This window comes from Variovorax endophyticus, assembly GCF_025376855.1.
GTDB lineage: Bacteria > Pseudomonadota > Gammaproteobacteria > Burkholderiales > Burkholderiaceae_C > Variovorax.
The window spans coordinates 1-56,288 of record NZ_JAHUTH010000030.1 but is presented as its reverse complement, the minus strand read 5'-3'; the positions used below and the strand labels follow the sequence as shown (position 1 = coordinate 56,288).

Genomic DNA, 56,288 nt, shown 5'->3' with positions numbered 1-56,288 from the left:
GCGACCCAGGCGTTGATGCCGCCCTGCAGCTGCGCGATGGCCTGGATGTAGGCACCGGTGCCGAAGAACAGCGCGTGGCCGAACGAGAACTGGCCGCCGAAGCCGCCGAGGATGTTCCAGGCCTGAGCGATCAGCGTGGCGTAGAGCGCCATCATCACGAAGTTGAGCGTGACGCCCGAACTCGTGACCAGCGGCACGCATGCCACCAGAACGGCGAACAGCGCGATGCCCGCGAGTTGCTTCGCTGCGCTCATGCCTTGGCCCCGAACATGCCCTGCGGCCGGAACAGCACCACGCCGATGAAGATCGCGAAGATGCCGATCTGTCCCAGCGATTCGCCGAGGTAGAGGCCGCCGAGCGACTCCACCACGCCGACCAGGAAGCCGCCGATCAGCGCGCCGACGAAGCTGCCCATGCCGCCGAGCACGACGATGGTGAAGGCCACGAGCACGAAGCCGCCGCCGACCTGCGGGTTGACGTAGTAGGCCGGCAGCAGGAAGCAGGCGGCCGCGCCGAGGCAGGCCAGGCCGATGCCGAAGCTCATGGCGTAGACGTGGTCGACATCGATGCCCATGAGCTTGGCGCCCTCCTTCTCCTTGGCGACGGCGCGGATGGCGCGGCCGAGATCGGTGCGGCCCATGATCCAGAACAGGATGCCCGAGACCACGAGCGCGCCCGCGAAGGCCACCAGCTTGGGCACGGCGATCATCGCGGGGCCGATGGCCACGGTGCTCAGCGAATAGGCGGTGTCGATGTTGCGCGTGTCGGACTTGAAGAACAGCAGCGCGAGGTTCTCCATCACGATCGCGATGCCGAGCGTGGCGAGCAGGATGTTCTCGTCCTTGCCGTGGCCCGCGCGGTTGATGACCACGCGCTGCAGCGCATAGCCGAGCGCGAACATGCCCAGCACCACCACGGGCAGCGCGAGGTAGGGATCGATGCCCAGCCGCTCCTTGAGGAAGTACACCGCGTACAGCGCCACCATCAGGCAGGCGCCGTGCGCGAAGTTGATGATGTGCAGCACGCCGTAGATCAGCGTGAGGCCCAGCGCGATCAGTGCGTAGACGGCGCCTGTCGTGAGGCCGTTGAGCACCGAGGGGAAGAGGATGCTGGGGTCTAGCATTTTTGTTCGTCGCGCGTGGGTTGTGGGCCGCCCGGCATGCGGTGCGGGTCGAGCGACCCCACTGCGCCGGCCGCTTCGCGGCTGCCCTGCGGTGCTCGCGTTTCGCGGGGTCTCGCAGAACTCGCTTCGCTCAAACAGCTGCGAGCCCTGATCCGCGAAACGCTGCGCTCCTCGGCGGCGCAGAGGGGATCGCCCGCCCCGCACCACATGCCGGGCTCCGCGGCTGATCGACGGCTGCCTGAATACCGTGGCATGGTTGGTCGCACGCTCATGCCTTCAGCGGGAACAGCGGCTCCACCTCGCGGTAGTCGCGCGGGATGATGACCTTGATGTCGTTCTTCACCACCTGCGTCATCAGCGGCTGCGCGCCCTCGTTCTGGCCATTGACGAACTTCGTGGGGCCATAGGGCATGAAGTGGTTCGAGAAGGTGCTCTTCTCGAGCGCGTCGACGATCGCGGCGCGCTCGCCCGACCTGGCGCGTTCCAGTGCATCGGCCAGCAGCCACATCGAGGCATAGGTCATGAAGACCTCGTAGCTGAAGAACTGGCCCTTGGCCTCGACGCGCTTGCGCAGCTCCTGCGCGCGCTTGTCCCTGGGGTTGAACCAGTGGTTGCAGTCGATGATGCCGTTGGCCGCGTCGGGAAACTCCTTCACGAACTTGTAGCTCGAGGCCGCGCCGCCGAGCACCGAGAAGATCGCCTTGGGCACCACCTTCTGCTGCTGCATGGTGCGCACCAGCAGCGCGTACTCGTTGTAGTAGTTGGCCGGGATCACGATGTCGGGGTTGATCGACTTCATGCGCAGCACGATGTTGTTGAAGTCGCGCGTGGGGTTGGCGTGCTTCACCACCTCCTTCACCTCGAAGCCGTAGCCCGGCAGCTCGCGCGCCAGCAACTGCGCGGTGCCGGCGCCGAACAGCGACTCCTCGTGGATCACCATCACGGTCTTGGCCGGGTTGCCCGCGGCCTTGTTGAGCACCAGCAGGTTGGCCATCGCGACCTCGGTCGACTTGCGGTAGCCGGGGCCGAAGCGGAAGGTGTTCTTCAGGCCGCGTTCGACGATCTGGTCGGCCACGCCCACGTCGACCACGTGCGGCAGGTTGTACTTGGCCGCGGCCTGCGTGGTGGCCAGGCAGATCGCCGAGGCGTAGGCGCCGACGATGGCGCTGACGCCGGCCTCGTTCATCTTCTCGACCTCGGCCGCGCCCGCCTGCGGCTGCGACTGCGCGTCGCCCAGCAGGGCCTCGAGCTTCGCGCCGCCGAGCGACTTGATGCCGCCCGCAGCATTGATGTCCTCGATCGCGAGCTGCGCGCCGAGCCGGCACTGCTGGCCCGAGTAGGCGAGCGCGCCCGTCACCGGGTGCAGCACGCCCACCTTCAGCGGCTTGGGTTGGGCCCCGCCGATCAGCGGGAAGGCGAGCGCGGAGGCCAGGGTGGCGGACTGCGAAACGAAGCGGCGGCGGGTCTGCATGGGGCGTTTCCTTTTCTTTGTCTTCAGTTGAACTTGGCCGACACGTCCCGGCTGACCCAGACCTTGGCGTCGATGCTGCCGACGCGGGACAGTTGCATCTCGTAGGTGTAGCGGTCGGGACGGTAGAAGCCGTGCAGCCACTGCACCGGGCGCTCGTCTTCGTCGTAGATCAGGCGGCGCACCGCGAGCAGGGCCGAGCCGACCGAGACGTCGAGGTGCTGCGCGAGCACGTTGTCGGCCAGGCGCGCGGAGATGGTCTGGTGGGCCCGGCCCACCTTCACGCCCGACTCCTCGAGCAGCACCAGGATCGGCTTCTTCGAGAGCTCGCGGCGGCCGAAGCGGCGCGCGATGGTGTCGGGCACGTAGGTCGTGATGTGCGAGAGCGGGCCCTCGCGCGTGGACCGCACGCGCACCGCCTTCTGCACCGGGTCGCCGAGCTGCAGCTGCAGCGCCTCGGCCACCTGCGAGGAGGCCGTGATGGTCGCGACCTCGAGCACCTTGACCGAGGTGTGCAGGCCCATGGTGACGAGGTTCTCGAGCAGGCCGCGCAGGTTGGCGCGCTCGCTGGCCGGCGCGCTCGGCGGCTCGCCCGCGACCGGGCCGATGGGCCGCGTGCGGCGGCCCGGCGTGCGCGAGATCAGCCCTTCGGCGGCGAGCTGCTCGAGCGCGCGCCGCACGGTGACGCGCGCCACGCCGAACTGCTGCATGAGCGCGAGCTCGCCCGGCAGCCCGTCGGCGGCGAAGCGGCCCTCATGCAACTGCTCCCGCAGCACCAGGTAGATCTGGTGGTATTTGGGCAAGGGCATCTGCGACATGCAGGCGATGTTTTTGCAGTTTCAATGTTCTGTCAATGGGACATTTAAAGGCACACGGAAACGAAAAACGGCCCCCGAAGGGGCCGTCGATGGCAGGAAACGAGAGCTCGGCTGCCGCGGGACTCAGAGCTTGAAGGGCACCACTTCCTGGCGCTGCTCGCCGAGGCCCTCGATGCCGAGCGCCATCACGTCGCCCTTCTTGAGGAACAGCGGCGGCTTCATGCCCATGCCCACACCGGGCGGGGTGCCGGTGGTGATCACGTCGCCGGGTTCCAGCGTCATGAACTGGCTCACGTAGCTCACGATCTTCGCCACGCTGAAGATCATGGTCTTGGTGCTGCCGGTCTGCACGCGCTGGCCGTTGAGGTCGAGCCACATCGCGAGCTTCTGCGGGTTCTCGACCTCGTCGCGCGTCACCAGCCAGGGGCCGATGGGGCCGAAGGTGTCGCAGCCCTTGCCCTTGTCCCAGGTGCCGCCGCGCTCGATCTGGAACTCGCGTTCGCTGACGTCGTTGATGACGCAGTAGCCGGCCACGTGATCGAGCGCGCTCTTCTGCGAGACGTAGCGCGCGCGCGTGCCGATGACCACGCCGAGCTCGACTTCCCAGTCGCTCTTGACGGAGCCCTTGGGCAGCATCACGGGATCGTTCGGACCCTGGATGCAGCTCGTGGCCTTCATGAAGACCACGGGCTCCTTGGGCACCGGCAGGCCGGACTCGGCCGCATGGTCGGCGTAGTTGAGGCCGATGGCGATGAACTTGCCGACGCGGGCCACGGGGCTGCCGTAGCGCGGCTTGCCCTTGACCAGCGGCAGCTTGTCGGTCTTGATCTTGCGCAGCTTGGCGATGGCGGCATCGCCGAGCTGCTCGGGACCGATGTCCTTGACGACGGCGCTCAGGTCGCGCAGCTGGCCGTTGGCGTCGACGAGGCCCGGCTTCTCCTTGCCGGGGTTGCCGTAGCGGACGAGTTTCATGCTTGCTTTTCCTTGGGTGGTTGGATGGTTCTGTGGGAAGGGGCGATCAGTAGGTCGAGCGGCCGCCCGAGAGGTCGAACACCGCGCCGGTCGAGAACGAGCAGTCGTCGGTGCACAGCCAGCCTACCAGCGCCGCGACCTCCTCGACGGTGCCGAAGCGGCCCTGCGGGATCTTCGACAGCATGAAGGCGATGTGGTCGGGCGTCATCTGGTCGAAGATCGCGGTCTTGACCGCGGCCGGCGTCACGCAGTTGACGCGGATGCCGGTGTCGGCGAGCTCCTTGCCGAGCGACTTGGTGAGGCCGATCACCGCGGCCTTGCTGGCGCTGTAGGCGCTGGCGTTGGGATTGCCGTCCTTGCCGGCCACCGAGGCGATGTTGACGATGCGGCCCTGCCCTCCCTGCGCGCGCATCTGCGCCACCACCTCGCGGCAGCACAGGAACACGCCGTTGACGTTGACCTCCATCACCTGGCGCCAGTCGTCCACCGGGTAGTCCCAGAGCTTGGCGTTGGGGCCGGTGATGCCGGCGCTGTTGACGAGCGCATCGATGCGCGGCGCATGCGCGAGCGTGGCCGCCACCGCCTTGGCCACCGAGGGCTGCTGCGAGACGTCGACCTTGAGGGCGCGCGCCTTGCCCGGGCCCAGCGACTCGGCGGCGCGCGCGGCCGCGGCCTCGTCGCGGTCCCACAGCGTGACCGTGCCGCCCGAGGCGACCAGCCGCTGCGCGATGCCGAAGCCCAGCCCGGTGGCACCGCCTGTGACCACCGCGTGGCGGCCGGCGAAGTCGAGCTGGTTCATATGGTGATGCCGCCGTCTACCGTGAAGGCCTGGCCGGTGGCGAAGATGGATTCGTCGCTGGCGAGGAATACGACCACGGGCGCGATCTCCTCGGCGCGCGCGAGCCGGCCCATGGGCTGGCGCGCGACGAAGGCCTTGCGCGCGGCCTCGGGGTCGGCGTTGGCGTTGATGCGCTCGCCCAGCGAAGGCGTGTCTACCGTGCCGGGGCACACCGCATTGCAGCGGATGCCGCGCGTGACGTAGTCGGCCGCCACGCTCTTGGTGAGGCCCAGCACCGCGGCCTTGGTGGTGCCGTAGACGAAGCGGTTGGGCAGGCCCTTCATGCTCGAGCACACGCTCGCCATGTTGATGATGCTGCCGCGGCCCGCCGCGAGCATGCCGGGCAGCACCGCCTGGATGGTCCACATCTGGGCGCGCACGTTGAGCGCGAAGGCGAAGGCGAGGTCGTCGTCGCTGGCCTGCTCGATGGTGCCGTTGTGCACCACGCCCGCGCAGTTGAACAGCACGTCGAGCGGCGGCAGGGTCGACACCAGCGCGCCGATGGCGGCCTTGTCGAGCACGTCGAGCCTGGCGGCGATGACGTTCGGCACGCCGGCGTAGCGCTCGAGCAATTGCGCATTGACGTCGGTGGCCCAGACCTGCGCGCCCTCGGCCGCGAGCGCGAGCACGCTCGCATGGCCGATGCCCTGGCCGGCCGCGGTGACGAGCGCGGTCTTTCCCTTCAATCTCATGGTGTCTCCGATTCGGGTTTGGCCCGATGGGTGGCACGGGCCGCGCATCGTATTCTGAATTGGCCTTACCACTTGTCCAATTCAGGACAACCCTTAAACCTGCTCACCTTCTCTTCTCCGTGCCCCTGCAGACCGTCGAACCCCAACGCCTATATCGCCAGATCGCCGATCAGCTGCGTGCGCTGATCGGCCAGGGCGAGTTCGCCGTGGGCGCGCGCCTGCCGGCCGAGCGCGACCTGGCCAAGCAGCTCGGCGTGAGCCGCCCCTCGGTGCGCGAGGCGCTGATCGCGCTTGAGGTCGAGGGCTGGGTCGAGGTGCGCACCGGCTCGGGCGTGTACGTGCTCGACCGTTCGCACCGCGCCAGCGCGCCGGTGGCGCCCACCGAATGGGGACCGCTCGAGCTGATCCGCGCGCGCCGCGTGATCGAGGGCGAGACCGCGGCCATCGCGGCGCAGATGGGCAAGCGCAAGGACGTCGACGCGATGACGCGCGCCATCGAGGTCATGCGCGAACTGGCCGACCGCAAGGTGATGCCGCTCGAGGGCGACCGCGCCTTCCACCTCGCGATCGTCGGCGCCAGCGGCAACGCGGTGCTGATCGAGACGGTGCAGAACTTCTGGGACTCGCGCAAGGGCCCGATCTTCACGCGCCTGGGCGGCTACTTCGAGACGGTGTCCTCGTGGCGCTCGGCCATCGCCGAGCACGAGGCGATCCGCGACGCGGTGGCCGCGCGCGACGCCGAGGCCGCGCGCGCCGCGATGCACGAGCACATGGACAAGTCCCACCAGCGATTCAGCGCGAGCTGGCGACGCGCGAAGCCTTCCTGACTTCTCGCCAGCGTTACTTCTTCTTCCTGCCACGACGATAACGGAGACAAGCCACATGATCAGCAGCAGCGGAAACAGCAAACGCACCACCCTCAAGGCCCTCGCCGCCTGCGCCCTCGCGGCCGGCGCGCTCGGCGCGCCGGGCCTCGCCTCGGCCCAGACCAAGCTCAAGTGGGCCCACGTCTACGAGACCTCGGAGCCCTTCCACAAGTACTCGCTGTGGGCCGCCGAGGAGATCAAGAAGCGCACCAACGGCAAGTACGACATCCAGGTGTTCCCCGCCTCCAGCCTCGGCAAGGAGGCCGACATCAACCAGGGCCTGACGCTGGGCACGGTCGACATCATCCTGTCGGGCGCGAGCTTCGCGGGCCGCACCTACACGCCGCTCGCGATCTCCTACTTCCCGTTCATCTTCCGTGACGCCGAGCACCAGCTCAAGTACGCGAAGAGCGACGTGTTCAGGGAACTCGCCAAGGGCTACGACGACAAGAGCGGCAACCACATCACGGCGCTGAGCTACTACGGCGCGCGCCACGTCACCTCGAGCGCCGCGCGGCCGGTGAGCAAGCCCGAGGACATGAAGGGCCTGAAGATCCGCGTGCCCGACGCGCCGGCCTACCTCGCCTTCCCCAAGTCGCTGGGCGCGAACCCGACGCCGATCGCCTTCGCCGAGGTCTACCTCGCGCTGCAGAACGGCACGGTCGACGCGCAGGAGAACCCGTTGCCGACCATCGAGGCCAAGAAGTTCTACGAGGTGCAGAAGAACATCTCGCTGACCGGTCACATCGTCGACTCGCTGCTCACCATCTGCTCGGGCCAGCTCTGGGGCCGGCTGTCGGCCGACGAGAAGAAGATCTTCAGCGAGGTGATGGAGGAAGCGGCCGAGCGCACGGGCCGCGAGATCATCGCCTCGGAGGCGCGGCTGGTCGACGAGTTCAAGAAGAAGGGCAACAACGTGATCACGGTCGACAAGAACGTGTTCCGCGAGGCCGTGCTCAAGGCCACCAAGCCCACCGACAACGGCTACCGCCAGCAGGACTACGACCGCATCCTGGCGATCAAGTAGGCCCGCCCTTCCCTTCCGCTTCGCGCGGCCAGCCTCCTTTCGCGCGCGAGGAGGGCCGTGCCGCGAGCGCCGACCACCCACGAGGAGATCGTTTTGAGCGACGAGAAAATCATCGACGAAGAAGGCCACTTCCATGCGCAGGACGAGGCCGTGGACCTTTCCGACACCATCGCCGAGGGCTGGATCTCCCTCGCGCTGTTCTGGCTGCTCGGGCTCACCGTGTTCTACCAGTTCGTCACGCGCTACGTGATGAACGACTCGGCCGCCTGGACCGAGGAGGTCGCGCGCTACATGCTGATCGGCGTGGTGTTCATCGGCGCGGCGATCGGCGTGGCCAAGAACAACCAGATCCAGGTCGACTTCTTCTACCGCTACCTGCGCGGCGCGCCCGGGCTGTGGCTGTCGCGGCTGGTCGACCTGCTGCGCGTGGCCTTCTTCCTCGCGGCCATCGTGATGACGGTGCAGATGATGATGAAGATCGGCAACCAGACGCGCATGACCATCGTCGATGCGCCGATGAACATCGTCTACGGCCTGTGCCTGGCCGGCTTCGCCGCGATGGCCTGGCGCTCGCTGCAGGTGCTGCGCATCCACTGGCGGCGCGGCTACAGCGTGCTCGAGCGTCCCGAATCCACCCTCGCCGACCGCTGAGGCCACGGCAGACCCGGTTCCCACACCATGCTGAAAATCATCTTCCTCGTCTTCATGGCCGGCGGCATCCCGGTGGCCATCGCCATGGCCGGCGCCTCGCTGGTCTACATCCTGGTGAGCGACAGCACGCTGCCGCCCTTCGTGGTGATCCACCGGATGGTCGGCGGCATCGACAGCTTTCCGCTGCTGGCAGTGCCCTTCTTCATCCTCGCCGGCAACCTGATGAACAACGCCGGCATCACCACGCGCATCTACAACTTCGCGCTCGCGCTGGTGGGCTGGCTCAAGGGCGGCCTGGGCCACGTGAACGTGCTGGGCTCGGTGATCTTCGCGGGCATGAGCGGCACGGCCATCGCCGACGCGGCCGGCCTGGGCACCATCGAGATCAAGGCCATGAAGGAGCACGGCTACTCCACCGAGTTCGCGGTGGGCGTGACCGCCGCCTCGGCCACGCTCGGGCCGATCATCCCGCCGAGCCTGCCCTTCGTGATCTACGGGATGATGGCCAACGTCTCGGTGGGCGCGCTGTTCCTCGCGGGCATCCTGCCGGGCATCCTGCTGGCGATCCTGATGATGCTGACGGTGGCCTACTACGCGCACAAGAACAAGTGGGGCGCGGACATCAAGTTCTCGAGCACCCGGCTGTTCAAGGCCCTGGTGGAGCTGGCCGTGGTGATCGGCTGGCCGCTGCTGCTGTGGGTGGTGGTGGCGAAGTTCGACGCGCCGGCGCAGCTCTCGGTGTTCGTCGGGCTGGCCTCGCTGTTCGTGCTCGACAAGCTCTTCCGCTTCGAGGCGCTGCTGCCGATCATGACGCCGGTGCTGCTGATCGGCGGCATGACGACCGGGCTGTTCACGCCCACCGAGGGCGCGATCGCGGCCTGCGTGTGGGCGATGATCCTGGGCTTCGCCTGGTACCGCACGCTGTCGTGGAAGATGTTCGTCAAGGTCTGCCTCGACACCATCGAGACCACGAGCACGGTGCTGTTCATCGTGGCGGCCGCCTCGATCTTCGGCTGGATGCTGACGGCCACCGGCGTCACCACCGACATCGCCAGCTGGGTGCTGGGATTCACCAAGGAGGCCTGGGTCTTCCTGCTGCTCGCCAACCTGCTGATGCTGTTCGTGGGATGCTTCCTGGAGCCGACCGCCGCGATCACCATCCTGGTCCCGATCCTGCTGCCCATCGCCACCCAGTTGGGCATCGACCCGATCCACTTCGGGCTCGTGATGGTGCTCAACCTGATGATCGGCCTGCTGCACCCGCCGATGGGCATGGTGCTGTTCGTGCTGGCACGCGTGGCCGGCCTGAGCTTCGAGCGCACGACCATGGCCATCCTGCCCTGGCTGGTGCCGCTGCTGCTGAGCCTGGGCCTGATCACCTACATGCCCAAGCTTGTGCTGTGGCTGCCGAAGATGTTCTACTGACGATGAATCCCTACATAAGACTCCATCCCGCCGACGACGTCGTCATCGCGCGCTCGCAACTGCTCGGCGGCACCGTCGTCGAGGAGGTCAAGGTCCACGGCCTGATACCGCCGGGCCACAAGGTCGCGATGCGCGCCATCGCGGCCGGCGAACCGGTGCGCCGCTACAACCAGATCATCGGCTTCGCGAGCAAGCCGATCGCGCCCGGCGAGCACGTGCACGTGCACAACCTCGACATGGGCCCTGACAAGGGCGACTTCGCGCGCGACTACGCCTTCGGCGCCGACGTGAAGCCCGCGCCCGCGAAGCGCGAGGCGACCTTCATGGGCATCAGGCGTGCCGACGGCCGCGTGGCCACGCGCAACTACATCGGCGTGCTGACCAGCGTGAACTGCTCGGCCACGGCCGCGCGCGCGATCGCCGACCACTTCTCGCGCAAGACCAACCCGGCGGCGCTCGCGGCCTATCCCAACGTCGACGGCGTGATCGCGCTGACGCACGGCACCGGCTGTGGCATGGACACGCAGGGCACGGGCATGCAGATCCTCGAGCGCACGCTGACCGGCTATGCCACGCATGCCAACTTCGCGGCCGTGCTGGTGGTGGGCCTGGGCTGCGAGGCCAACCAGATCAACGCCTGGCTCGCGACCGGCAACCTCGCCGAAGGCGAGAACCTGCGCGTCTTCAACATCCAGGACACGGGCGGCACGCGCAAGACGGTCGACAAGGGCGTGGCGCTGATCGAGGAGATGTTGCCGCGCGCCAATGCCGTGACGCGCGAACCCTGCAGCGCGGCCCACATCACGATCGGGCTGCAGTGCGGCGGCTCCGACGGCTACTCGGGCATCAGCGCCAACCCCGCGCTGGGCGTGGCGGTCGACCTGCTGGTGGCGCATGGCGGCACCGCGATCTTGAGCGAGACGCCCGAGGTCTACGGCGCCGAGCACCTGCTGACGCGGCGCGCGGTGCGGCGCGAGGTGGGCCAGAAGCTGGTGGACCGCATCAAGTGGTGGGAGCACTACACGGCCATCAACGAGGGCGAGATGAACAACAACCCCTCGCCGGGCAACAAGGCGGGCGGCCTCACCACCATCCTCGAGAAGTCGCTGGGCGCGGTGGCCAAGGGCGGCACCAGCAACCTCGAGGCGGTCTACGAATACGCCGAGCCGGTGACGGCGCACGGCTTCGTCTACATGGACACGCCGGGCTACGACCCGGTCAGCGCCACCGGCCAGGTGGCCGGCGGCGCCAACCTGATCTGCTTCACCACCGGCCGCGGCTCGGCCTACGGCTGCGCGCCCTCGCCTTCGCTCAAGCTCGCGACCAACTCGGCGCTGTGGAAGCGGCAGGAAGAGGACATGGACATCAACTGCGGCGAGATCGTCGACGGCACGGCCTCGATCCAGGAGATGGGCCAGCGCATCTTCGAGCTGGTGCTGGCCACGGCCTCGGGCGCGCCCTCGAAGAGCGAGCAGCACGGCTACGGGCAGAACGAGTTCGTGCCCTGGCAGGTCGGCGCTGTGATGTAGGAACGCACGGCCGATGACGACGCTTCCCTTCGGTGCGCTGGAAGGCACCGGCTTCGAGACGCTGGACCCGCGCTTCACGGGCCTGGTGCCCAAGCCCGAGCGGCTCGAGCGGCTGTGGACCGGCGGGCGCTGGTGCGAGGGCCCGGCCTGGTTCGGCGCGCTGCGCACGCTGGTGTGGTCCGACATTCCGAACGACCGCATGCTGCGCTGGGACGAGCGCAACGGCCAGGCCGCGGTGCTGCGCGAACCCGCGAACAACACCAACGGCAACACCGTCGACCGCCAGGGCCGCCTCGTGAGCTGCGAGCACCTGGCGCGCCGCGTGGTGCGCACCGAGCACGACGGCTCGATCACCGTGCTGGCCTCGCACTGGCAGGGCCGGCGGCTCAACTCGCCGAACGACGTGGTGGTGCATTCGGACGGCGGCGTGTGGTTCACCGACCCGAGCTACGGCATCCTGTCGGACTACGAGGGCCTGCGCGCCGACAGCGAGATCGGGGCCTGCCATGTCTATCGCATCGACCCGGCCAGCGGCGCGGTCGAGCGCGTGGCCGACGATTTCGTGAAGCCCAACGGGCTGGCCTTCTCGCCCGACGAATCCCTGCTCTACATCGCCGACACCGGTGCGAGCCATGACCCCAACGGGCCGCGGCACATCCGCCGTTTCTTCGTCAACCCCGACAACAAGAGCCTGCGCGGCGGCGAGGTGTTCGCCGAATGCAGCGCGGGCCTGTTCGACGGCTTCCGGCTCGACACCGAGAGCCGGATCTGGACCAGCGCCGCCGACGGCGTGCATGTCTACCACCCCGACGGTACGCTGCTGGGCAAGCTGCGCGTGCCCGAGCGCGTGGCCAACGTCTGCTTCGGCGGGCCCAAGCGCAACCGCCTGTTCGTCTGCGCCACCACCTCGCTCTACGCCATCACCGTGAACGCCAAAGGAATCTGAACCATGCCGAGAACACTGCAGGCCGACAGCCTGCAATCCACCGTCGCGAGCATCCTGCGCGCCGCGGGCAGCCAGCAGGCCGAGGCCGAACAGGTCGCGGCCAACCTCGTGATGGCCAACCTCAGCGGCCACGACTCGCACGGCGTGGGCATGCTGCCGCGCTACATCGACGCCGTGGCCGAAGGCGGCCTGCATCCCAACGCGGCGGTGCGCATCAACCTCGACATCGGCACGATGCTCTCGCTCGATGGCCAGCACGGCTACGGGCAGGTGGTGGGCGTGCAGGCGATGGAGCTCGGCATCGAGCGCGCGCGCCGCCACGGCAGCTGCATCCTCACGCTCGCGCATGCGCACCACCTGGGCCGCATCGGCCACTTCGCCGAGATGGCGACCTCGCACGGGCTGGTGTCGATGCACTTCGTCAACGTGCTCTCGCGCCCGGTGGTCGCGCCCTGGGGCGGCGGCGACGGGCGCTTCGGCACCAACCCCTGCTGCATCGGCATCCCGCTCGCGGGCGCCGAGCCCTTCGTGCTCGACTACGCCACCAGCCGCGTGGCGCAGGGCAAGATGCGCGTGGCCCACAACAAGGGCGAGCGCGTGCCCCCGGGCTACCTCATCGACGAGAACGGCGCGCCCACCGACGACCCCGGCGTGGTGGTGGTGCCGCAGGGCAACGGCCTGTTCGGCGCGCTCATGACCTTCGGCGAGCACAAGGGCTACGGCATGGCGCTGGCCTGCGAGCTGCTGGGCGGCGCGCTGACCGGCGGCGGCACCTGGCACCGGCCGGCCGACACCAGCCGCAGCGTGCTCAACGGCATGCTCACCGTGCTGATCGATCCCGAGCGCCTGGGCACCCAGGCCAGCTTCGACCAGGAGGCGCGCGAGTTCGTCGAGTGGCTGCGCCGCAGCCCGCCGGGCCAGGGCTTCGACGCGGTACGGATCGCGGGCGAGCCCGAGCGCGAGGCGCGCGCGGCGCGCCGGCGCGACGGGATCTGGGTCGACGATGCGACCTGGGGCGAGATCGTGGCGGCGGGGGCGAAGGTGGGGGTCGCGGTCGCCGCCTGAGATCGCTAGCTCTTGCTGGCGTCGTGCGCAGGCTTGCCGACCTGCACGCTGGTGTCGTCGCCCTTGATCCTGGCCTGCACGGCCCGGATCGCTTTCTCGAGCCGCGCGCCGTAGTCGGCATCGGCCTGGCGGAAGTAGCTCAGCGAACGGTCGATGATGTCCTGCCGCCGGACCGCGCCCAGTCCGCCCGCGATGTTGTTCACCAGGCGCTGCTTCGCGGCTTCGTCCATCAGGCGGTAGAGGTCGCCGGCCTGCACGAAATCGGTGTCCTCGGGGTGCTGCTGCCACTGGTGGCTGCCGGTCCAGCCGTGGATCTGCAGTGGCGCATACACCGGCTCGTTGCTCTGCTTGGGCGCATCGCTGAAGCTGTTGGGCTCGTAGTTCGGGCCGCGGCCGCCGTTGCCGTCGCCACGCATCGCGCCGTCGCGGCCGTAGTTCCGTGCCGTGGTCGCGTGCGGCCGGTTCACGGGCAGCTGCGTGTGGTTGATGCCCAGGCGGTAGCGCTGCGTGTCGCCGTAGCTGAACAGGCGGCCCTGCAGCATCTTGTCGGGCGAGGGGCCGATGCCGGGCACGAAGTTGGCCGGGTTGAACGCGGCCTGCTCGATCTCGGCGAAGTAGTTGTCGGGGTTGCGGTTCAGCGTGAGGATGCCGATGTCGATCTTCGGGTAGTCCTTGTGCGACCAGACCTTGGTCAGGTCGAAGGGATTGAAGCGGTAGGTCTGCGCCTCGGCCACCGGCATGATCTGCACCTGCACCCGCCAGCTCGGGAACTCGCCGCGCTCGATCGAATGCAGCAGGTCGAGGTGGTGGTGGTTCGGGTTCTCGCCGCCCACGCGCTGTGCTTCTTCCGCGACGAAGGTCTCGATGCCCTGGTTGGTCTTGAAGTGGTACTTGACCCAGAAGGCCTCGCCCTGCGCATTGACCCACTGGAAGGTGTGCGAGCCGAAGCCGTCCATGTGGCGGTAGCTCCTCGGAATACCGCGATCGCCGAACAGCCAGGTGAACTGGTGCGTGGCCTCGGGCGAGTGCGAGAAGAAGTCCCAGGCGTTGTCGGGCTCCTGCACGTGGCTGTAGGGATCGCGCTTCTGCGAATGGATGAAGTCGGGGAACTTGAGCGGATCGCGGATGAAGAAGATCGGCGTGTTGTTGCCCACCAGGTCGTAGTTGCCTTCCTCGGTGTAGAACTTGAGCGCGAAGCCGCGCGGATCGCGCACCGTGTCGGCCGAGCCGAGTTCGAGCGCCACGGTCGAGAAGCGCGCCAGCACCTCGGTCTTCTTGCCGACTTGGCCGAGGAATTTCGCCTTGGTCCATTGGGTGACGTCGGCCGTCACCTCGAAGGTGCCGAAGGCACCCGAGCCGCGCGCATGCACCACGCGCTCGGGGATGCGCTCGCGGTCGAAGCGCGCGAGCTTCTCGATCAGGTGATGGTCCTGCATCAGCACGGGGCCGTTCACGCCCGCGGTCTGCGACTGCTGGTTGTTCTCGACGGGCGCGCCGTTCTCGGTGGTGAGCTTGCGGGATTCGGTCATTGGGCTTTTCCTATCGGTTGTGGGAGCCCGTTTATTTTCAACAATCGAATGACCAGTTTCGATTGCGATTGCCTATGCCGGCGATAAGCCGCGGCCGCTGTGCGGCCCTGTCCTCAGCGGGTCAGAGCACCAGCGCGAGCAGTGCGTCGAGATGTTCGGAGGGTTCGCGGCGGAAGCCCGAGCGCGCGAAGCGCTGCAGGCGGCCGACCGCCAGCGAGGTCAGCGCCGACGCGCGCACCTGCGCATCGACGCTCGGCGTGGCCGAGCCCTCGGCGGCGCGGTCCTCGCGCAGCGCCTGGCGGATGCTGGCTTCGATCTTGTCGAAGAACTGGTTCATGCGCTGCTGCAGCCGCTCGTTCTCGTAGACCAGCGCATCGCCGACCATGACGCGCGTCATGCCGGGGTTGCGTTCGGCGAACTGCACCAGCATCGCGATGATGCGGGCCGCCTGTTCCTTGCCCGTGGCCTCGCGCTCGAGGATCTGGTTGACCAGGGTGAACACGCTCTGCTCGATGAAGTCGATCAGGCCCTCGAACATCTGCGCCTTGCTCGCGAAGTGGCGGTAGAGCGCGGCCTCGCTGACCTCGAGGCGGGCGGCCAGCGCAGCGGTGGTCACGCGCTCGGCGCCGGGCTGCTCGAGCATCGCGGCCAGGGCCTGCAGGATCTGCACGCGCCGCTCGCCGGGCTTGGGACGCTTGCGCGCCGGAGCGGCCGGCGCGGTTTCGGCCTGGGTCTCTGCACCGGGGACGACTGTCTCTTCGTTTTGCATGGGAGGCGCGTGCGGAAGATGTAAACAATTGATTCTCGCACAGCAGTGAGCGCGCGCCTCCCCGCGCGCCCGCTGGCTGCCGGCCCGTCCCGGGGCCGGCCTTCGCGCGGCTTCAGCGCGCGCGAATCATCGTGCCGTAGGCCTGGTCGGTCAGGATCTCGAGCAGCATCGCGTGCGGCACGCGACCGTCGATGATGTGCACGGCATTGACGCCGCTCTTGGCCGCATCGAGCGCGCCCTCGATCTTCGGCAGCATGCCGCCCGAGATCGTGCCGTCGGCGAACAGGTCGTCGATCTCGCGCGCGCTCAGGTTGGTGAGCAGCTTGCCGTCCTTGTCGAGCACGCCGGGCGTGTTGGTCAAGAGCATCAGCTTCTCGGCCTTGAGCACGGTGGCCAGCTTGCCGGCCACCACGTCGGCGTTGATGTTGTAGCTCTCGTTCTCCTCGCCGAAGCCGATCGGGCTCACGACGGGGATGAAGGCATCGTCCTGCAGCGCCTTGACCACGCTCGGGTCGATCGAGACGATGTCGCCGACCTGGCCCACGTCGTGCTGCACGTTGGGATCGGCGCGGTCGGCCAGCTTGAGCTTCTGCGCGCGGATCAGGCCGCCGTCGCGACCGGTCAGGCCCACGGCCTTACCGCCGGCCTGGTTGATCAGGCCCACGATGTCCTGCTGCACCTCGCCGGCCAGCACCCATTCGACGACTTCCATGGTCTCGGCGTCGGTCACGCGCATGCCCTGGATGAAGCTGCCCTTCTTGCCCAGGCGGTTGAGCGCGGCCTCGATCTGCGGGCCGCCGCCGTGCACCACCACCGGGTTCATGCCGACCAGCTTGAGCAGCACCACGTCTTCCGCGAAGTCGGCCTGCAGCGCCGGGTCGGTCATGGCGTTGCCGCCGTACTTGATGACGATGGTCTTGCCGTGGAACTTGCGGATGTACGGCAGCGCCTGGGCCAGGATCTCGGCCTTGTCGCGCGGGGGAATGTTGAGGACGGGGTCGGTCATGGGCGGTCAGGCTCCGGGACGGTGGACGATGGGACGGGATTCTCGCAAAGACGAACGGTCAGGGCCGCAGCCAGCGCGGCACCTTGAAGCGCACGATCATGAGGTAGGCGCCGACGTAGGTCGTGACGAACAGAAGACAGAAGAACATCAGCACCAGGGTGTTGTTCCAGAACAGCACCGCGGGCACCACCGACATCGCGGCGAAGATCCACAGGTAGGGCGAGGTGCGGTTGTTGCGCGCGAGCAGCTGGCGCGCCTCGTCGTCGGCGAAGGCCACGCGCACGATGCGGCGGAAGATCAGCTGGTGGAAGTGCAGCGCGTCGGCCGTGCCCGGCGACTGGCCGCGCGCGAGCTTGCGGTAGATCGAGAACAGGGTCTCCCACACCGGGTAGATCAAGAGCAGCATCGGGAACCAGGGCGAGACCACGCGGTGGCGCTGCACCAGTGTCACGCAGGCCACGGCGATCACCATGCCCCAGACGTAGGCGCCGCCGTCGCCCGCGAAGATCTTGCCGCGCGGATAGTTCCAGATCAGGAAGCCGAAGGTCGCGCCGACCAGGCAGACCATCATGGCCGCGAGCTGGCGGTCGCCGAGCTGCAGTGCCACGTGCGAGATCGCGAGGCAGACCAGCACCGCCACCGTGCCCGCGAGGCCGTTGTAGCCGTCGATGATGTTGAAGGCATGCGGCAGGCCGCCGATCGCGAGCGCGGCGAACAGCACCGAGGCATAGGGCACGGCCGCGAGCCAGCCGTCGACCAGCGGGATGCCGGTGCGCGCGAGGCTCAGGCCATGCACCCAGCACACCAGCAGCGCCGCGCCCAGGGTGAGCATCAGCCGCCAGCGCACCTGCACGCGCTGCGTGACGTCCTCGACGATGCCGCCGAGCACGGCCGGCAGGATGCAGACCAGCATCAGCATCGAGGCCGACACGGGCCACGAGACGTTGAACGGATCGGTGCCGGTGATGCCGGCCGCGAGCCAGGCCACGCCCATGCCGAGGATGATGCCCGCGCCCCCCAGCCGCGGCACATGGCCCTTGTGGAAGCGCTGCGGCATGTCGGCGCCGTACAGCCGCGCATGGCGGCGCGCGCGGCGCATGAAGATCTGGACCGCGAAGGCGGAGACGAAGAAGCTGATGACGATCAGGGCAATCATGGGTGGTAGCGGGGCCCCTAGAATCCCCGGGCGAAATTAGACCATGGCCATCCCCGCTACGACCTCCCCCGCCGTCACGATTTCGATCGTGAGCCACGGGCAGCTCGAACTCGTGCGCCCCCTGCTCGACCAGATCGACCGCTTCAGCCGCGAACAGGTGGCCAAGGTGGTGCTGACGCTGAACATCCCCGAGTCCGACGCGCCGCTGGCCGGCGCCGCCTGGGGCTTCGCGCTCGAACGCATCGAGAACGCGCAGCCCAAGGGCTTCGGCGCCAACCACAACCAGGCCTTCGAGCGCTGCGCCACGCCATGGTTCCTGGTGCTCAACCCCGATATCCGTTTCGATGCCGATGTGCTGGCGCCGCTGGTCGCGCTGGCGGCACCCGACGCGGGGCTGCTCACGCCGCGCATCCTCGAATCAGGCCGCAGCGAACCCGAGCAGCACCGCAACGTGCTTTCTCCGCTGGAGATCCTCACGCGCAGAAAGCCGGGCTACGTACGCCCCGACACGCCGGCCTGGATTCCAGGCCTCTTCATGCTGTTCCGATCCGAGGCCTACGCGCGTATCCGCGGCTTCGACGAGCGCTACTTCATGTACGGCGAGGATTTCGACATCTGCGCCCGTCTGGCCCTGGCCGGCTGGCAATTGCAGGTGGGCGAGCAGTTGCGAGCGCGCCACGACGCCCAGCGCGCCAGTCATCGAAGCATGAAGTATCTGTATTGGCATGCCTCCAGCCTGCTGAAGGTCTGGACCTCGGGCGCCTTCTGGCGCTACCGCCGGCTGCGCCAAAAGACCCACTGAGCGCCCCTCAGCCCAGCAATCGGCGCAACGAGCGCACCCCGGGCAGCCGCGTCAGCTTGCCGATGGCGCGGATCAGCCCCGGCGGGCTGTGTTCGGCCATGAAGACGGTGGCGCGCAGCTCGCGCTTCTTGCGGCCGCTGACCGCCGGGCTCGCATAGACGATCGCCGCGTATTCGGCGAGCACCGCGCTCATCTCGGCGCGGTTCGGGTCGTTGGCCTTCACTGCCTCGATCACGTGGTCCATGAAGAAGCGGCCGAAGCGCGGCATCAGGCAGTCGCGCAGCACGTAGCGGTTGCGCCGGGGTTCGTCGGGGAACATGCCGACCAGCTTCTTGAAGTACTTGAAGCGGCTGCGGATCATGCGCATGTCGAACGAGGTGCTGCCGGTGTGGATGCACCAGACCGTGACCACCTTGTCGATGAAGTGGTTCGTGAAGCCCTTGCGGAAGATGCGCAGGAACAGGTCGTCGTCCTCGAAGCCCATGAACTGGGTGTCGAAGCCGCCCACCGCGTCGAAGGCCTTGCGCGTCACGATCGCGGCCGAGGGCAGCACGAAGATGTCGTGGCGCAGCATCTCGAAGATGTTGGTCTTCGGGTGATGCAGCGTGTGGTCCTTGACCATCGCCGCGCGGATGATGTTGCCCTCGCCATCGGCCTCGGCCAGGTCGGCGTAGACGAAGCCCAGGCGCGGGTCATCGGCCGGGATGCCCTTGACCAGGATCTCGATGTGGTTCGACAGATAGAAGTCGTCCTGGTCGAGGAAGCAGATGTACTCGGCCGTCGAGGCCGCCACGCCGGCGTTGCGCGCCGAGCCCTGGCCCCCGTTCTCCTTGTCGAGGATGCGGAACGGGAAGCGCGCGGCCAGCGCGTCGAGGCTGGCTCGCTCCTCGGGACGCGAGCCGTCGTTGACCACGATGACCTCGCTGGCCGGCATCGACTGCGCGAACACGCTCGCCACCGAGCGCTCGATGAAGGCCGAGCCGTTGTAGAACGGGATCACGACCACCACGGTCGGCGGCACGGAGGCGGGGGTCTGGGGGATGTGGCTCACGGAGGGCTCGGGAATGGATCAGACGGATTCGAACAGATCGCGCACCACGCCGCGAAAACCGCGGCCGAACCGGTCGTAGCGACCCGTTCGGGCCTCGCGCAGGATCGGCAGCACGCGCGCCCAGCGCGAGGCCGGCAGCTGCGTGCGGAAGCGCTGGTGCACGATCTTGCCGCGCAGCTTGTCGAGGGTGTCGGCGGTCACCGGACGGCCCGCGCGCGCCACCTGCTCGAGGCGCTCGAGCAGCAGCTCGGCCTTGCGCGCGCGCTCGACGTGGGTGGTGCCGCGCGAGGCCAGGGCCTTGCGCACCTTCTCCATGAAGGTGTCGCGCCGCGCGCCGATCTGGTTGCCGCCATGCTGGCGGTAGTCGATCAGCTGCGCCTCGACGGTGTCGATGCGCGCGAAGGCCGAGGCCACCGTGGCGATCCACTCGTCGTGCACCCATTCGACGGGGAACGGCAGCACCGCGTCGAGCAGCTCGCGATGGAACACCGTGGTCGCGCCGGTGACGATGTTGCGGCGCAGGAGCACGTCGAAGGCCTGGCCCGCATGCATGCGCTCGAGCTCGCCGGCCGTGACCTCGATCGCATGGAACAGCGTGCCGCCCAGCGGCGCGCCCTCGGCGTCGACGAGGCGCGCGTCCGAGTGCAGCAGCCGCAGCTCGGGCCTGCGCTCGAACTCGGCCACCAGCCGCTCGAGCCGCTCGGGCACCCAGGCATCGTCCTGGTCCGACAGCGCGATCAGCGTGCCGCCGCAGGCGCGCACCGCCTGCTCGAAGTTCTTGACCACGCGCAGGCCGACGGGATTGACGATGACGCGCAGCGCGATCGCGAGGCCGGGCCGCTCGCGCAGGCATTCCTCGACGGTGGCGCGCGCCACCTCGACGCAGGCATCGCGCGAGGCGTCGTCGGACAGCACGATCTCCATCGGCGGCCGGGTCTGCAGGCAGATGCTGCGGACCTGCTCGCGCACGAAGCGCTCGCCGTTGTAGGTGCACAGGGCGACCGAGACGGTCAGTGCCCCGGCGGAAGAAGCCGCCACCTCGCTCATGGCGCCAGCCCCTTCGGCGCGCGCGGCGGCCAGGCATAGCTGAAGTCCTCGATCGCGAGGCTCAGGTTCGGGTTGTAGGCCGGGTCGTTGAACAGCAACTCGCCCCAGCGCTGCTTCATGTAGCCCTCCTCGCCGAGGAAGCGCTGGATCTGCGCCTCCGACAGGTCCGAGGGCCGCGTGGCCGACTCGTGATGGTAGAGCTCGGCATGGGGCGTCCAGACGTTGCGATAGCCGGCTTCGCGCAGCCGCAGGCAGAAGTCGACGTCGTTGTAGGCGACCTTGAGGTTCTTCTCGTCGAGCCCGCCCACCTGTTCGTAGAGCGCGCGCCGCACGATCAGGCAGGCGGCCGTCACGGCCGAGAAGCCCTGCAGCAGCGCCGCGCGCCCGAAGTAGCCGGCATCGCCCTGGCCGAGCCGGCGGTGCGCATGGTCGGCCACGCCGCCGCGGTAGCCCAGCACCACGCCCGCATGCTGCAGCGTGTTCTCGGGATACCACAGCCGCGCGCCCACGGCGCCCACGCCGGGCTGCAGCGCGATCGAGACCATCTCGCCGAGCCAGTCGGGCGAGATCACCTCGATGTCGTTGTTGATGAGGCCGAAGACCTCGCCCCTGGCGACCGCCGCGGCCTGGTTGTTGAGCGCCGAGTAGTTGAAGGGGCTGTCGTCGCGCAGCACGCGCACGCCCGCGCGCGCCGAGATCTCCTCGAAGTAGCGCAGCGCCTCGGGGTCGTCCGAGCCGTTGTCGACCAGGATGATCTCGTAGCGCGGGTAGAGGGTCTTCTCGAGGATGCTCTCGATGCACTGGCGCACCAGCTTCAGGCCGTTGCGCGTGGGAATGAACAGCGACACCAGCGGCAGCTCGGCCGGCAGCGCATGGCGCACGCGGAAGCCGGCGCCCGCGCGCTCGGCCGTGGCCTCGATGCCGCCGCGCGCCAGGTGCGCCTGCAGCGCGCGCTCGCCGCCCTCGGGCGCGTACTCGGCCGGGTCCATCGCATGCACCGCCTCTTCGGAGGCCACATGGCGGTGGTAAAGCGCCTTCGGCACATGGACGATGCGCGCCGCATCGAGGCGCTCGGCCGCGCGCAGCACCAGGTCGTAGCGCGCCGCGTCGCCGAAGCGCTCGTCGAGCCGACCCACCTCGCGCAGCAGCGGCGCCGCGAAGAAGGCCAGCCGCGAGACGAAGTCCTGCGAGCGCAGCAGGTCGAGGTTCCAGTCGGGCTTGAAGTACGGCGCCGAGCGCTGCCCGTCGGCCGCGATCCGGTCCTCGTCGGTGTAGATCAGCGCGGCCTCGGAATGGGCCACGGCGGCCTCGGCCACGCGCCACAGCGCATCGGCGGCCAGCGCATCGCGCGCATCGCAGGCGGCGAGCCAGCCGTCGGCACCGGGGTCGGCGGCGTTGAAGGCCTGCGCGAGCGTCGCCTCGGCGAACTCGATGCGCGGCTCGGCCGCGGCCAGCCGGCCGGCCAGCGCCTTGACCTCCTGCGCCGTGCCCGGGCCGACCGCGAGCACCAGCCGCCAGTGCGCGAAGACCTGGTCGCGCACCGAAGCCACGGCGCGCTCCGCCTGCTGCGCATCGGCGCCATCGAGCGCCATCACCAGTACGAAGCCGGGCCGGCGCGGCCAGCCGGCGGCCTGCGCCTCGAGCGCCTGGCGCTGCGTCGGCGCGAGCGGCGCGTCGTGGCGCTTGACCCATTCGCGGTACTGGAAGCGGTCGGGCCGAGAGGCATCGGCCATCAGCGGCGGGCCGTCGTTGCGCAGCAGCACACCGACCGAGCGCACCACGCCGCGCAGGCCCGATTGGCGCAGGATCTTCACGGCGCGGCGCGCGGTGCCGCCGAGGCCGCCGCCCTTGTAGAGAGCGTTCGGGACGAAGCTCAAGGCACGCAGGAGGCGGTTCATGGCCGCACCTCCGGCACGGGCCTCGGCGGCCAGGCCAGCGCGAAGTCTTCCGAGGCCAGGCTCAGGTTCGGGTTGTAGGCGGGATCTCGGTCGAGCACGGCGGCCCAGCGGGTCTTCATGTGGTTCTCTTCTCGCGCCGCGCGCTCGCGCTGGGCCGGGTCCAGGTCGCGCGGCCGGGTGGCCGATTCATGGTGGTAGAGCTCCGCATGCGGCGTCCAGACGTTGCGGTAGCCGGCCTCGCGCAGGCGCAGGCAGAAGTCGATGTCGTTGTACGAGATCTTGAGGTGGTCGGCATCGAGCCCGCCCACCTGCTGGTAGACGGCCTTGCGCACCACCAGGCAGGCCGCGGTCACGGCCTCGAAGGACTGGATCAGCTGCGCGCGGTTGAAGTAGCCGCCCTCCGCGCGCGGCAGGTGCTTGTGGGCATGGCCGGCGATGCCGCCGATGCCCAGCACCACGCCCGCGTGCTGCACCGTGCCGTCGGGGTAGAGCAGCTTCGCGCCCACCGCGCCGACGTCGGGCTGCAGCGCGAGCGCCACCATCTCCTCGAGCCAGTCGGGGGTGATGACCTCGATGTCGTTGTTGATCAGCGCCACCAGTTCGCCCCGGGCCTGTGCCACCGCGGCGTTGTTGAGCGCCGCGTAGTCGAACGGCCCGTCGTCGCGCAGCACCTGGAAGCCCGGCTGCTCGCGCAGCTCGGCGAAGTAGCGCAGCGCCTCGGGATCGGTGGAGCCGTTGTCGACCAGCAGGATCTCGTAGTCGGGGTAGGTCGAGAGCGCCACGATGCTCTCGATGCACTGGCGCACCAGGCCCAGCGCATCGCGCGTGGGGATCACCAGCGACACCTTCGGCCAGCGCGCGGGTGCCGCCAGCCGGGTGCGGTAGCCATGCGGCGTGCTCTCGGTGCGCGCGGCCAGGCCGATGCGCTCGAAATGCTCGTCGAGGGCCCGTTCGCCCGCGATCTCGGCATAGGGCTTGGCGCCGGCCGACTGGGCCGTGCTCTCGGCATGCGCGCGCCAGTGGTAGAGCACGTGCGGGATGTGCCGCACCTGCCGCAGCGGGTCGATGCGCTCGATGCAGCGCAGTGCGAGGTCGTAGTCCTGCGCGCCCTCGAAGCCCTTGCGGAAGCCGCCGACCTCGAGCACCAGCGCGCGCTGGTAGACCCCGAGGTGCGAGAACATGTTCTGCGAGCGGAACAGCTCGGGGTTCCAGTCGGGCTTGAAATAGGGGTTGTAGCGCCGGCCGGCGGCGTCGATCTTGTCCTCGTCCGAATAGACCATGCGCGCCTCGGGATGGGCGCGCAGCTCGTGCGCGACGCGCAGCAGCGCATCGGGCGCGAGCAGGTCGTCGTGGTCCATCAGCGCCACCCAGTCGCCACCGGCCAGCGCCAGCGCGCTGTTCGAGGCTTCGGAGATGTGGCCGTTGACCGGCCGGCGGACCCAGCGGATACGGCTGTCCTCGGCGGCCGCGGCCTCGAGGAGGGCCGCCACCTGCGGATCGGTCGAGGCATCGTCGGCGATGCAGAGCTCCCAGCGGTCGTAGGTCTGCGCGCGCACCGAGGCAATGGCTTCGCGCAGCCAGGCCGGCTGGGGGTTGTAGGTGGGCATCAGCACCGAGATCAGCGGGCGTTCGGACCAGCCCCGCGTCTCGGCCGCGAGTGCCGCCAGCGGCCCCGCCTGCAGCGCCGCCGACCGCGCGATCCATTCCGCGTAGTTGCCGCCCGCGATGCCCGCCGGCAGTGGCGGCCCGCCGCGCAGGCGCTGCACCACCCGGCTGGCCCAGCGCACCGGGGCCGTGAGCCGCCAGCTGGTCGAGCGCTCCATGGCGGCCACCTGCTGCTCGAGCGCATGCACCCGGGCCTGCAATTGGGCCTTGGTCAGCTCGGCGGGGCGTGCGGGTCGGCGTCTCCCTGTGGATGCGGCGGGCAGCGTGGGCCTCATAAAATACGGTCGATCATTCCGAAAACTCGCGCCGAGGCCATGGCCGCGCGAAGAAAAGGCCGGTGGTGCGCACTTTCAGCGCGGGGCGTCGCAACGAACGCCTGCTCACGGCTCGCCCCGGCAGGGGTCGGTAAAATTATCGCTCCTCCATAAAGAAACAAGGTTTAAAAAGATGCGGGTGCTTTCAGTGGTGCTGTCGGGAGGCGCCGGATCGAGACTATGGCCTGTCTCGCGTCAAGCCTTCCCGAAGCCTTTCATGAAGCTCGGGGGCACAACGCTGCTGCAGCAGGCGATCGAACGGGGTCAGGCATGCGGCACGGGCGACCTGATGATCGTGACCAACAAGGACCACTTCTTCCTGACGAAGGACGTGCTCAGCGGTATGAGCGACCCGCCGGACACCACCTATTTGCTCGAACCAAAGGGACGGAACACCGCGCCGGCCGTTGCCCTTGCCGCCCTGCAATGTGAGCAGCAGTTCGGAGGCGATACGGTGATGCTGGTGCTGTCGGCCGACCACCTCGTCCCCGACGTCGAGGCCTTCGTCGCCAGCGCGAGCGAAGCCTTCCGACTGGCCAACGAGGGCTCGCTGGTGCTGTTCGGCATCGCGCCCACCGCGCCCGAACCCGGCTTCGGCTACGTCGAGGTCGACCGCGTCTCGCGCCAGAGCCAGCCGGTCAAGCGCTTCGTCGAGAAGCCCGACCTCGCCACGGCCCAGGAATATCTGGCAACCGGGCGCTACTACTGGAACAGCGGCATGTTCTGCTTCACCGCCGCCAGCATTCTGGCCGCGTTCGAAAAGCAGGCCCCCGAGGTTCTGCGTGCCGCCCGGAACGCCATGGGCAATGCCACGCGCAACGGCAGCACCCTCGATTTCAACCTGCACACCTTCGGCCTGCAACCCGACATCAGCATCGACTACGCCGTCATGGAGCGGGCCGACAACGTGCACGTGGTACCCGCCAAGTTCTCCTGGAACGACGTAGGCTCCTGGCCCGCCGTGGCGAGTGCCCATCCGGCGGATGCCAACGGCAACACGCTGCCGGATGACGTCGTGGCCGTGGACACCACCGGCACGCACGTCCAGGTCGAGAGCCATGGCGCCAAGGTGGTGGCCACGCTCGGCGTCCATGACCTCGTGATCGTCGACACGCCCGACGCGCTGCTGGTGGCGCACAAGAACAGCGCGCAGCAGGTCAAGAAGGTCGTGGACTTGCTGAAATCGCGCACGCACGAGACCGTTCAGTTGCCGGCCACCGTCCATCGTCCCTGGGGCACCTATGCGTCGCTCAAGGAAGAAGACGGCTACAAGGTCAAGCGCATCACGGTCAAGCCGGGCCAGTCGCTTTCGCTGCAATACCACCACCAGCGCGCCGAGCACTGGGTCGTGGTCCAGGGCAAAGGCATCGTGCAGATCGGGGAGGTCGAGCACGAGACCGTGCGCGGCCAATACCGCTACATTCCACTTCAGGAGAAACATCGCCTCACGAACACCGGCCACGAAGAACTGGTGCTGATCGAAGTGCAGTGCGGGAGCTACCTGGGAGAAGACGACATCGTCCGCCTCGCGGACACCTATGGACGAGCATGAGCAGTACCGCGCATTCAAACCTACATCGCAACGCCTGGGCGGACTGGTGGGAAGGCACCCGGCGGCCCGACATCTGGTGGACCCTGGCCTGGTTCGATATCGTCCTTCGCTACCGCCGCTCGCTTCTCGGCCCACTATGGCTGACCTTGAGCATGGGAGTCATGATCGGCGGCATGGGCCCGCTGTACAGTGCGCTCTTCGGCACAGAACTCTCAAGATTCTTTCCCCATCTCGCGCTCGGAGTGATTTTCTGGGGCTTCTTCTCCAACATCGTCACCGATGCTTGCCATACGTTCGTCAATTCATCGCACTATCTGAAACAGGGCTACTTTCCCATCACTCTGTTTGTCTGGCGCGCCTTGGCGCGCAACGTCATCCAGTTTGCACACCAGATCGTGCTCTATGTACCGGTCGCGCTCTGGGCCGGCATCGCTCTCACCTGGCATGCGCTGTTGTTCTTCCCTGCATTTCTGCTGCTGATCATTAACGCGCACATGGTTGGCTTGCTGCTCGGCTTGATCTGCACGCGCTTTCGCGACATTACCCAGATCGTGACCAGCCTGATGCAAATGCTGATGTTCCTCACGCCGGTGTTCTGGCTGCCGGAAAGCCTTCCTGGTCGCGCAAGGTACGTGCTGTGGAATCCACTGGCACAGATGCTCGATCTACTTCGCACACCGCTGATGGGCGGGATGGCCAGCTTGCACGATTGGCTTGGCATTCTCTGCTGGACGATCGGCACCACCGTGGTAGCCGGGCTGCTCTTCATGAAATACCGCCGTCGCGTCGTTTACTGGCTCTGAGAATTCATGGCACTGATCTCACTCAAGAATGTCTCGGTCAATTTCCCGATCTATGGAGCGGGGGCCAGTTCTCTACGAAGCACTTTGGCAGCATCGGTAACCGGTGGCCGTCTGGGCAAGGAGACAGGTGTCACTGTCGTGCAGGCGCTACACAACATCAATATCGAACTGCGTAGCGGCGATCGACTAGGGCTGGTTGGCCACAATGGCGCGGGCAAATCGACCCTGCTTCGCACCTTGGCGGGCGTCTACGAACCATCGTCCGGAGAATTCACGCGCCAGGGCACCGTCTCCAGCCTGATCGATCCGGTATTGGGCATTGAAGTGGATGCCAGCGGCCTCGAGAACATTATGCTACGCGGCCTTGTGATGGGAATGAGCAGGAAGCAGGTGGAACAATTGACCAGGGAGATCTGCGAGTTCAGCGGTCTTGGTGAGTATGTGAACATGCCGGTGCGAACATATTCGACAGGCATGCTGATGCGCTTGGCGTTCTCGATCTCCACGAGCGTTCAAGCAGACATTCTGCTAATGGATGAATGGCTTTCGGTAGGCGACGCCGAATTCACCGAAAAGGCCGAAAAACGGATGCGCGATGTCGTCGCCAAGTCAGGCATATTGGTCTTGGCATCTCACTCTCCTGACCTCATCGCAAAGGAGTGCAACCGCGTGATTCATCTGGAACACGGGCGAATCGTGGTCACATCTTGACGACTCGGCCAGCCTTTTTCATTGCCGTTACCCGCCCGGATGCCGGCTGCCAGGGCGGCTACTTGCGATCGCCGGAGACAAGAGCTTCCTGAATCTCCGCAAGCCTGGCGGCAGCCCTCTTGCCAGCCATCTCCACCGACAACGCATGCAAAGCGCTTTCGCGAGCCCTTGAGCCAATCTCCGCGGCGAAAAGGCGATCGTCGAAGACCCTCCGCATCAGTTGTGCAGCATGCGCTTCGGAGGGTTCCGCCCACTCCATGCCCGCGCTATAAGGCGGAACGTCAGCCTGCAACGTCACCAGTTCGCAATCAACCAAGAGGCTGTTTTCTTCATTCATGAAGTCGACATTTCCCGAAAATCTGGTGGCGATGACCGGCTTCCCCATCAGCATTGCCTCCGCCATCGTCAGCCCCAACCCTTCGCTTCGGTGCAACGAGATATAGGCATCGCATGCACTCATCAGTGACATTACTCGATCAGCGGCAAATATCTCATCGATCAGCAGGATATTGTGGCCTTCTATCGCAGTCTGCAATTCGGTAAGCTGATCGGGATGCTTGTCTCCATACGATGTCTTGATGACCAATGTCGCCAATTCCGACGGAGCGAATGCTTGACGAAATGCACGCACCAGCCCCAGGGGATTCTTCCGCTCCATCACGCTCGCCATATGGAACGTAAATAGAAACATGAAGTGTTCGCCTGGAACTCCGAAGCTCCTCGAATCCGCCTTTTCATGCTCGGCCAGCGAGAGCCCTGGGAAAATCGTTTGCACCGGCTTTGTCAAGGTCTTGCGCATACCCCGAGCGACGAATTCGGTTGCAGCCCAAACCTCGTCCACCTCCTCCAGGTGATCAAGCCACTTCGACGGAATCGTATCGAACTCCCAGTACCAGTACGCGATGCGAAAAGTTCGGGGATCTCGAGGGTGGAGATCTGCTCGCTGAAAGGCCTCATCGAAAAATGGATCCGGTTGCACATGCACGATCGTGATATCGAAGCATTCAAGTCCATCGAACGCCAGATGATGCGGATCGTCCCTGGGATGCGTCCTGACATCTCGCAGTGACGTCTGAACGCCAACGGCCTTGAGGCCATTGACAAGCGACTCCACCGACACCCTAAGGCCGGAGGGATAGCAAAAGTGGCCGAGCACATTGACACCTGGCTGCACCAGTTCCACCGCCGTCTTCTTCACATCCAAAAGCCGGCACCAGGCAATGGATTCATCATGCAGGCCAGCGTGCTTCGACGTCAGCCATGCAAGAAAAACCTCCGCGCTTTTCGTGTCGCGAAGGGCTTCCGGATGTTCAGCCTGCCAAATGGAGCGCGCGAAGTAGGCCAGCCGTATTGAATGTGCCGTGCCATAGAGTTCGGGCCAATCGGGCGAATCGAGCCAATCGCCCGACTCTCCATAGGTTCGCCGAAACCATTCGACGAACCGTGTTCGACCGAAAACTGTGGCACCGTCCGGAAATTGCTTTTGCCATTCCGGCGTGAAAACCAAGGCCCGAACGAGCTCAAGCCGTGGCTGCTCAGAGGCTTGCCAGAAGAGCCACCAGATCTCTTCCAGCGAAAGGCTCGAATCATGCCTTTCGAACTCGACAAACCATTCGAACAAAACTGGATAGCCCGGAACGGTAAGGCCGTGGGGCATCGCGTTCCGAACGCGGCCACTGTTCAGAAATGCTTGCCTAGCCCTGGCTCCAAAATCGGAAGCGAGCAACTTCCCAATGCAAGCCTTTCCTTCATCCGTGAGGCCAAGCTCACTACCCGGCTCGCCTGCCATCCACTGAGCGAAAGCGGAGTCGGCCCCACCCGTGGTTGCGTCTGGAAAGGCGAGTCGCAAGTCTTCCCGCCGAGACAGCAAGTCCAGACAAAATCGCACCGCACCACCAACATCCTCAACCTCATCCGCACGCTGTCTCGGAAGCAAGAAGTGCTCACCCAGATGCCCCAGCTGTGTCAGGGCATTACGGGAATTCCATCGGAGCCTTGCGGCCCCGACGCCCATGCCGCGGCCATCGCCGGCGTGGCGCTGTACGTCATCTGCCCGCTGCAGCAGCAACTGAATCCTTTGCTCCCGAGTTGCCGCGAGTCTGCGGGTGCTCAGAAAGCGAAGCCTCTGCGGAATCTGCCAAGGCGTGATCAGCCACCAAATAGCCTTTAACGCACGCCTTATCTGCTGACTTACAGCACGCCTCATGGGGTTCGTAGGACCTGCATCGAAAACTATCATGTTATTTGTTACGAACATGCTGGCGGCGCCAGCGACACCTCCAGCGGCAAATGTGGGGGCTTCTACAATCGCACCCGCCGTGGCGATACGCGCACGCACGGTTCTCTCCAGAGGCGGCGTCAAAATCATACAAGGTTAAAACATGGCTTTCCTGTCCTACGCTCAAAACTTCGAGGACGTTGTTTTGTGGCGAGCCCTTCAACATGTCAGCAACGGTTTTTACATCGACATCGGTGCGCAGCACCCCACCGACGACTCAGTCAGCAAGGCGTTCTACGAACGGGGATGGCGCGGCATCCATGTAGAACCCGTGCCCGCGTATGCTTCGCTGTTGAGGAATGACCGCCCGGAGGAATTGGTACTGCAACTGGCACTTTCGGATAAAGAGGGCGAGGTCGAATTTCATGTGATCTCCAACACCGGACTCAGCACTCTGGTGCAAGGCTACGCGAACTCACATGAAGTCGAGCATGGATTCGGTCACCAAGTGTTGCGCGTTCCGACGCTACCGATCCGCAGTGCATTCTCCGCCTACGAGGGTCGCGACATCCACTGGATGAAGATCGACGTGGAGGGCGCCGAGGAGCTCGTCCTGAGGGGATGGGATCCCACGCGCCTGCGTCCATGGATTATGGTCATCGAGGCGACGGTGCCGATGTCCCAGACTCCCTCGTACCAAAGCTGGGAGTCCATTCTTCTGGATGCTGACTATGCGTTTGCGTACTTCGATGGACTGAACAGGTTCTACGTCGCGGCCGAGCATCAGGAATTGGCCGCGGCGTTGAGTACGCCTCCAAACGTATTCGATCAAGTCCGGATCGGAACACGGGTGGGCTCATGGTGCGAACACTGGGTGGGTCGCTTCGATCAGGCGCAGGCGGATCGAGAACGCATCGAGGGGGATTTGAGGGTTTCGAATGAGAGCCTAAATGCGTTGCGCGATCTATTGAAGGAGTCGACGCTCAATGTAAAGCGGCTCGAATCAAGGGAGCGGCAACTCATTCAACGAGCCTCGCAAGCAGAAGCGCACGCGGCCGCGCTGGCGCTGCAAGCCCAGAGCATCTATCGAAGCACTTCATGGCGCATTACCGCTCCGCTGCGCGTGGCGGGGCATCCATTTCGCCGACTCAGCAGCGCTCTTCGAGAAGATAGGGTTCTATCCGGCCTGCGGCGTCGTGGCATCGGGCTCATTCGGCTTGCGGCCTTGGCAAGCCAGAAGAGTCCGGGCACCCAGAAATGGATACGCCTCCTGCTCCGAATGGCTCCTGGATTGCGCACGAAGTTAAAAGCGGAACTAGAGCCTGCCCTGACGCATTCCCCACGGCCGGCGACCTTCGACGGGTACGCCTTGACTCCTGCTGCCGCGGAAATTTTTGATCAACTGTCCAAGCAGATACCTCCGGAACAGCGGAAATAACGGATAAAGGGAACAGAATGAGAATTGTTGTAGATCTGCAAGGCGCCCAGACCGGTAGTCGCTTCAGAGGCATCGGTCGCTATTCACTGGCAATTGCCAAGGCTCTTATCCGACAAGCCAAGCATCATGACATCTGGGTCATTGCCAATCAGGGGCTTTCGGGTCCATCCGAGTACTTCCAGTCGGAGCTCGGAATTTCTCCAGACCGAATCAAGTACTTCGCCTGCGCAGATGCGGTCAGTTGGCACGACATGGCAAACAACTGGCGGCGTGAGGCGATGGAGATCTCGCGGGAGAGCTTCATCCAACGCCTACAACCCGACTCGGTATTTGTTTCCAGTCTCTTCGAGGGCGGCCTCGACGATGCAGTGCTTTCGATCGGCCGGCTGCCGACCGATCACAAGACATCGGCGATCTTGTACGACCTGATCCCGCTCACCGACCCCACGAAGTACCTGCCTAGTCGCTGGTCTCGGGCTTGGTATGACGAGAAAGTGGCGGATCTGCGGCGAGCGGACATGCTCTTCTCGATCTCAAACTACTCGACCATCGAAGCGCAGCGCCTTCTGGATCTGCCGTCTGATCGCATCACGACAATCTCCGCCGCTGTCGAATCGAAGTTCCTCAAGCTTCCTCCGGATGACTCGGGCCTTCTGACAATTAGGTATCGACATGGCATCGAAGACAAGTTCATCTTCTGCACGGGCGCAATGGACGAGAGGAAAAACTTGCCTCGTCTGATCGAAGCATATGCCCGACTTCCCAGAAGTATCATCGATTCTCATCAACTTGCCCTTGCCGGGAAATGGAACTCGAGCGAGGCGGACCAGATAAGAAAAATTGCAGAAAAACTGCAAATCGCCGGCAGGGTCCTAGTCCTGGATCATGTGTCCGATGACGACCTCGTTCTCCTGCTGAATGCCGCTTCCTTGTTTGTCTTTCCTTCGCTCATAGAGGGATTCGGCCTTCCTCCATTGGAAGCAATGGCTTGTGGGACGGCAACCATTGCATCCAATACGACCAGTCTGCCTGAGGTCATCGGATGGTCAGATGCACTTTTTGATCCAACTGATACGCTTGCAATCAGCGTGGCAATGAAGAGGGCACTGAGCGATCAAGGCTTCCACGACGCACTTCGTAAGCACGCCACTGACCAAGCTTCAAAGTTCTCGTGGAGTCGCTCGGCGGATATCGTGCTCGAGGCCCTGGAACGCCTTCATCTGGACAGATCAGGAAAGGCTCATGCGACGCCTCAAACCGGATGGTCACGAACCCTCGAGAATTGGCGGCGGGAAAGCGATGCAGTGGTCGCTCGGCTGGCCGCTATCTCAACCACGGTCCTACCCAGTACGAGTGACTTGCAGCAATTGGCGCGCGTCATCGCGACCGACAACGAATCCACACGCTGGATGCTTTGCGAAACCCAGGCATCGAGTACCGACCAATGGCGTCTCGAAGGGCCATTCGACAGCAGCTACAGCCTGGCGTTGGTGAACCGGGAACTCGCGCGAGCCATCGATGCCTCGGGCTTCAGCGTAGTGCTTCACTCGACGGAAGGCCCCGGGGATTTTGCGCCGAACCTAGACTTCCTCGAGCACAACCCCGACATCCAACGGCTTCATGAGCGGGTATCGCTGTACCCCCCAGAAGATTGCCTGATCAGCAGTCGAAACCTCTTTCCACCAAGAGTTGCCGACATGAACAGCCGCATCAATCTGCTGCACACCTACGGCTGGGAGGAAAGCGGATTTCCGGCGAAATGGATAGACGACTTCAATGAAAACCTCCAAGGAGTCGCGTGCGTTTCGGAACACGTCCGTAAAACGCTTGTTGACAATGGCTTGAGAGTGCCGGCGTGGGTCGTCGGCGCTGGAACCGATCATTGGGAGCGCGTCGAAGCATCAACGAGTTATTCGGCGCCCGGCAACGGATTTCGCTTCTTGCACGTCTCTTCCTGTTTTCCGCGCAAAGGGGCGGACATTCTGCTTGAAGCCTACGGCGACGCGTTCTCGATCGACGACGATGTCTGCCTCATCATCAAAACCTTCGCGAATCCTCACAACCGAATCCACGATTGGCTTCGCGAGGCCAGGGCTGAAAAGTCCGACTTTCCGCAAGTCATCGTGATCGAACAGGATCTTTCGGACGAAGAATTGAAGGCCCTGTACCTCTCCTGCGACTGTCTTGTGGCCCCGAGCAAGGCCGAAGGCTTCGGGCTTCCTTTGGCAGAAGCCATGCTGTGCGGAATGGAGGTAATTGTTACTGGTTGGAGCGGCCAACTGGATTTCTGCACCGATCAGACCGCTTGGATACTCGACTACGATTTCGAGAGCGCCAACTCTCACCTCGGCGTCTTCGATTCGGTGTGGGCACGCCCGAGCAAGAGGCACTTGACGACACTCATGAAAGATGTTCGGTCGTTGACCGGTGAAGAGAGAGGTCGGCGTTCGACGCACGGTCGACTGCTTCTCGAGGAGAGGTTTCAATGGAAACACGTGGCGGAACGGATGAAGATGGGTGCCCTGCGTATCGCATCCGGGATCAGCCGCTTCGAACCGCGGGTGGGATGGATCAGCACCTGGAATACCCGCTGCGGAATAGCCACTTACTCCGCGCATCTGGTCAGGCATATGCCGTCGCCGGTAGCCATTCTCGCCCCTGACGCACAGGAATTGACCGAGGAAGATACTGCGAATGTAGTTCGTTGCTGGGACCAGTATGCTTCGCCCGACCTCTCTCGACTTCAAAGTCAGATCGACAAGCTTGACCTGGACACACTCGTTGTTCAATTCAACTACGGATTCTTCGATTTCGCTCAACTGGCCACATTTATCACCCATCAGGTCGATCTGCGGGGCAGACATGTCGTCGCCGTGCTGCACTCGACCCAGGATCCACCCGACGCGCGGGCACAAAATAAGGAGCTGAGAATTCTTGTACAGACGTTGCGCAAATGCCAACGCGTGATTGTTCATTCAGTCAACGATCTCAATCGCCTGAAAGCCCTTGGGGTGGCAAGCAACACCCTGCTTTTTCCGCACGGACTCCTCGATCACCAACCTACCAGGAAGACTAATCCTTCAGATTCTGTATTCACAATTTCGACCTATGGCTTCTGCCTTCCACACAAGGGCCTCCCTGAAATAGTGCAGGCTCTTGCCCTGCTAAGAAAAAAGGGAGTTCCGGTGCAACTCAAGCTTATCAACGCAGAGTATCCCGCCGAGTCCTCTCGCCAGTTGCTCCTCGAATTGCGGAAATTGGTTGCAGAACTGGGATTGACCAAGGCAGTCGAGTTTCACTCCTCTTTTCTCTCGGACAGTGAGAGTCTGTCGCTTCTCGATCAATCCGATCTGATCGTGTTCCCCTACCAGAACACGGGGGAGTCGGCCAGCGGGGCAGTTCGCTATGGCCTTGCGAGTCGCCGTCCAGTTGCTGTAACCCCTATTTCCATCTTCGACGACCTCGCTCAAACCGTGCACAGGCTCCCAGGAGCCTCCGTAGCGGACTTGGTGAACGGCCTGGAAGATCTGATTGCGCGCATCAGATCCGGCGATGACCACTTGGCAGCAGTCGAACGCCAGGCGGACGGCTGGGTGGATGCCCATGTCTATTCGAAGCTCGGACACCGCTTTTCCAATCTTCTTTTCGGACTGCGAAACGAATGAGTCTCGATGCATGCGTGCAGCGCTGATGGCTGGGAAGCGCTCCTGCACTCGTGCGCTCGCGCGCCATGAGGACCCGATTCCCGATGAGGCAAAATCGACCCATTATTGAAAGAGCTGCGAGCTTATCGGCATAGAAGGATTTACATGCAAAAACGTGCAGTGATAACTGGCATCACAGGACAGGACGGAGCTTACTTGGCGAAGTTGCTCCTCGAAAAAAACTATGTGGTCTTTGGCACCTATCGCAGAACCAGTTCGGTCAACTTCTGGCGCATCGAGGAACTCGGCATCCAGAATGCCCCCAATCTGCACCTGGTCGAATACGACCTGACCGATCTCGGCAACTCCATCGGCCTACTCAATCGCTCGCAACCCGACGAGGTCTACAACCTTGCGGCCCAGAGCTTCGTCGGAGTGAGCTTCGATCAGCCAGCCACCACGGCCCAAATCACCGGCGTGGGTGCCTTGAATCTGCTCGAGGCCATCCGCCTGGTCAACCCCAAGATCCGCTTCTACCAGGCCTCCACCTCCGAGATGTTCGGCAAGGTCCAGGCCATTCCGCAGATCGAGGAAACCCCTTTCTATCCGCGCAGCCCCTACGGCGTTGCGAAGCTGTACGCGCACTGGATGACCATCAACTACCGCGAGAGCTACGACATCTTCGGCTGCAGCGGCATCCTGTTCAACCACGAGAGCCCGCTGCGCGGCCGTGAGTTCGTCACCCGCAAGATCACGGACAGCGTGGCAAAGATCAAGCTCGGCAAGCTCGACGTGCTCGAGTTGGGCAACCTCGATGCCAAGCGCGACTGGGGCTTCGCCAAGGAATACGTCGAGGGCATGTGGCGGATGCTGCAGGTCGACGAACCCGATACCTACGTGCTGGCAACCAACCGGACGGAAACCGTCCGCGATTTCGTGCGGATGGCATTCAAGGGCGCCGGCATCGACGTGGACTTCAAGGGCTCCAACGAGGCCGAAACGGCCGTGGACACCGCGACCGGCAAGACGGTGATGCGCGTGAATCCCAAATTCCACCGCCCTGCGGAAGTCGACCTGCTGATCGGGAACCCGGCCAAGGCCAAGGCCAAGCTCGGCTGGGAACCTGCCACCACGCTCGAGCAACTCTGCCAGATGATGGTGGAGGCCGACCTGCGCCGCAACGAACAGGGATTTTCGTTTTGAAAATCCTGCTGACCGGCGCGGATGGATTCACCGGCCGCCCGTTCGTTCGCCACGCCGAGTCGGCGGGCCACGAGGTGATCCCGCTGCGCGCCGATCTCACGGATCCGGATGCGGTGAGCGCCGAGGTCGGCAACGCGGCACCGGATGCCGTCGTCCATCTCGCGGCGATCAGCTTCGTGGGACATGCCAACGATGGTGCGTTCTATGCGGTCAACGTGGTCGGAACGACGAATCTGCTGAATGCACTCACGCGGCTTGCCGTTCCGCCACGCCGGGTCCTGCTGGCGAGCAGCGCGAACATCTACGGCAACACGGCCACTTCACCCATCTCGGAAGCCCAGCCGCCGGCGCCGGTCAACCATTACGGCATGAGCAAGCTGGCCATGGAATACATGGCCCGCACCTACGGTGACAGGCTCAACCTGCTGATCACGAGGCCCTTCAATTACACCGGCCCCGGGCAAGACGCCAACTTCCTGATCCCCAAGCTGGCCCTGCACTTCGCCCGCTGCTCGGAGTCGATCTCCCTCGGGAACCTGGACGTCGAGAGGGAGTTCAACGACGTGCAGATGGTGTGCGATGCCTACCTCGAGTTGCTGAGCGTCGGCGAGGCCGGCGAAACCTACAACATCTGCTCAGGCCGCCCCCATGCACTTCGATCGGTGATCGAGATGCTGGCGAAAATGACTTCGCACAACCCTCGCATCGAGGTCAATCCGGCTTTCGTGAGAGCCAACGAAGTCCATCGGCTGTGCGGCGATCCCGCCAAGCTGCATGGACTCCTGGCTCGCCACGGCCGTACGCTGGCCGAGCCGGCGCTCGAGGACACGCTGCGGCGCATGCTCGCCGCAGCCGCGGATCAGGCGAAGACTTCCGCCTGATCGAGCGAGAGGGCAGCCATGTCCTTCGCTGAAAGCTGCGGCGCCACGCCGACATCCGGCCAGGCGATGCCGAGTGCGGCATCGTTCCAGGCAATCGCCCGCTCATGCACCGGCGCGTAATAGTCGGTCGTCTTGTACAGAAACTCCGCCGTCTCCGTCAGCACCAGGAAGCCGTGCGCGAACCCGGCGGGCACCCACAGCTGCTTGTGGTTGTGCTCGCTGAGCTCCTCGCCCACCCACCGGCCGAAGGTCGGCGACGAGCGGCGGATGTCCACCGCCACGTCGAACACCGCGCCGCGCACGCAGCGCACCAGCTTGCCCTGCGGCTGCTGGATCTGGTAGTGCAGGCCGCGCAGCACGCCCTGGGCCGAGCGCGAATGGTTGTCCTGCACGAACTCGACATGGCGCCCCACGGCCTCGTCGAAGGCCTTGCCGTTGAAGCTCTCGAAGAAGAAGCCGCGCGCGTCGCCGAACACCTTCGGCTCGATGACGAGAACGTCGGGAATCGCGGTAGGGGTGACTTTCACGAACGCACCTCGTCCTTCAGCAGGCGTTGCAGGTACTTGCCATAGCCGCTCTTGGCGAGCGGCGCGGCGAGCTTCTCGAGCTGCGCGGCATCGATGAAGCCGTTGCGCCAGGCGATCTCCTCGGGGCAGGCGATCTTCAGGCCCTGGCGATGCTCGAGCGTGGCGATGAACTGGCCCGCCTCGAGCAGGCTCTCGTGCGTGCCGGTGTCGAGCCAGGCATAGCCGCGCTGCATGATCTGCACGTTGAGCTGGCCGAGGTCGAGGTAGGCCTGGTTGACCGCGGTGATCTCGAGCTCGCCGCGCGCGCTGGGCTTGACGGCCTTGGCGATGTCGACGACCTGGTTGTCGTAGAAGTAGAGGCCCGTCACGGCGTAGCTGCTCTTGGGTTCGAGCGGCTTCTCCTCGATGCTGCTGGCCTTGCCCTGCGCGTCGAAGGCCACCACGCCGTAGCGCTCGGGGTCGTGCACGTGGTAGGCGAAGACGGTCGCGCCCTTGGCCTGCGCATCGGCGTCGGACAGCAGGTGCACGAAGTCGTGGCCGTAGTAGATGTTGTCGCCGAGCACCAGCGCGCTCGGCGAATTGCCGACGAACCTGTCGCCGATGATGAAGGCCTGCGCCAGCCCGTCGGGACTGGGCTGCACGGCGTACTGCAGGTTCAGGCCCCACTGGCTGCCGTCGCCCAGCAGTTGCTGGAAGCGCGGCGTGTCCTGCGGCGTGCTGATGACGAGGATGTCGCGCATGCCGCCGAGCATCAGCGTGCTCAGCGGGTAATAGATCATGGGCTTGTCGTACACCGGCAGCAGCTGCTTGCTGATCGCGAGCGTGGCCGGATGCAACCGCGTGCCCGAGCCGCCGGCCAGGATGATGCCCTTGCGCTGCGTCGTCTGGATGGTCATCGTTGGTGTCTTCTCTTCAGGGGTTCGGGTCCGGCGCGCGATGCGCGCTCAGAGGATCTCGCGCAGCATGCGCGCGACGCCGTTCTGCCACGGCGGCAGCACCAGCCCGAAGGCGGCCTGCAGCTTCGAGGTGTCGAGGCGCGAGTTGTGCGGCCGGGTGGCCGGCGTGGGAAAGGCGCTGGTCGGCACGGCCTCGACCTGCTGCGGCCCGGCCTTGAGCTCGACACCGGCCTGCTGCGCGAGTTCGAGCACGTAGCGCGCATAACCGTACCAGGTGGTCTCGCCGCCCGCGATCGCGTGATAGAGCCCGGCCTTGGACGGGTCCTGCAAGGTGGCGCGAATGGCATGGGCCGTGATGTCGGCCAGCAGCTCGGCACCGGTGGGCGCGCCGAACTGGTCGTCGATGACGGTCAGCTTGTCGCGTTCCCTGGCCAGCCGCAGCATGGTCTTGGCGAAGTTGCCGCCGCGCGCCGCATAGACCCAGCTGGTGCGAAAGATCAGGTGCTTCGCGCAGTGCCGCGCCACCAGTTGCTCGCCCTCGAGCTTGGTGCGGCCGTAGACGCTCAGCGGGCCGGTCGCGTCGGTTTCCTTCCAGGGCGCGGTGCCGCTGCCGTCGAAGACATAGTCGGTCGAGTAGTGGACCATCAGCGCGCCGAGCTCCTGCGCGGCCTGCGCCACCACGCCGGGCGAGGTGGCGTTGAGCTTGCGCGCGAACTCGGGCTCGCTCTCGGCCTTGTCGACGGCGGTGTGGGCGGCGGCATTGACGACCACGTCGGGGCGCACCTGCCGCACGGTGTCGGCCAGTTGCTCGGGCCGGCTGAAGTCGGCGTGGAAGTCGGTGCTGTCGAAATCGAGCGCGACCAGCTCGCCCAGCGGTGCGAGGCTGCGCTGCAGTTCCCAGCCGACCTGTCCGCCCTTGCCCAGCAGCAGCAGCTTCATGCGGAAGCCTTCGCGTCGTACTGCTTCTCGACCCAGGCGCGGTAGGCGCCGCTTTGCACGTTGCGCACCCAGTCGCCGTTGGCGAGGTACCACTCGACCGTCTTGCGGATGCCGGTGTCGAAGGTCTCGGCCGGCTTCCAGCCGAGCTCGCGCTCTAGCTTGCGCGCGTCGATGGCGTAGCGCCGGTCATGGCCAGGGCGGTCGGTGACGTAGCTGATCTGTTCGGCGTAGCCCTTGCCGTCGGCACGCGGACGCAACTCGTCGAGCAGCGCACACACGGTCTTCACGATCTCGATGTTCGGCTTCTCGTTCCAGCCGCCCACGTTGTAGGTCTCGCCGAGCCGGCCGGCCTCGAGCACGCGACGGATCGCGCTGCAGTGGTCCTTGACGTAGAGCCAGTCGCGCACCTGCATGCCGTCGCCATACACGGGCAGCGGCTTGCCGGCCAGCGCGTTGACGATCATCAGCGGGATCAGCTTCTCGGGGAAATGGAAGGGGCCGTAGTTGTTCGAGCAGTTGGTGGTGAGCACCGGCAGGCCGTAGGTGTGGTGCCAGGCGCGCACGAGGTGGTCGCTGGCGGCCTTGCTGGCCGAGTACGGGCTGTTGGGCTCGTACTTGTTCTCCTCGGTGAAGGCCGGGTCGGTCTTCGAGAGCGAGCCGTAGACCTCGTCGGTCGACACGTGCAGGAAGCGGAAGGCCGCCTTCTGGTCGGCCGGCAGCGCGTTCCAGTAACCACGCACCGACTCGAGCAGTCGGAAGGTACCGAGCACGTTGGTCTGCACGAAGTCCTCGGGGCCGTGGATCGAGCGGTCCACGTGCGACTCGGCCGCGAAATTGACCACCGCGCGCGGCTTGTGCTCGGCCAGCAGGCGGTCGAGCAGCGCGCTGTCGCCGATGTCGCCCTGCACGAAGACATGGCGCGGATTGCCCTTGAGCGAAGCCAGGGTCTCGAGATTGCCGGCGTAGGTGAGCTTGTCGAGGTTCACGACCGGTTCGTCGCCTTGCGCGATCCAGTCGAGGACGAAATTGGCGCCGATGAAGCCGGCGCCGCCGGTAACCAGGATCATGGAGTCCCCTGTGCTGTGTGATTGCTGAGTCGCGTGGTCGAAAGCCCGAAGCCGCGCGGGCGCGGCCGGGCGTGGATTATCCCACCCGTGCGCAAGGCCGAATCCCGGGGTTGGCCGGTGCGCAAGGCCCGCCTACAATCGCCACCCATTGCAGGAGAGCGGGCCGCATGCATCGCGCAGGCAGCCCCACCGAAGGCGCAAACTCCCATAAACGCTCAGGTCGGCTCCACGCTTCGCGCGGGACCTGTACTGCAACCACTGAAACGCCGTCTGGAGAGCCAGCACATCGCCCATCGCGGCCGTGCTGCGCCGAAGGAGCAAGTCCGCTGCAAGGTGCAGCGGATGAAACTCTCAGGTACCGAGGACAGGGGGAGCGGCAATTGGACGGCCGTCCGGTTGCGCGCTATCTATTCAGCAGCACAACCTTCACGCCGTTCAAGCGCTTCGACCTCGAAAGGTACTTGAAATGCGCGTGATCGTATTGGGCGCCGGCCTGCTCGGCGTGACCTCGGCCTACTACCTCCAGCAACTCGGCCACGACGTGACCGTGATCGACCGGCAGGCCACCCCGGCCGCCGAGACCAGCTTCGCCAACGGCGGCCAGATCTCGGTGAGCCATGCCGAGCCCTGGGCCAATCCCAGCGCGCCGCTCAAGGTGCTGCAGTGGCTGGGCAAGGAAGACGCCCCGCTGCTGTTCCGCATCCGCGCCGACATGCGCCAGTGGCTCTGGGGCCTGCAGTTCCTGCGCGAGTGCACGCCCGCGCGCACGCGCCACAACATCGAGCAGATCGTGCGCCTGGGCACCTACAGCCGCGACACGCTGCAGCAGCTGCGCCGCGACACCGGCATCCGCTACGACGAGCGCACGCAGGGCATCCTGCACTTCTACACGACGCAAAAAGAGTTCGACGGCGCCCTCGCGCCCGCCGAGCAGATGCGCGCGCTGGGCTGCGAGCGCCAGGTGATCTCGGCCGACGAGGCCGTGAAGCTCGAGCCCGCGCTGGCCCATATCCGGCCGCAGCTCGCCGGCGCCACCTACACGGCCGAGGACGAATCGGGCGACGCCAACCGCTTCGCGCGCGAACTCGCGCGGCTCGCGGCCGAGGCGGGCGTGAAGTTCCTGATGAGCCACACCATCACCGCGCTGCGCGAGGTGGGCGGCGCGATCGACCACGTCGAGGTCACCGACGCCGAGGGCCGCTTCCAGCGCATCCGCGGCGATGCCTTCGTGATGGCCATGGGTTCGCTGAGCCCGCTGCTGGCGGCACCGCTGGGCATCCGGCTGCCGATCTATCCGGCCAAGGGCTATTCGGTCACGATGCCGGTGAAGGACGCGAGCAAGGCCTACCAGGTCTCGCTGACCGACGACGAATACAAGCTGGTGTTCTCGCGCTACACCTCGGAGTCGGGCGACCGCATGCGCATCGCCGGCACGGCCGAGCTCAACGGCTACGACCGCGACCTCAACCGCGTGCGCTGCGAAGCCATCGTGCGCCGCGTCGAGCAGCTGTTCCCCGGCGCCGGCGACACCGCCCAGGCCCAGTTCTGGACCGGCCTGCGCCCGGCCACGCCGAGCAACGTGCCGCTGATCGGCCGCACGAAACTCGCGAACCTCTACCTCAACACCGGCCACGGCACGCTCGGCTGGACCCACGCCTGCGGCTCGGGCAAGTCGATCGCGCGCATCGTGAGCGGCCTGGCGCCGGAGGTGGATTTCGCGTTCACGGGGCTGCCCCGGCCCGTGGCGGGCGTGGCGCGGCCCGCGCTGGGCTGAGCTTCCGAAAGAAGGCGGACGCTCAGTCGTCCGCCGTGAACACCGTCAGCACACCCGTGTAGCCATACACGTGGTGCCGCGCGATCTCGCCCGCGGCGAAGAAGCCGACCAGCGGCACGTCGCCCAGCGCGTGGCGCACGATCTGCAGCTCGGCGCCGGGCGCGCCGAAGTGCGGGCCGCCGCGGCCCGAGCAGCTCACGTAGACGGCGCCGGCGATGCGCCGCGCGGGATGCGGTGCCGCCTCGGCCTCGCCGGCGGCGACGGCGCGCGCGGTGGCCAGGGTCTGTTCCTCGGGCTCGAGCTCCTCGCGGATCTCGGCGCAGATGCGCATCAGGTCGGCGCGCGCGGCCTGGGCGTTGCGGCGGCAGAAGCTCAGGCGCATGCCGGCCTCGGCCACGTCGGCGATCGCGATGCCGCGGCGCGTGGGGTCGAGGCCGATGATGTGGCGCACCAGCACGTCGGCGCCGAGGTCGCCGGTGCGGCGGATGCCGTCGCTGCCGGCATCGACCAGGCCCACCAGGGTGGCGCGCACGGCCTCGATGGCTTCCTGCGGCCGCTCGAGCGAGACCTGCAGGTCGGCCAGCAGCACGTCGAGCGCGGGCTCGCCGTCGAGCTGCAGCACCAGGTTGCCGTCGGCCTCGGTGATCTCGCGCTCGCGCGCGCTGCCCGAGCGCAGCGGCTGGCAGCCCTGCGTGACGCGCGACACCAGCCGCACGCCCTCGCCGAACACCACGCCCGACAGGCCGCCCGAGAACACGCCGCCGGCCGCGCCCTGGCCGCGGATGTTGCCGTTGCCGCCGACCGCGAACTGCAACGCGCCGCCGCGGCCCGACGAAAGGCCGCCGAACAGGTAGCCGGTGTCGGTGCGCCCGGCCATCTCGCCGATGAGCTCGGTCAGGTCGGGGGTGGCGGGATCGGCATGCACCAGCGCCGTGTGGGCCTCGAAGCCGCTCATCTCGGAGCTGGCCAGCGGCGCCACGCCCGAGAACACGCGGTACTGGTCGCTCGGCAGCGCGCAGAGCATCAGGCTCAGGCCGGGCTCGTCGAAGTACTCGGCATTGTTGGCCGACACGCCGACGCCGACGGTGCCGGCCCAGTCGGTCACCTCGGGCAGCTCGGCGCTCAGGTGGTCGAGGATCTCCTGCGCGTCGACCGCATAGTGGTCGGTGATGTAGAGCAGCCCGAGGGTGGGTGCCGAGGCGTAGTCGGGCAGCGCCATCTGCGCACGCAGCTGGGCCAGCACGAGGCCGGCCGCCATGCGCCATTGCGGATGGGTGGCGTGACCGGAGGGAAACAACTTCATCGTGCCAACCTGCTTCGTTCGATGTTCAGGACAAGGCGGCTCAGCGTCGGCCGCCCGTTCGCTTGCGGGCCGCGGGCGCCGCGGCCGGCTTCTTCGCCGCCGGTCGCTTGGCGGCCGTCGAGGCCTTGCGGGGGGTGGACTTGCGCGAGGCGCTCGCGGTTCCCATGGCCTTGCCGACGGCGTCGGCCAGCGGCTGGGTCACGGCCGGCATCTTGAGCTGGGCCGCGTCCTGCAGCGCGGTGCTCGCGATCTGCTGGAACTGTTCGGTCAGCGAGCCCCACCACTTGAGCGGGTCGACCGCGCCGCCGGCGGCATCGCCCGCGGCGGACTTGGCCGAGGCCTTGGCGGCCGGCCTGGCCTTGCGGCGCGGCAGCGGTGCCTCTTCCTCCTCTTCTTCCTCCGCGTCGAGTTCCTCTTCGTCCTCGAGCTCGACCTCGGGTTCGGGCGCCGCGGCTGCCGGCGCCGGGCTGACCGCCGCGGCCGCCGCATTCGCCTGCCGCGTGAACGCGCCCGCGAGGTCCTCCATGCGCACGTTCATGCCGCGCAGGGTGGACAGCGTCATCTTCTGCACCTCCAGCGCCTGAATCGTGGCCTTGAGCGCATGGCCGTTCTGCTCGAGCCAGTACTGCACCGTCTTGAGTTCCTGGATGCGCTTGTCGACCTCCTCGACGCTCATGGTGGGCGCCACCCAGCTCGCCATGCTCGGGATGCCGGGCACGGAACCGGCGCCGCTCGCGCCGGCCGCGAGGTTCTTGAGGAAGTCGAAGCCGGGTACGAACTGGCTGAAATCGAAGGGTTGGCTGGCTTTGTTCATGCGGCAGGTCTCCGGTCTGGCGGGTGTTGTGCTGCCAGCTTACTCCAAGGCAGGGCCCGCCCCGCCCGGCTCAAAGCTCGTCGCGCGTCCTGGCGAAGACCTTCCAGAAGCTCGCGTCCTGCGAGCTGGCGAAGTTGATGCGCATCAGCGTGGTGGGCGGCCGGCGGGCATGGAACAGCGAGCCCGGCGCCAGCAGGTAGCCCTGGTCGAGCATGCGCTGGGTCAGCACGTCGGTGTCGACGCCGGTGTCGACCCAGCCGAACAGCCCCGCGGGCTCGGACGCGAAGGTGCAGCCGTGCGCCAGCACCAGCTTGGCGGCGCGCGCGCGTGCGCCCTCCAGCCGGATGCGCACGCGCTCCGAATGGCGCCGCAGCTGGCCCTGGTCGATGCACCACGAGAGCGCCCGCTCGAACAGCGCGGGCGAGGTCAGGGTGGCCAGCAGCTTGGTCTCGAGCAGCCGCTCCTTGAGCGCGGGCGAGGCGGCCAGGAAGCCGATGCGCCAGTTGGGCGCGAGGATCTTCGCGAAGCCGCTGACGTAGATGGTGCGCTGCAGCCCGTCGAGCGCGCTGAGCCGGGTCGCGTGCTCGGGCGCGAGGTGGCTGTAGGTGTCGTCCTCGACGATGTGGAAGTCGTGCTCGTTGGCCAGCTTGAGCACACGGTGCGCGCTGTGGGGCGACAGGCTGTAGCCGGTCGGGTTGTGCAGCACGCTCACGCTGACGAACAGCTTCGGGCTGTGCAGCGCGCAGTACTGCGCCATCACGTCGAGGTCGGGCCCGTCGGCGCGGCGCGGCACCGGCAGGATGCGCATGCCCAGCGCCTCGAGGCGCGCGAACTCGAGCGCCCAGCCGGGCTCCTCGACCATCACCGGATCGCCGGCGCGCAGCATGGTGCGGCTCACGATGTCCAGCGCATGGGTCGCGCCGATGGTGGTCACGATCTGGTCGGGCGCGGCCGGCACGTTGATGCCCACCAGCTTCTGCGACAGGCTGCGCCGCAGCGCCGCGTCGCCCGCGGGCTCGCCGTACTGCAGCGACAGCTCCTGCAGCATCGCGGTGCTGGTCATGCGCCGCACCGCCGTCGGCATGAACGAGGAATCGAGCCAGTCGGGCGGAAACACGCCCATGCCGGGCTGCGGCTTGTCGCTCGGGCGGTGGAACATGCTGCGGATCAGCGAGCTGGCGTCGGCCGGCGTGCGCGAGGCCATCATCTGCGTGACCATCGACAGCGCGCTGACCTGCAGCGGGTCGCCGGGCGGCTGGGCCGGGTCGCGGCCGGGATCGCGGCCCGAATCGCGCACGAAGAAGCCGCGCTGGCGCCGCGCCTCCACCAGCCCGAGCGCCAAGAGCTGGTCGTAGGCGGCCACCACGGTGTAGGGGCTCACGCCCTGCTGGCGCGCGCACTCGCGCACCGAGGGCAGCCGCGCGCCCGGCAGCAGCAGCCGGTTGCGGATGCGTTCGGCCAGGCGATCGGCCAGCTGGGCGGTCAGCGACTGGGACGAGGTTCGTGTCAGCATCGGCGTTCGATCTGTGTTGTACGCAAGCCCGATACAGATTGGCTGTGTGTACGACCATCTGTACTGGAACTGTAATGGTCCAAAGTTTAGAGTGTGTGTCATGAACTGGCAAGAATTCACCGCCCTGCTGGTGCTGGCCACGGCGATGAGCTTCTCGCCCGGCCCCAACACCACGCTGTCGACCACCCTCGCGGCCAACGGCGGCCTGCCGCGCGCGATGCGCTTCGTGGTCGCGGTGCCCGTGGGCTGGACCCTGCTGCTCGCGCTGTGCGCGGCCGGCCTGGGCGCGCTGGTGATGGCGGCGCCCGCGCTGCGCTGGGCCATCAAGGCGCTGGGCATCGCCTACCTGCTGTACCTCGCGTTCAAGCTCGCCACCAGCACCACGCTGGGCCGCGCCGACGATGCGAACCTGTCGGTCGGCTTCGTGCAGGGCGTGGCACTGCAGTTCCTCAACATCAAGGCCTGGCTGCTGGCGCTCACGCTGGTCGCCGGCTGGATCGCGGGCCAGGCCGAGCCGCTGCACCGCTTCGCGATCGTCGCGCCCGTGATGCTGGTCTACGCCTTCGCGAGCAACTTCACCTATGCGCTGGCCGGCGCGCTGCTGCGCGAATGGCTGTCGAAGGGCCAGCGCCTCGCCTGGTTCAACCGTGCGATGGCCGCCGTGCTGGTGCTCACCGCCTGGTGGATGCTGCGCGTCTAGGTCCGCCATGAAGATCAAGGACGAAACCCTCGGCATGTGGCTCGGCGTGATCGGCGTGGCGCTGTTCGCGGTCACGCTGCCGATGACGCGGCTGGCCACCGGCACGCAGGCGCAGCCGCAGCTCTCGCCGTGGTTCGTCACGCTCGGCCGGGCCGCGCTCGCGGGCCTGCTGTCGGCCGTGTTCCTGCTGGTCACGCGCTCGCCGCGGCCGGCGCCCCACCAGTGGAGGCCGCTGGGCATCGCGGTGCTCGGCAACTGCATCGGCTTTCCGCTGCTGCTGGCCTATGCGCTGCGCGTGGTCACGGCCAGCCATGCGGCGGTGGTGACGGCGCTGCTGCCGCTGGTCACGGCCGCGGTCGCGGCCTGGGTGCTGCACCAGCGCGCGCGGCTCGGCTTCTGGCTCTGCGCCATCGCGGGCAGCCTGCTGGTGGTGGTGTTCTCGCTGGTGCGCGCAAGCCAGAACGGCCACGGCTTCGGCTTCGAATGGGCCGACCTGCTGCTGGTCGGCGCCGTGATCGCCGCCTCCTTCGGCTACATCTACGGCGCGCAGGTCACGCCCGCGCTCGGCGCCGAGCGCGTGATCTGCTGGGTCTGCGTGATGGCGCTGCCGGTCACCCTGCCGGCCACGCTCGTGCTGTGGCCCACGCAGCCGATCGCCACCGCCTCCTGGCTGGGCTTCGTCTACGTCGGCATGTTCTCGATGTGGATCGGCTTCTTCGCCTGGTACCGCGGCCTGGCCCTCGGCGGCGCGCTGCGCGTGAGCCAAACACAGCTGCTGCAGCCCTTCCTCTCGATCCTGGTGTCGATCCCGCTCCTGGGCGAGCCGCTCGACGTGGTCACGCTGGGCTTCGCGGCCGCGGTGGTGGCCACGGTGGTGGTCGGCAAGCGGCTGTCGCAGCCGGCGGCACCGGCCGCCCCCGCCATTCGCGGGCCCGTCGGCGCCGTGGACTGAACCCGCCCGCCGTCTTACCCTCGCATCCGCACCCCGTTCGTTCGCATCGCCCCTCACCGTCAGAAAGAAGACTCCCATGAACTGGAAACTCGCCGCCCGCGCCGCCAAGATGAACCCGTCGGTGCTGCGTGAAATCCTCAAGGTCACCGAGCGCCCCGGCATCATCAGCCTGGCCGGCGGCCTGCCCTCGCCCAAGACCTTCCCGATCCAGGCCTTCGCCGATGCCTGCGCCGAGGTGCTGCACAACGACGGCCAGGCCGCGCTGCAGTACGCCGCCAGCGAAGGCTTCGCGCCGCTGCGCCAGGCCGTGGCCGACATGCTGCCGTGGAACGTCGATCCCTCGCAGGTGCTGATCACCACCGGCTCGCAGCAGGGCCTCGACCTGGTCGCCAAGGTGCTGATCGATCCGGGCAGCAAGGTGCTGGTCGAGACGCCGACCTACCTCGGCGCGCTGCAGGCCTTCGGCCCGATGGAGCCCAATCCCGTGGGCGTGGCCAGCGACGACGACGGCGTGATCGTCGAGGACCTGGTCGCCAAGGCCAAGGACGCGCGCTTCATCTACCTGCTGCCCAACTTCCAGAATCCCACCGGCCGCACCATGACCGAGGAACGGCGCGCCGCCGTGTCGGCCGCCGCCGCCGCGGCCGGCCTGCCGATCGTCGAGGACAACCCCTACGGCGAACTCTGGTTCGACGAAGCCCCGCCGCCGCCGCTGGCCGCGCGCAACCCCGAGGGCGTGATCTACCTCGGTTCGTTCTCGAAGGTGCTGGCACCGGGCCTGCGCCTGGGCTTCCTGGTGGCGCCCAAGTCCATCTACCCGAAGCTGCTGCAGGCCAAGCAGGCGGTCGACCTGCACACGCCGATCTTCACGCAGCGCATGGTGTCGGCCGTGATGAAGGACAACTTCCTCGAGCGCCACGTGCCCACCATCCGCGCGCTCTACAAGCGCCAGCGCGATGCGATGAGCGCCGCGCTCACGCGCGAGATGGCCGGCCTGGACGTGAAGTTCAACGCGCCCAAGGGCGGCATGTTCCTGTGGGCACGCCTGCCCGAGGGCATCGACACCGTGACCCTGCTGCCCAAGGCAGTCGAGCGCAACGTGGCCTTCGTGCCGGGCGCGCCCTTCTATGCCGGCGAAGGCGACGCGCGCACGCTGCGGCTGTCGTTCGTGACCGCGAGCGTCGAGGAGATCGACACCGCGATCGCCGCGCTGGCGCAGACCGTGCGCGAGGAACTCGCGCTGGCCGGCGACAAGCAGCTCGCGGCCGCGCAGATCTGAGCGCGCGCAGCCACCGGAGCCTGCCTTGATCGGCCTCGCCACCCTCTCGCTGTTCCTGCTCGCGGTGCTGGCGCTGTTCCTGTCGCCGGGCCCGAACATGGCCTTCGTGCTCTCGCACGGCGTGGCCCATGGCCCGCGCGGCGGCTTCGCGGCGGCGCTCGGGATCTCGGCCGCCGACCTGGTGCACACGCTGTTCGCCGCCACCGGCGTGACCGCGCTGGTGGCCGCCTGGCCGCCGTCCTTCGACCTGCTGCGCTATGCCGGCGCGCTGTACCTGCTGTGGCTCGCCGTGCAGGCGCTGCGCAGCGGCGGCGGCCTGCGCCCGGGCGTGCAGGCGCGACCGGCCGGCTTCGGCCGCATCGTGCGCATGGCCCTGCTGAACAACCTGGTCAATCCGAAGGCGCTGCTGTTCTTCATGGTGTTCCTGCCGCAGTTCGTCGATCCCGCGCGCGGCAGCGTGCCGCTGCAACTGGTGCAGCTCGGCATCGTGCTGTCGCTGGCGGCGCTGGGCTTCAACACCCTGCTGGGTGCCTGCAGCGGACAGGTCGGCCGCTGGCTGCAACGCCGCCCCGGCGCCGAGAAGTTCCAGCGCGGCCTGCTCGCCACCGTGATGCTGGCGCTCGCGGTGCGCCTGCTGTTTCTCGACCGGCCCGTGCCGCGCTGAAGAGGTCCCCATGAATGTCCTGAAGATCGCGGCCTTCTCGGATGGCGAGCAAGGCGGCAATCCCGCCGGCGTCGTCATCTCAGAGGCCCTGCCGCCCGAGGCCCGGATGCAGCGCATCGCCGCCGACGTGGGCTTCTCCGAGACCGCCTTCGCCGCGCGCACCGGCGACGGCTGGCGCGTGCGCTACTTCGCGCCGCAGTCCGAAGTGCCGTTCTGCGGCCACGCGACGATCGCGCTCGGCGCGGCGCTCGCGCTGCAGCAGGGCGACGGCGTGTTTCCGCTCACGCTGAACCAGGCGCGGATCACGGTCGAGGGCCGCCGCAACGGCGCCACCGTCGAGGCCGCGCTGCAATCGCCGCCCACGCGCAGCGCCGCCGCCGTGCCGGCCCTGCTGTCGGCCGCGCTGGCGCTGTTCGGTCTCGACGCGGCCGCGCTCGATGCGCGCATCCCGCCGGCCGTCGCCCATGCGGGCGCCGATCACCTGGTGCTGGCGCTCGGGAGCCGCGCGGCGCTGGCGGCGATGCGCTACGAGCTCGAGGCCGGCCGCGCGCTGATGGCCCGCTTCGATCTCACGACCATCGTGCTGCTGCATGCCGAGAGCGCGCAGCGCTTCCACACGCGCAATCCCTTCGCTTCGGGCGGCGTCTACGAAGACCCCGCGACCGGCGCCGCCACCGCCGCGCTGGCGGGCTACCTGCGCGACATCGGCTGGCCGCATGGCGGCGCGATCGACGTGGTGCAGGGCGAGGACATGGGCATGCTGTCGCGCCTGCACGCCGACATCCCGGCCGCACCCGGCAGCTCGATCCGCGTCTCGGGCACCGCGCGCATCATGCGGGACTGACCCGAACACGAACCCCCAAACATCAAGGAAAGACGACGACATGCTCAACATCTGGGGCCGCATCAGCTCGATCAACGTGCGCAAGGTGGTGTGGTGCGCGCAGGAACTCGGGCTGGACTTCCAGCGCACCGAGGCCGGCGGCCGCTTCGGCGTGGTGCAGACCGAGGAATACCTGGCGCTGAATCCCAACGCCATGGTGCCCACCATCGACGACGGCGAGGGCGCGGAGCGCGTGGTGCTCTGGGAATCGAACGTGATCGTGCGCTACCTCTGCGCCAAGTACTCGCACGGCGCCTTCTACCCGGCCGACCTGCCCGCGCGCTTCGACGCCGAGCGCTGGATGGACTGGCAGCAGACCACCCTCAACCGCGCGAGCCGCGATGCCTTCGTGCAATGGGTGCGCACGCCGCCGGCCGAACGCCAGCCGGCGCTGATCGAGGCCTCGGTGCGCGAGAGCGAGGCGCTGTTCGGCCTGCTCGACGCCCACCTCGCGCGCCACCCCTACATCGCCGGCGAGCGCTTCACCATGGCCGACATCCCGATCGGCTGCGAGGCGCACCGCTGGTTCAACCTGCCGGCCGCCGAGTACCGCCGGCCCGGCTGGCCGAATGTCGAGCGCTGGTTCAACGACCTGCTCCTCCGTCCGGGCGCGCGCGGCGTGCTCGATCTCCCTCTCGAGTAAGAAATGAAATCCCGCCCGTTCAAGCAAGTCGACGTCTTCACCGCCCATCCCTACTTCGGCAATCCGCTGGCCGTGGTGATCGACGGCGACGGACTCGACGATGCGGCCATGCAGCGCTTCGCGCAGTGGACCAACCTGTCCGAGACCACCTTCCTGCTGCCGCCCACCGATCCCGCGGCCGACTACCGGGTGCGCATCTTCACGCCTGGCGGCGAACTGCCGTTCGCGGGCCATCCCACCATCGGCAGTTGTCATGCCTGGCTGCAGGCCGGCGGCAAGCCCAAGGCCTCCGGCCAGGTGGTGCAGCAATGCGGCGCCGGCCTGGTGCCGCTGCGGCGCGAGGGCACGCGGCTGGCCTTCGCGGCGCCGCCGCTCAAGCGCAGCGCGCCGAGCCCCGCGCTGCTGGCCAAGGTGGCCGGCGCGCTGGGCCTGAAGGCGCAGCAGGTGATCGCCGCGCAGGTGCTCGACAACGGCCCGGTCTGGTTCGGCCTGCTGCTCGAGGATGCCGACGCCGTGCTCGCGCTCGCGCCCGACCATCGCGCGCTGAAGGAACTGGGCGTGAAGGCCGGCGTGGCCGGCGTGCCCACGGTGCACGACACCTCGCTCTTGATCGGCCGCTCGAACCGCGAGGCGCGCGCCTTCGGCAACCGCCCCGCCGTGCCGCTGGACGACGGCGCGAAGATCGACCTTGAGGTGCGCGCCTTCGCCGAGCCGGTCGGCGTGCAGGAAGACCCGGTCACCGGCAGCCTCAACGCCAGCCTGGCCGAATGGCTGATCGCCGACGGCCACATGCCCGCGCGCTACCTGGCCGCGCAGGGCCAGTGCCTGGGCCGCGCGGGCCGCGTCCACATCGAGCGTGACGCCGAGGGCCGGATCTGGGTCGGCGGCGATGCCGTGACCTGCATCGACGGCAACGTCACGCTCTGAACCCGGAAGACCGCGCCATGCACGCCGAAGTCGACCACCTCGTGATCGCCGCCGCCTCGCTGGCCGAGGGCGTGGCCTGGTGCGAGGCCACGCTGGGCGTGGTGCCCGCGCCCGGCGGCGCGCATCCGCTGATGGGCACCCACAACCGGCTGCTGAAGGTCGCGAGCGAGACCTTTCCGCGCGCCTATGCCGAGATCATCGCGATCGAGCCGGGCAAGACGCCATCGCGCCCGAACACGCGCCGCTGGTTCGATCTCGACGATGCCGAGCTGCAGGCCGGGCTCGCTCGGCACGGCCCGCGGCTGATCCACTTCGTGGCGCACGTGCCCGATGCGCGCGCCGCCATCCAGGCCCTGGCGCGCGAGGAGCATGCGCACATCGACCGCGGCCACCTGCTCGAGGCCTCGCGCGACACCGCGGCCGGCCGGCTCGAATGGCAGATCGCGGTGCGCGACGACGGCCAGCGGCTGTTCTACGGCGCGCTGCCCACGCTGATCCAGTGGGGCCCGGTGCATCCGGTCGATGCCATGCCGGCCTCGGGCCTCGCATTGCGCTCGCTGCATGCCACGCATCCGTGCGCGCCGGCGCTGTCGGCCGCGCTCTCGGCCATCGGCCTGCGCGCGCTGCAGGTCGAGGCCGGCCCACCGAACCTCGTGGCCGTGCTCGACACGCCGCGCGGCCCCGTCACCCTGGAATCCCGAGGACTCTGACATGCTGACCCTGACCGAAATCGCCTGGTTCGCGCTCGCCTCGCTGCTGCTCGCGCTCACGCCCGGGCCGAACATGATCTATTGCGTCTCGCGCACCCTGATCCAGGGCCGCCGCGCCGGGTTGATCTCGCTGGGCGGCGTGCTGATGGCCTTCCTGGTGCACCTGTGCGCCGCCGCGCTCGGGCTCACGGCGCTGCTGCTCGCGGTGCCGCTGGCCTTCGACGCGATCCGCTTCGCGGGCGCGGCCTACCTGCTGTGGCTCGCCTGGCAGGCGGTGCGCCCCGGCGGCGCGGCCCCCTTCGAGGCCCGCGCGCTGCCGGCCGACCCGCCGGGCAAGCTGTTCCGCATGGGCTTCCTCACCAACCTGCTGAACCCGAAGGTGGCGATGTTCTACCTCTCGTTCTTTCCGCAGTTCATCCATCCCGAGCGCGGCTCGGTGCTGCTGCAGAGCCTGCAGCTCGGCGCCGCGCAGATGGCCAGCAGCGCCGTGGTCAACACGGCGATGATCGTCGGCGCCGCGAGCATCACGGCCGTGCTGTCGAAGAGCGAAGGCTGGCTGCGCGCGCAGCGCTACGTGATGGGCAGCGTGCTCGCCGCGCTGGCGGTGCGTGTCGCATTGACCGAAAGAAAGTGACCACCATGCGATTCACCCGCGAAGAAATAGAAGCCGCGCTCGCCACCGTGCACGCGGCGATGCCGCCCACGCCGCAGTACGCCTGGCCGCTGCTCGAACGGCGCCTGGGCGCGAAGCTCTGGGCCAAGCACGAGAACCACACGCCGGTCGGCGCCTTCAAGATCCGCGGCGGCCTGACCTACTTCGAGACGCTGGCACGCGAGCGGCCCGAGGCGCGCCACGTGATCAGCGCCACGCGCGGCAACCATGGCCAGTCGCTGGGCTTCGCGGCGCGCCGCCATGGCCTGGCCGCGACCATCGTGGTGCCGCACGGCAACTCGGTCGAGAAGAACGCCGCCATGCGCGCGCTGGGCGTCGAACTGGTCGAGCACGGCGAGGACTTCCAGGCCGCGTCCGAGCATGCGGCCGTGCTGGCCGAGCGCGACGGATTGCACCGCGTGCCCTCGTTCCACCGCGAGCTGGTGCGCGGCGTGTCGACCGCCTACGTCGAGTTCTTCGAGGCGCTGAAGCACGCGCCGCCCGACGTGCTGTTCGTGCCCATCGGCCTGGGCTCGGGCTTCGCGGGCGCGGCCGCGGCGCGCGCGCACTGCGGCGTCGCCACCAAGATCGTCGGCGTGGTGTCGGCCCATGCCACCGCCTACCTCGATTCGTTCCGCGCGCGCAGTCCTGTCGAGTCGCCGGTCAGCACGCGCCTGGCCGACGGCATGGCCTGCCGCGTGCCCGTGCCCGAGTCGCTCGAGGTGCTGCTGCGCGAGGCCGACGACGTGATCGCGGTCAGCGACGATGAGGTGGCCGAGGCGATGAGCATCCTCTTCAGCGACACCCACAACGTGGCCGAGGGCGCGGGTGCCGCCGCGCTCGCGGGCGCGCTTCAGCAGCGGGAACGCTGGCGCGGCAAGACGGTGGGCGTCAGCCTGACGGGCGGCAACGTCGACTCGGGCATGTTCGCCGAGGTGCTGGCGAAGGCCTGAGCGGCCGCCGCTCTTCTCTCACTCTTTTTTCAGGGCAGCGGGCCGGTGTTCGCGGTGCTCAGCGGCAGGCGCGACACCTCGGCCAGCAGCAGCGCGAGCTGCGCCGCCGCGGCATCGACGACCGCCTGACCCGCCGGCGCCGTAGCCGCCGCCGCATTGCCCGCCGCGCCCTGCGCGTTGTAGTCCTCGATCGCCCAGCCCAGCTTCGCGCTCCTGCCGTTGCCGAGGATCGCGTAGTCGGCCGCGCGCTGTTCGGAGCTGGAGCGGAAATCCTGTGCCGCGTCCATGCGCACCAGCTGCGGCGCGAGCGCCAGCATCATCGAGGTCTCGATCTCGCCCGCATGCACGCCGAAGCGGTGCTCGTGCGCGCTGAACCGGGCACCCGCCTCGCCCAGCGGCAGGTTGAACCAGCTCGCGGAATAGACGATCAGCCCGTGCGCGGCGCGCAGTTCGCGCGCCACGATGTCCATCGCGCCCACGTGGCCGCCATGCGCGTTGAACAGCACCAGCTTCTTCACCCCGGCGCGCGCCACCCCGGCGCCGATCTCGCTCCACATGCGGATCAGCGTCTCGGCCGACAGCGTGAGCGTGCCCGCGAAGCGCGCGTGCTCGGGGCTCAGGCCGATCTGCTGGGTCGGCAGGAACAGCACCGGCAGCTCGGGCGGCAGCAGCGGCAGCGCCGCCGCGACGATGCCGTCGGCCAGCACCGTGTCGACCCCGAGCGGCAGGTGCGGCCCGTGCTGCTCGGTGGCGCCCAGCGGCAGCACCGCCACCGTGGCTGCCACATCGAGCGCGGCGAAGTCGCGCGTGGACAGCTGTGACCAGAAGCGGGGCAGGGATACCATGGGAGCGTTCATCCGGCGATCTTAGAGCGGTGATTCAATCCACGCGACTCCGCCAACCACCCACAAGGACACTCAGATGGATCTCGAACTCCAGGACCGCCACGTACTCATCACCGGCGGCAGCAAGGGCATCGGCCTGGCCTGCGCGCTCGGCTTCCTGCGCGAGGGCGCCCGCGTGAGCCTGGTGTCGCGCGATCCGGCCAACCTGGAACAGGGCCGCCAGGAACTGCTCGCGGCCCACGCGCAGGCCGAGGGCCGCGTCTCGCTGCATGCCGCCGACCTCAAGGACCCGGCGGCCGCCCTGGCCGCGCTCGACGCCGCCGAGCAGGCCTTCGGTGCCGTCGACGTGCTCGTGAACTCGGCCGGCGCCGCGCGCCGCACCCCGCCCGACGACCTTACGCCCGCCGCCTGGCACGACGCGATGGATGCGAAGTACTTCAGCTACATCCACATGATCGACCCGGTGGTCAAGCGCATGGGGCAGCGCGGCAGTGGGGCCATCGTCAATGTCATCGGGCAGGGCGGCAAGGTCGCGAGCCCTGTGCACATGGCCGGTGGTGCCGCCAATGCGGCGCTGATGCTGGTCAGCGCCGGGATGGCTGCGGCTTATGCCGCCAAGGGGGTGCGCGTGAATGCGGTGAATCCTGGACTCACGCTGACTGCGCGGCTGGCCGAAGGGATGAAGGCTGATGCGAAGCTGCAGGGCATCGATACCGACGAGGCGCTGAAGCGGGCCACCGCTCGGCTGCCGCTGGGGCGCATTGCTACGCCGGAAGAAGTCGCGAATACGGTGCTGTTTCTGGCTTCGGGGAAGGCCAGTTATGTGACGGGGGCGATCGTGGCGATGGATGGGGCGGTTACGCCGATGATTTGAATTGCGGTTGGCGGGCTGGTGTCTTTTTTGTTGAGGCTGTTGGCCGGGTCTCGCCCCGGCGGGCGAGTCACTTTCTCTTGTCTCGCCAAGAGAAAGTAACCAAAGAGAAGGCGACCCCACTGTCTGTGTCCCTTCGCTTCGCTACGGGCAACCTGCGGTGCTCGGAGAAAGCGGGGGTCCGCAGAACTCGCTTCGCTCAAACAGCTGCGGCCCTGATCCCGCTTTCTCCTGCGCTCCTCGGCACAGCCAGAGGGGACTAGGGTCAA

At 67.1% G+C, this 56,288-nt stretch carries 51 protein-coding genes and 1 riboswitch (1 of these 52 running past the window's edge); of the genes, 27 read left to right on the top strand and 24 right to left on the bottom strand.

All coding sequences use genetic code 11. The features are described from left to right. The 7 genes from KV106_RS31105 to KV106_RS31075 form a co-directional block, all read right to left on the bottom strand. On the bottom strand, positions 1-254 hold the 5' end (the start) of the coding sequence (locus KV106_RS31105) for a branched-chain amino acid ABC transporter permease (protein ID WP_261215014.1). It extends 724 nt beyond the left edge of the window; only the first 254 of its 978 coding nucleotides appear in the window; its start codon is at positions 252-254; its stop codon lies off the left edge, out of view. Continuing rightward, the gene (locus tag KV106_RS31100) at positions 251-1,123 is read right to left on the bottom strand and encodes a branched-chain amino acid ABC transporter permease (RefSeq protein ID WP_203204273.1); all 873 of its coding nucleotides are present in this window, start codon (positions 1,121-1,123) and stop codon (positions 251-253) included. The genes KV106_RS31105 and KV106_RS31100 overlap by 4 nt, the downstream gene beginning before the upstream one ends. Positions 1,124-1,391: 268 nt before the next feature. Next, entirely contained in the window at positions 1,392-2,594 is a 1,203-nt protein-coding gene (locus KV106_RS31095) for an ABC transporter substrate-binding protein (RefSeq protein ID WP_261215011.1), read from the bottom strand. A gap of 23 nt (positions 2,595-2,617) precedes the next feature. Next, entirely contained in the window at positions 2,618-3,400 is a 783-nt protein-coding gene (locus KV106_RS31090) for a GntR family transcriptional regulator (RefSeq protein WP_261215009.1), read from the bottom strand. A 132-nt stretch (positions 3,401-3,532) separates the two neighbouring features. Continuing rightward, positions 3,533-4,381: a fumarylacetoacetate hydrolase family protein gene (locus tag KV106_RS31085; RefSeq protein ID WP_261215008.1), complete on the bottom strand. Its 849-nt coding sequence runs from the start codon at positions 4,379-4,381 to the stop codon at positions 3,533-3,535. A gap of 46 nt (positions 4,382-4,427) precedes the next feature. After that, positions 4,428-5,180, bottom strand: coding sequence for an SDR family NAD(P)-dependent oxidoreductase (locus KV106_RS31080; RefSeq protein WP_261215006.1), 753 nt, complete (start codon positions 5,178-5,180; stop codon positions 4,428-4,430). Beyond that, positions 5,177-5,911, bottom strand: a complete 735-nt coding sequence (locus tag KV106_RS31075; protein WP_261215005.1) for an SDR family oxidoreductase — start codon at positions 5,909-5,911, stop codon at positions 5,177-5,179. The genes KV106_RS31080 and KV106_RS31075 overlap by 4 nt, the downstream gene beginning before the upstream one ends. Before the next feature lie 119 nt (positions 5,912-6,030). On the opposite strand from KV106_RS31075, the gene KV106_RS31070 reads away from it, so the two are divergent. The 7 genes from KV106_RS31070 to KV106_RS31040 all read left to right on the top strand — a co-directional run bounded on the left by KV106_RS31070 (position 6,031) and on the right by KV106_RS31040 (position 13,420). Continuing rightward, on the top strand, positions 6,031-6,738 hold the full coding sequence (locus KV106_RS31070; protein WP_057590941.1) for a FadR/GntR family transcriptional regulator: 708 nt from the start codon (positions 6,031-6,033) through the stop codon (positions 6,736-6,738). Positions 6,739-6,793: 55 nt separating this feature from the next. Continuing rightward, positions 6,794-7,804, top strand: a complete 1,011-nt coding sequence (locus KV106_RS31065) for a sialic acid TRAP transporter substrate-binding protein SiaP (RefSeq protein WP_261215002.1) — start codon at positions 6,794-6,796, stop codon at positions 7,802-7,804. Positions 7,805-7,897: 93 nt separating this feature from the next. Further along, positions 7,898-8,455, top strand: a complete 558-nt coding sequence (locus tag KV106_RS31060; protein WP_261215000.1) for a TRAP transporter small permease — start codon at positions 7,898-7,900, stop codon at positions 8,453-8,455. Between the two features lie 27 nt (positions 8,456-8,482). Next, entirely contained in the window at positions 8,483-9,880 is a 1,398-nt protein-coding gene (locus KV106_RS31055) for a TRAP transporter large permease (protein WP_261214998.1), read from the top strand. A gap of 2 nt (positions 9,881-9,882) precedes the next feature. Continuing rightward, the gene (locus KV106_RS31050; protein WP_057590937.1) at positions 9,883-11,409 is read left to right on the top strand and encodes a UxaA family hydrolase; all 1,527 of its coding nucleotides are present in this window, start codon (positions 9,883-9,885) and stop codon (positions 11,407-11,409) included. A gap of 13 nt (positions 11,410-11,422) precedes the next feature. Then, complete coding sequence (locus KV106_RS31045) at positions 11,423-12,355, top strand: SMP-30/gluconolactonase/LRE family protein (RefSeq protein ID WP_261214995.1); 933 nt, start codon at positions 11,423-11,425, stop codon at positions 12,353-12,355. 3 nt (positions 12,356-12,358) lie between these two features. Next, positions 12,359-13,420: a malate/lactate/ureidoglycolate dehydrogenase gene (locus KV106_RS31040; protein WP_261214994.1), complete on the top strand. Its 1,062-nt coding sequence runs from the start codon at positions 12,359-12,361 to the stop codon at positions 13,418-13,420. Positions 13,421-13,425: 5 nt separating this feature from the next. Here the strand turns inward: KV106_RS31040 and KV106_RS31035 are convergent, their stop codons facing one another. The 4 genes from KV106_RS31035 to KV106_RS31020 form a co-directional block, all read right to left on the bottom strand. Then, positions 13,426-14,949, bottom strand: coding sequence for a catalase (locus KV106_RS31035; protein WP_261214992.1), 1,524 nt, complete (start codon positions 14,947-14,949; stop codon positions 13,426-13,428). Between the two features lie 121 nt (positions 14,950-15,070). Then, positions 15,071-15,718 (bottom strand): nucleoid occlusion factor SlmA, encoded by a 648-nt coding sequence (slmA, locus tag KV106_RS31030; RefSeq protein ID WP_093353943.1) that lies wholly within the window; start codon positions 15,716-15,718, stop codon positions 15,071-15,073. A gap of 112 nt (positions 15,719-15,830) precedes the next feature. Then, positions 15,831-16,724, bottom strand: a complete 894-nt coding sequence (gene argB / locus KV106_RS31025; RefSeq protein WP_057590931.1) for an acetylglutamate kinase — start codon at positions 16,722-16,724, stop codon at positions 15,831-15,833. A 58-nt stretch (positions 16,725-16,782) separates the two neighbouring features. Further along, positions 16,783-17,880 carry a glycosyltransferase family 4 protein gene (locus KV106_RS31020; protein ID WP_057590930.1) on the bottom strand — a complete coding sequence of 366 codons (1,098 nt, stop codon included), beginning with the start codon at positions 17,878-17,880 and terminating at the stop codon, positions 16,783-16,785. 43 nt (positions 17,881-17,923) lie between these two features. Here KV106_RS31020 and KV106_RS31015 point away from each other — a divergent pair, with 43 nt between their 5' ends. After that, positions 17,924-18,682 (top strand): glycosyltransferase family 2 protein, encoded by a 759-nt coding sequence (locus KV106_RS31015; RefSeq protein WP_261214986.1) that lies wholly within the window; start codon positions 17,924-17,926, stop codon positions 18,680-18,682. A gap of 7 nt (positions 18,683-18,689) precedes the next feature. Here KV106_RS31015 and KV106_RS31010 read toward each other — a convergent pair whose 3' ends face one another. The 4 genes from KV106_RS31010 to KV106_RS30995 are packed head-to-tail and all read right to left on the bottom strand — an operon-like array spanning position 18,690 to position 24,618. Then, positions 18,690-19,733 (bottom strand): glycosyltransferase family 2 protein, encoded by a 1,044-nt coding sequence (locus tag KV106_RS31010; protein WP_261214984.1) that lies wholly within the window; start codon positions 19,731-19,733, stop codon positions 18,690-18,692. An 18-nt stretch (positions 19,734-19,751) separates the two neighbouring features. After that, positions 19,752-20,780, bottom strand: a complete 1,029-nt coding sequence (locus KV106_RS31005) for a glycosyltransferase family 2 protein (RefSeq protein WP_261214981.1) — start codon at positions 20,778-20,780, stop codon at positions 19,752-19,754. Continuing rightward, positions 20,777-22,678, bottom strand: coding sequence for a glycosyltransferase family 2 protein (locus KV106_RS31000; RefSeq protein WP_261214979.1), 1,902 nt, complete (start codon positions 22,676-22,678; stop codon positions 20,777-20,779). The genes KV106_RS31005 and KV106_RS31000 overlap by 4 nt, the downstream gene beginning before the upstream one ends. Next, the gene (locus tag KV106_RS30995; protein WP_261214977.1) at positions 22,675-24,618 is read right to left on the bottom strand and encodes a glycosyltransferase family 2 protein; all 1,944 of its coding nucleotides are present in this window, start codon (positions 24,616-24,618) and stop codon (positions 22,675-22,677) included. Before KV106_RS30995 ends, KV106_RS31000 begins: the two co-directional genes overlap by 4 nt. A 172-nt stretch (positions 24,619-24,790) precedes the next feature. On the opposite strand from KV106_RS30995, the gene KV106_RS30990 reads away from it, so the two are divergent. From KV106_RS30990 to KV106_RS30980, 3 genes are read left to right on the top strand one after another with little or no spacing between them, the layout of a single operon-like run. Next, positions 24,791-26,209 carry a mannose-1-phosphate guanylyltransferase/mannose-6-phosphate isomerase gene (locus tag KV106_RS30990; RefSeq protein ID WP_261214976.1) on the top strand — a complete coding sequence of 473 codons (1,419 nt, stop codon included), beginning with the start codon at positions 24,791-24,793 and terminating at the stop codon, positions 26,207-26,209. Then, positions 26,206-27,012 carry an ABC transporter permease gene (locus tag KV106_RS30985; RefSeq protein WP_261214975.1) on the top strand — a complete coding sequence of 269 codons (807 nt, stop codon included), beginning with the start codon at positions 26,206-26,208 and terminating at the stop codon, positions 27,010-27,012. Before KV106_RS30990 ends, KV106_RS30985 begins: the two co-directional genes overlap by 4 nt. Before the next feature lie 6 nt (positions 27,013-27,018). Next, positions 27,019-27,723, top strand: a complete 705-nt coding sequence (locus KV106_RS30980) for an ABC transporter ATP-binding protein (RefSeq protein ID WP_261214974.1) — start codon at positions 27,019-27,021, stop codon at positions 27,721-27,723. Positions 27,724-27,781: 58 nt separating this feature from the next. Here KV106_RS30980 and KV106_RS30975 read toward each other — a convergent pair whose 3' ends face one another. Beyond that, positions 27,782-30,061, bottom strand: coding sequence for a glycosyltransferase family 4 protein (locus KV106_RS30975; RefSeq protein ID WP_261214968.1), 2,280 nt, complete (start codon positions 30,059-30,061; stop codon positions 27,782-27,784). Positions 30,062-30,104: 43 nt separating this feature from the next. Here KV106_RS30975 and KV106_RS30970 point away from each other — a divergent pair, with 43 nt between their 5' ends. The 4 genes from KV106_RS30970 (at position 30,105) to KV106_RS30955 (ending at position 37,107) form a co-directional block, all read left to right on the top strand. Next, complete coding sequence (locus KV106_RS30970) at positions 30,105-31,379, top strand: FkbM family methyltransferase (RefSeq protein WP_261214966.1); 1,275 nt, start codon at positions 30,105-30,107, stop codon at positions 31,377-31,379. Positions 31,380-31,396: 17 nt separating this feature from the next. Continuing rightward, positions 31,397-35,044 carry a glycosyltransferase gene (locus tag KV106_RS30965; protein ID WP_261214964.1) on the top strand — a complete coding sequence of 1,216 codons (3,648 nt, stop codon included), beginning with the start codon at positions 31,397-31,399 and terminating at the stop codon, positions 35,042-35,044. Positions 35,045-35,188: 144 nt separating this feature from the next. Beyond that, positions 35,189-36,226 (top strand): GDP-mannose 4,6-dehydratase, encoded by a 1,038-nt coding sequence (gmd, locus tag KV106_RS30960; RefSeq protein WP_261214962.1) that lies wholly within the window; start codon positions 35,189-35,191, stop codon positions 36,224-36,226. Next, a complete protein-coding gene (locus KV106_RS30955; protein ID WP_261214960.1) occupies positions 36,223-37,107 on the top strand; it encodes a GDP-mannose 4,6-dehydratase in 885 nt (294 codons plus the stop codon). The genes gmd and KV106_RS30955 overlap by 4 nt, the downstream gene beginning before the upstream one ends. Here KV106_RS30955 and rfbC read toward each other — a convergent pair. From rfbC to rfbB, 4 genes are read right to left on the bottom strand one after another with little or no spacing between them, the layout of a single operon-like run. Further along, positions 37,086-37,634, bottom strand: coding sequence for a dTDP-4-dehydrorhamnose 3,5-epimerase (gene rfbC / locus KV106_RS30950; RefSeq protein ID WP_261214958.1), 549 nt, complete (start codon positions 37,632-37,634; stop codon positions 37,086-37,088). The genes KV106_RS30955 and rfbC overlap by 22 nt on opposite strands. After that, on the bottom strand, positions 37,631-38,530 hold the full coding sequence (gene rfbA / locus KV106_RS30945) for a glucose-1-phosphate thymidylyltransferase RfbA (RefSeq protein ID WP_261214956.1): 900 nt from the start codon (positions 38,528-38,530) through the stop codon (positions 37,631-37,633). The genes rfbC and rfbA overlap by 4 nt, the downstream gene beginning before the upstream one ends. Positions 38,531-38,578: 48 nt before the next feature. After that, positions 38,579-39,469 (bottom strand): dTDP-4-dehydrorhamnose reductase, encoded by an 891-nt coding sequence (gene rfbD / locus KV106_RS30940; RefSeq protein ID WP_261214955.1) that lies wholly within the window; start codon positions 39,467-39,469, stop codon positions 38,579-38,581. Then, on the bottom strand, positions 39,466-40,536 hold the full coding sequence (rfbB, locus tag KV106_RS30935) for a dTDP-glucose 4,6-dehydratase (RefSeq protein WP_261214953.1): 1,071 nt from the start codon (positions 40,534-40,536) through the stop codon (positions 39,466-39,468). Before rfbB ends, rfbD begins: the two co-directional genes overlap by 4 nt. Before the next feature lie 260 nt (positions 40,537-40,796). After that, positions 40,797-40,914: riboswitch (glycine riboswitch) on the top strand. An 88-nt stretch (positions 40,915-41,002) separates the two neighbouring features. Between rfbB and KV106_RS30930 the strand changes: the two genes are divergently transcribed. Then, positions 41,003-42,310 (top strand): D-amino acid dehydrogenase, encoded by a 1,308-nt coding sequence (locus KV106_RS30930; protein ID WP_261214950.1) that lies wholly within the window; start codon positions 41,003-41,005, stop codon positions 42,308-42,310. 22 nt (positions 42,311-42,332) lie between these two features. On the opposite strand, the gene KV106_RS30925 is transcribed toward KV106_RS30930, so the two are convergent. The 3 genes from KV106_RS30925 to KV106_RS30915 all read right to left on the bottom strand — a co-directional run bounded on the left by KV106_RS30925 (position 42,333) and on the right by KV106_RS30915 (position 45,940). Beyond that, entirely contained in the window at positions 42,333-43,613 is a 1,281-nt protein-coding gene (locus KV106_RS30925; RefSeq protein ID WP_261214948.1) for an FIST signal transduction protein, read from the bottom strand. 40 nt (positions 43,614-43,653) lie between these two features. Beyond that, a complete protein-coding gene (locus tag KV106_RS30920) occupies positions 43,654-44,427 on the bottom strand; it encodes a PhaM family polyhydroxyalkanoate granule multifunctional regulatory protein (protein ID WP_261214946.1) in 774 nt (257 codons plus the stop codon). Positions 44,428-44,497: 70 nt separating this feature from the next. Next, positions 44,498-45,940 (bottom strand): aminotransferase-like domain-containing protein, encoded by a 1,443-nt coding sequence (locus KV106_RS30915; RefSeq protein WP_261214944.1) that lies wholly within the window; start codon positions 45,938-45,940, stop codon positions 44,498-44,500. 100 nt (positions 45,941-46,040) lie between these two features. Here KV106_RS30915 and KV106_RS30910 point away from each other — a divergent pair, with 100 nt between their 5' ends. The 10 genes from KV106_RS30910 to KV106_RS30865 all read left to right on the top strand — a co-directional run bounded on the left by KV106_RS30910 (position 46,041) and on the right by KV106_RS30865 (position 54,303). Further along, positions 46,041-46,640: a LysE family translocator gene (locus KV106_RS30910; protein WP_261214941.1), complete on the top strand. Its 600-nt coding sequence runs from the start codon at positions 46,041-46,043 to the stop codon at positions 46,638-46,640. 7 nt (positions 46,641-46,647) lie between these two features. Beyond that, positions 46,648-47,592, top strand: a complete 945-nt coding sequence (locus tag KV106_RS30905; RefSeq protein WP_261214939.1) for a DMT family transporter — start codon at positions 46,648-46,650, stop codon at positions 47,590-47,592. A gap of 76 nt (positions 47,593-47,668) precedes the next feature. Continuing rightward, positions 47,669-48,871: an aminotransferase-like domain-containing protein gene (locus KV106_RS30900; RefSeq protein WP_261214937.1), complete on the top strand. Its 1,203-nt coding sequence runs from the start codon at positions 47,669-47,671 to the stop codon at positions 48,869-48,871. A gap of 25 nt (positions 48,872-48,896) precedes the next feature. Then, positions 48,897-49,535 (top strand): LysE family translocator, encoded by a 639-nt coding sequence (locus KV106_RS30895; RefSeq protein WP_209542452.1) that lies wholly within the window; start codon positions 48,897-48,899, stop codon positions 49,533-49,535. A 10-nt stretch (positions 49,536-49,545) separates the two neighbouring features. Continuing rightward, positions 49,546-50,379, top strand: a complete 834-nt coding sequence (locus KV106_RS30890) for a PhzF family phenazine biosynthesis protein (RefSeq protein ID WP_261214934.1) — start codon at positions 49,546-49,548, stop codon at positions 50,377-50,379. A gap of 40 nt (positions 50,380-50,419) precedes the next feature. Beyond that, the gene (locus tag KV106_RS30885) at positions 50,420-51,061 is read left to right on the top strand and encodes a glutathione S-transferase family protein (RefSeq protein ID WP_057590903.1); all 642 of its coding nucleotides are present in this window, start codon (positions 50,420-50,422) and stop codon (positions 51,059-51,061) included. Between the two features lie 3 nt (positions 51,062-51,064). Continuing rightward, the gene (locus KV106_RS30880; protein WP_057590902.1) at positions 51,065-51,988 is read left to right on the top strand and encodes a PhzF family phenazine biosynthesis protein; all 924 of its coding nucleotides are present in this window, start codon (positions 51,065-51,067) and stop codon (positions 51,986-51,988) included. 17 nt (positions 51,989-52,005) lie between these two features. Continuing rightward, complete coding sequence (locus tag KV106_RS30875) at positions 52,006-52,698, top strand: VOC family protein (protein WP_261214931.1); 693 nt, start codon at positions 52,006-52,008, stop codon at positions 52,696-52,698. A gap of 1 nt (position 52,699) precedes the next feature. After that, positions 52,700-53,332 carry a LysE family translocator gene (locus KV106_RS30870; protein ID WP_261214929.1) on the top strand — a complete coding sequence of 211 codons (633 nt, stop codon included), beginning with the start codon at positions 52,700-52,702 and terminating at the stop codon, positions 53,330-53,332. 5 nt (positions 53,333-53,337) lie between these two features. Beyond that, positions 53,338-54,303 (top strand): threonine dehydratase, encoded by a 966-nt coding sequence (locus tag KV106_RS30865; protein ID WP_261214926.1) that lies wholly within the window; start codon positions 53,338-53,340, stop codon positions 54,301-54,303. Between the two features lie 29 nt (positions 54,304-54,332). On the opposite strand, the gene KV106_RS30860 is transcribed toward KV106_RS30865, so the two are convergent. Next, positions 54,333-55,160, bottom strand: a complete 828-nt coding sequence (locus KV106_RS30860) for a creatininase family protein (protein WP_261214924.1) — start codon at positions 55,158-55,160, stop codon at positions 54,333-54,335. A 64-nt stretch (positions 55,161-55,224) separates the two neighbouring features. On the opposite strand from KV106_RS30860, the gene KV106_RS30855 reads away from it, so the two are divergent. Continuing rightward, positions 55,225-56,022: an SDR family oxidoreductase gene (locus KV106_RS30855; RefSeq protein WP_261214922.1), complete on the top strand. Its 798-nt coding sequence runs from the start codon at positions 55,225-55,227 to the stop codon at positions 56,020-56,022. Positions 56,023-56,288 lie beyond the last annotated feature (266 nt).

Bases quoted from the DNA above. Each gene is read 5' to 3' on its own strand.
- KV106_RS31100 (WP_203204273.1), bottom strand. From the start codon at position 1,123: ATGCTAGACCCCAGCATCCTCTTCCCCTCGGTGCTCAACGGCCTCACG.
- KV106_RS31095 (WP_261215011.1), bottom strand. From the start codon at position 2,594: ATGCAGACCCGCCGCCGCTTCGTTTCGCAGTCCGCCACCCTGGCCTCC.
- KV106_RS31090 (WP_261215009.1), bottom strand. From the start codon at position 3,400: ATGCCCTTGCCCAAATACCACCAGATCTACCTGGTGCTGCGGGAGCAG.
- KV106_RS31085 (WP_261215008.1), bottom strand. From the start codon at position 4,381: ATGAAACTCGTCCGCTACGGCAACCCCGGCAAGGAGAAGCCGGGCCTC.
- KV106_RS31080 (WP_261215006.1), bottom strand. From the start codon at position 5,180: ATGAACCAGCTCGACTTCGCCGGCCGCCACGCGGTGGTCACAGGCGGT.
- KV106_RS31075 (WP_261215005.1), bottom strand. From the start codon at position 5,911: ATGAGATTGAAGGGAAAGACCGCGCTCGTCACCGCGGCCGGCCAGGGC.
- KV106_RS31065 (WP_261215002.1), top strand. From the start codon at position 6,794: ATGATCAGCAGCAGCGGAAACAGCAAACGCACCACCCTCAAGGCCCTC.
- KV106_RS31055 (WP_261214998.1), top strand. From the start codon at position 8,483: ATGCTGAAAATCATCTTCCTCGTCTTCATGGCCGGCGGCATCCCGGTG.
- KV106_RS31050 (WP_057590937.1), top strand. From the start codon at position 9,883: ATGAATCCCTACATAAGACTCCATCCCGCCGACGACGTCGTCATCGCG.
- KV106_RS31045 (WP_261214995.1), top strand. From the start codon at position 11,423: ATGACGACGCTTCCCTTCGGTGCGCTGGAAGGCACCGGCTTCGAGACG.
- KV106_RS31040 (WP_261214994.1), top strand. From the start codon at position 12,359: ATGCCGAGAACACTGCAGGCCGACAGCCTGCAATCCACCGTCGCGAGC.
- KV106_RS31035 (WP_261214992.1), bottom strand. From the start codon at position 14,949: ATGACCGAATCCCGCAAGCTCACCACCGAGAACGGCGCGCCCGTCGAG.
- slmA (WP_093353943.1), bottom strand. From the start codon at position 15,718: ATGCAAAACGAAGAGACAGTCGTCCCCGGTGCAGAGACCCAGGCCGAA.
- argB (WP_057590931.1), bottom strand. From the start codon at position 16,724: ATGACCGACCCCGTCCTCAACATTCCCCCGCGCGACAAGGCCGAGATC.
- KV106_RS31020 (WP_057590930.1), bottom strand. From the start codon at position 17,880: ATGATTGCCCTGATCGTCATCAGCTTCTTCGTCTCCGCCTTCGCGGTC.
- KV106_RS31015 (WP_261214986.1), top strand. From the start codon at position 17,924: ATGGCCATCCCCGCTACGACCTCCCCCGCCGTCACGATTTCGATCGTG.
- KV106_RS31005 (WP_261214981.1), bottom strand. From the start codon at position 20,780: ATGAGCGAGGTGGCGGCTTCTTCCGCCGGGGCACTGACCGTCTCGGTC.
- KV106_RS31000 (WP_261214979.1), bottom strand. From the start codon at position 22,678: ATGAACCGCCTCCTGCGTGCCTTGAGCTTCGTCCCGAACGCTCTCTAC.
- KV106_RS30995 (WP_261214977.1), bottom strand. From the start codon at position 24,618: ATGAGGCCCACGCTGCCCGCCGCATCCACAGGGAGACGCCGACCCGCA.
- KV106_RS30990 (WP_261214976.1), top strand. From the start codon at position 24,791: ATGCGGGTGCTTTCAGTGGTGCTGTCGGGAGGCGCCGGATCGAGACTA.
- KV106_RS30985 (WP_261214975.1), top strand. From the start codon at position 26,206: ATGAGCAGTACCGCGCATTCAAACCTACATCGCAACGCCTGGGCGGAC.
- KV106_RS30980 (WP_261214974.1), top strand. From the start codon at position 27,019: ATGGCACTGATCTCACTCAAGAATGTCTCGGTCAATTTCCCGATCTAT.
- KV106_RS30970 (WP_261214966.1), top strand. From the start codon at position 30,105: ATGGCTTTCCTGTCCTACGCTCAAAACTTCGAGGACGTTGTTTTGTGG.
- KV106_RS30965 (WP_261214964.1), top strand. From the start codon at position 31,397: ATGAGAATTGTTGTAGATCTGCAAGGCGCCCAGACCGGTAGTCGCTTC.
- gmd (WP_261214962.1), top strand. From the start codon at position 35,189: ATGCAAAAACGTGCAGTGATAACTGGCATCACAGGACAGGACGGAGCT.
- rfbA (WP_261214956.1), bottom strand. From the start codon at position 38,530: ATGACCATCCAGACGACGCAGCGCAAGGGCATCATCCTGGCCGGCGGC.
- rfbD (WP_261214955.1), bottom strand. From the start codon at position 39,469: ATGAAGCTGCTGCTGCTGGGCAAGGGCGGACAGGTCGGCTGGGAACTG.
- rfbB (WP_261214953.1), bottom strand. From the start codon at position 40,536: ATGATCCTGGTTACCGGCGGCGCCGGCTTCATCGGCGCCAATTTCGTC.
- KV106_RS30930 (WP_261214950.1), top strand. From the start codon at position 41,003: ATGCGCGTGATCGTATTGGGCGCCGGCCTGCTCGGCGTGACCTCGGCC.
- KV106_RS30925 (WP_261214948.1), bottom strand. From the start codon at position 43,613: ATGAAGTTGTTTCCCTCCGGTCACGCCACCCATCCGCAATGGCGCATG.
- KV106_RS30920 (WP_261214946.1), bottom strand. From the start codon at position 44,427: ATGAACAAAGCCAGCCAACCCTTCGATTTCAGCCAGTTCGTACCCGGC.
- KV106_RS30915 (WP_261214944.1), bottom strand. From the start codon at position 45,940: ATGCTGACACGAACCTCGTCCCAGTCGCTGACCGCCCAGCTGGCCGAT.
- KV106_RS30910 (WP_261214941.1), top strand. From the start codon at position 46,041: ATGAACTGGCAAGAATTCACCGCCCTGCTGGTGCTGGCCACGGCGATG.
- KV106_RS30905 (WP_261214939.1), top strand. From the start codon at position 46,648: ATGAAGATCAAGGACGAAACCCTCGGCATGTGGCTCGGCGTGATCGGC.
- KV106_RS30900 (WP_261214937.1), top strand. From the start codon at position 47,669: ATGAACTGGAAACTCGCCGCCCGCGCCGCCAAGATGAACCCGTCGGTG.
- KV106_RS30890 (WP_261214934.1), top strand. From the start codon at position 49,546: ATGAATGTCCTGAAGATCGCGGCCTTCTCGGATGGCGAGCAAGGCGGC.
- KV106_RS30885 (WP_057590903.1), top strand. From the start codon at position 50,420: ATGCTCAACATCTGGGGCCGCATCAGCTCGATCAACGTGCGCAAGGTG.
- KV106_RS30880 (WP_057590902.1), top strand. From the start codon at position 51,065: ATGAAATCCCGCCCGTTCAAGCAAGTCGACGTCTTCACCGCCCATCCC.
- KV106_RS30875 (WP_261214931.1), top strand. From the start codon at position 52,006: ATGCACGCCGAAGTCGACCACCTCGTGATCGCCGCCGCCTCGCTGGCC.
- KV106_RS30870 (WP_261214929.1), top strand. From the start codon at position 52,700: ATGCTGACCCTGACCGAAATCGCCTGGTTCGCGCTCGCCTCGCTGCTG.
- KV106_RS30865 (WP_261214926.1), top strand. From the start codon at position 53,338: ATGCGATTCACCCGCGAAGAAATAGAAGCCGCGCTCGCCACCGTGCAC.
- KV106_RS30860 (WP_261214924.1), bottom strand. From the start codon at position 55,160: ATGAACGCTCCCATGGTATCCCTGCCCCGCTTCTGGTCACAGCTGTCC.
- KV106_RS30855 (WP_261214922.1), top strand. From the start codon at position 55,225: ATGGATCTCGAACTCCAGGACCGCCACGTACTCATCACCGGCGGCAGC.